Source organism: Varibaculum timonense (genome assembly GCF_027694345.1).
Classification (GTDB): Bacteria; Actinomycetota; Actinomycetes; order Actinomycetales; family Actinomycetaceae; genus Varibaculum; species Varibaculum timonense_A.
Map to the genome: position 1 here is coordinate 1 of NZ_JAQEVU010000001.1, position 57671 is coordinate 57671.

At 50.3% G+C, this 57671-nt stretch carries 47 protein-coding genes, 2 tRNA genes and 1 riboswitch (1 of these 50 running past the window's edge); of the genes, 22 read left to right on the top strand and 27 right to left on the bottom strand.

Translation table 11 applies throughout. The features are described 5' to 3' along the window. Nucleotides 1–52: 52 nt before the first annotated feature. From PG728_RS00005 to PG728_RS00040, 8 genes are all read right to left on the bottom strand, one after another. The gene (locus tag PG728_RS00005) at nt 53–649 is read right to left on the bottom strand and encodes a hypothetical protein (protein WP_072510157.1); all 597 of its coding nucleotides are present in this window, start codon (nt 647–649) and stop codon (nt 53–55) included. A 160-nt stretch (nt 650–809) separates the two neighbouring features. Next, a complete protein-coding gene (locus PG728_RS00010; protein WP_072510156.1) occupies nt 810–2252 on the bottom strand; it encodes a sensor histidine kinase in 1443 nt (480 codons plus the stop codon). Beyond that, on the bottom strand, nt 2249–4813 hold the full coding sequence (locus tag PG728_RS00015; protein WP_270624936.1) for a hypothetical protein: 2565 nt from the start codon (nt 4811–4813) through the stop codon (nt 2249–2251). Before PG728_RS00015 ends, PG728_RS00010 begins: the two co-directional genes overlap by 4 nt. A 129-nt stretch (nt 4814–4942) precedes the next feature. Beyond that, nucleotides 4943–5581 carry a response regulator transcription factor gene (locus PG728_RS00020; protein ID WP_072510154.1) on the bottom strand — a complete coding sequence of 213 codons (639 nt, stop codon included), beginning with the start codon at nt 5579–5581 and terminating at the stop codon, nt 4943–4945. Between the two features lie 210 nt (nt 5582–5791). Further along, a complete protein-coding gene (locus PG728_RS00025; protein WP_270624938.1) occupies nt 5792–6772 on the bottom strand; it encodes a TPM domain-containing protein in 981 nt (326 codons plus the stop codon). Between the two features lie 6 nt (nt 6773–6778). Further along, nucleotides 6779–7993 (bottom strand): ATP-binding protein, encoded by a 1215-nt coding sequence (locus tag PG728_RS00030; RefSeq protein ID WP_270624939.1) that lies wholly within the window; start codon nt 7991–7993, stop codon nt 6779–6781. Between the two features lie 99 nt (nt 7994–8092). Then, on the bottom strand, nt 8093–9310 hold the full coding sequence (locus tag PG728_RS00035; protein WP_072510151.1) for an SPFH domain-containing protein: 1218 nt from the start codon (nt 9308–9310) through the stop codon (nt 8093–8095). An 84-nt stretch (nt 9311–9394) separates the two neighbouring features. Further along, entirely contained in the window at nt 9395–9838 is a 444-nt protein-coding gene (locus PG728_RS00040; RefSeq protein ID WP_270624940.1) for a hypothetical protein, read from the bottom strand. 437 nt (nt 9839–10275) lie between these two features. On the opposite strand from PG728_RS00040, the gene PG728_RS00045 reads away from it, so the two are divergent. Together PG728_RS00045 and PG728_RS00050 are read left to right on the top strand one after the other, a co-directional pair. Beyond that, entirely contained in the window at nt 10276–11910 is a 1635-nt protein-coding gene (locus tag PG728_RS00045; protein WP_270624942.1) for an ATP-binding cassette domain-containing protein, read from the top strand. A 42-nt stretch (nt 11911–11952) separates the two neighbouring features. Continuing rightward, a complete protein-coding gene (locus PG728_RS00050; RefSeq protein ID WP_270624944.1) occupies nt 11953–12249 on the top strand; it encodes a type II toxin-antitoxin system RelB/DinJ family antitoxin in 297 nt (98 codons plus the stop codon). 238 nt (nt 12250–12487) lie between these two features. Here the strand turns inward: PG728_RS00050 and PG728_RS00055 are convergent, their stop codons facing one another. From PG728_RS00055 to PG728_RS00065, 3 genes are all read right to left on the bottom strand, one after another. Then, complete coding sequence (locus PG728_RS00055) at nt 12488–12772, bottom strand: type II toxin-antitoxin system RelE/ParE family toxin (RefSeq protein ID WP_072510146.1); 285 nt, start codon at nt 12770–12772, stop codon at nt 12488–12490. Then, the gene (locus tag PG728_RS00060) at nt 12759–13013 is read right to left on the bottom strand and encodes a type II toxin-antitoxin system RelB/DinJ family antitoxin (RefSeq protein WP_072510145.1); all 255 of its coding nucleotides are present in this window, start codon (nt 13011–13013) and stop codon (nt 12759–12761) included. Before PG728_RS00060 ends, PG728_RS00055 begins: the two co-directional genes overlap by 14 nt. Nucleotides 13014–13195: 182 nt before the next feature. Further along, nucleotides 13196–13537, bottom strand: coding sequence for a nucleotidyltransferase family protein (locus PG728_RS00065; RefSeq protein WP_270624948.1), 342 nt, complete (start codon nt 13535–13537; stop codon nt 13196–13198). Nucleotides 13538–13991: 454 nt separating this feature from the next. Between PG728_RS00065 and PG728_RS00070 the strand changes: the two genes are divergently transcribed. Next, the gene (locus PG728_RS00070; protein ID WP_270624949.1) at nt 13992–14720 is read left to right on the top strand and encodes a virulence RhuM family protein; all 729 of its coding nucleotides are present in this window, start codon (nt 13992–13994) and stop codon (nt 14718–14720) included. A gap of 129 nt (nt 14721–14849) precedes the next feature. Here PG728_RS00070 and PG728_RS00075 read toward each other — a convergent pair. Continuing rightward, a tRNA-Gly gene (locus tag PG728_RS00075) sits at nt 14850–14920 on the bottom strand. 136 nt (nt 14921–15056) lie between these two features. On the opposite strand from PG728_RS00075, the gene PG728_RS00080 reads away from it, so the two are divergent. Then, entirely contained in the window at nt 15057–15467 is a 411-nt protein-coding gene (locus PG728_RS00080) for an NUDIX domain-containing protein (protein WP_270624950.1), read from the top strand. A 67-nt stretch (nt 15468–15534) separates the two neighbouring features. On the opposite strand, the gene PG728_RS00085 is transcribed toward PG728_RS00080, so the two are convergent. Genes PG728_RS00085 through glpA form a run of 3 tightly spaced genes read right to left on the bottom strand, consistent with a single transcriptional unit; the run spans nt 15535 to nt 19665 of the window. After that, nucleotides 15535–16782, bottom strand: coding sequence for an anaerobic glycerol-3-phosphate dehydrogenase subunit C (locus PG728_RS00085; protein ID WP_270624952.1), 1248 nt, complete (start codon nt 16780–16782; stop codon nt 15535–15537). Next, nucleotides 16775–18022 carry a glycerol-3-phosphate dehydrogenase subunit GlpB gene (glpB, locus tag PG728_RS00090; protein WP_270624953.1) on the bottom strand — a complete coding sequence of 416 codons (1248 nt, stop codon included), beginning with the start codon at nt 18020–18022 and terminating at the stop codon, nt 16775–16777. The genes PG728_RS00085 and glpB overlap by 8 nt, the downstream gene beginning before the upstream one ends. Next, the gene (glpA, locus tag PG728_RS00095) at nt 18019–19665 is read right to left on the bottom strand and encodes an anaerobic glycerol-3-phosphate dehydrogenase subunit GlpA (protein ID WP_270624954.1); all 1647 of its coding nucleotides are present in this window, start codon (nt 19663–19665) and stop codon (nt 18019–18021) included. Before glpA ends, glpB begins: the two co-directional genes overlap by 4 nt. A gap of 263 nt (nt 19666–19928) precedes the next feature. Here glpA and dcd point away from each other — a divergent pair, with 263 nt between their 5' ends. From dcd to PG728_RS00130, 7 genes are all read left to right on the top strand, one after another. Further along, nucleotides 19929–20528, top strand: coding sequence for a dCTP deaminase (dcd, locus tag PG728_RS00100; RefSeq protein WP_270624955.1), 600 nt, complete (start codon nt 19929–19931; stop codon nt 20526–20528). After that, nucleotides 20521–21672, top strand: a complete 1152-nt coding sequence (locus PG728_RS00105; RefSeq protein WP_270624956.1) for a hypothetical protein — start codon at nt 20521–20523, stop codon at nt 21670–21672. The genes dcd and PG728_RS00105 overlap by 8 nt, the downstream gene beginning before the upstream one ends. Nucleotides 21673–21813: 141 nt before the next feature. Beyond that, entirely contained in the window at nt 21814–23532 is a 1719-nt protein-coding gene (locus PG728_RS00110; RefSeq protein WP_270624957.1) for an MDR family MFS transporter, read from the top strand. Between the two features lie 51 nt (nt 23533–23583). Beyond that, nucleotides 23584–23853 (top strand): DUF4235 domain-containing protein, encoded by a 270-nt coding sequence (locus PG728_RS00115; protein WP_270624958.1) that lies wholly within the window; start codon nt 23584–23586, stop codon nt 23851–23853. Nucleotides 23854–23932: 79 nt separating this feature from the next. After that, nucleotides 23933–24033, top strand: a riboswitch (TPP riboswitch). Between the two features lie 39 nt (nt 24034–24072). Next, nucleotides 24073–25128, top strand: coding sequence for a thiamine ABC transporter substrate-binding protein (locus tag PG728_RS00120; RefSeq protein WP_270624960.1), 1056 nt, complete (start codon nt 24073–24075; stop codon nt 25126–25128). Between the two features lie 4 nt (nt 25129–25132). Beyond that, the gene (locus tag PG728_RS00125; RefSeq protein ID WP_270624961.1) at nt 25133–26806 is read left to right on the top strand and encodes an ABC transporter permease; all 1674 of its coding nucleotides are present in this window, start codon (nt 25133–25135) and stop codon (nt 26804–26806) included. Beyond that, nucleotides 26806–27816, top strand: a complete 1011-nt coding sequence (locus PG728_RS00130; RefSeq protein ID WP_270624964.1) for an ABC transporter ATP-binding protein — start codon at nt 26806–26808, stop codon at nt 27814–27816. The genes PG728_RS00125 and PG728_RS00130 overlap by 1 nt, the downstream gene beginning before the upstream one ends. Here the strand turns inward: PG728_RS00130 and PG728_RS00135 are convergent. Then, nucleotides 27777–29417 (bottom strand): outer membrane protein assembly factor BamB family protein, encoded by a 1641-nt coding sequence (locus PG728_RS00135; protein ID WP_270624965.1) that lies wholly within the window; start codon nt 29415–29417, stop codon nt 27777–27779. The genes PG728_RS00130 and PG728_RS00135 overlap by 40 nt on opposite strands. Nucleotides 29418–29781: 364 nt before the next feature. Here PG728_RS00135 and PG728_RS00140 point away from each other — a divergent pair, with 364 nt between their 5' ends. Both PG728_RS00140 and pheA read left to right on the top strand, forming a co-directional pair. Continuing rightward, nucleotides 29782–30618 carry a glycosyltransferase family 2 protein gene (locus PG728_RS00140; RefSeq protein WP_072510093.1) on the top strand — a complete coding sequence of 279 codons (837 nt, stop codon included), beginning with the start codon at nt 29782–29784 and terminating at the stop codon, nt 30616–30618. 116 nt (nt 30619–30734) lie between these two features. Further along, entirely contained in the window at nt 30735–31670 is a 936-nt protein-coding gene (pheA, locus tag PG728_RS00145) for a prephenate dehydratase (protein ID WP_270624966.1), read from the top strand. Between the two features lie 29 nt (nt 31671–31699). On the opposite strand, the gene PG728_RS00150 is transcribed toward pheA, so the two are convergent. Continuing rightward, a complete protein-coding gene (locus PG728_RS00150) occupies nt 31700–32785 on the bottom strand; it encodes a diacylglycerol/lipid kinase family protein (RefSeq protein WP_270624967.1) in 1086 nt (361 codons plus the stop codon). 129 nt (nt 32786–32914) lie between these two features. Between PG728_RS00150 and serS the strand changes: the two genes are divergently transcribed. The 4 genes from serS to PG728_RS00170 all read left to right on the top strand — a co-directional run bounded on the left by serS (nt 32915) and on the right by PG728_RS00170 (nt 36667). After that, nucleotides 32915–34198 carry a serine--tRNA ligase gene (serS, locus tag PG728_RS00155; protein ID WP_270624968.1) on the top strand — a complete coding sequence of 428 codons (1284 nt, stop codon included), beginning with the start codon at nt 32915–32917 and terminating at the stop codon, nt 34196–34198. Between the two features lie 81 nt (nt 34199–34279). Further along, nucleotides 34280–35140, top strand: a complete 861-nt coding sequence (locus PG728_RS00160) for a nicotinate-nucleotide diphosphorylase (RefSeq protein WP_270624970.1) — start codon at nt 34280–34282, stop codon at nt 35138–35140. 59 nt (nt 35141–35199) lie between these two features. Next, on the top strand, nt 35200–36525 hold the full coding sequence (locus tag PG728_RS00165; protein WP_072510088.1) for an AGE family epimerase/isomerase: 1326 nt from the start codon (nt 35200–35202) through the stop codon (nt 36523–36525). A 55-nt stretch (nt 36526–36580) separates the two neighbouring features. Continuing rightward, nucleotides 36581–36667, top strand: a tRNA-Ser gene (locus PG728_RS00170). A 29-nt stretch (nt 36668–36696) separates the two neighbouring features. On the opposite strand, the gene PG728_RS00175 is transcribed toward PG728_RS00170, so the two are convergent. From PG728_RS00175 to PG728_RS00195, 5 genes are all read right to left on the bottom strand, one after another. Further along, the gene (locus tag PG728_RS00175) at nt 36697–37740 is read right to left on the bottom strand and encodes an acyltransferase family protein (RefSeq protein WP_270624971.1); all 1044 of its coding nucleotides are present in this window, start codon (nt 37738–37740) and stop codon (nt 36697–36699) included. Nucleotides 37741–37941: 201 nt separating this feature from the next. Next, nucleotides 37942–39249, bottom strand: coding sequence for a galactokinase (gene galK, locus PG728_RS00180; protein ID WP_270624973.1), 1308 nt, complete (start codon nt 39247–39249; stop codon nt 37942–37944). 130 nt (nt 39250–39379) lie between these two features. Continuing rightward, complete coding sequence (locus PG728_RS00185) at nt 39380–40309, bottom strand: tetratricopeptide repeat protein (protein ID WP_270624975.1); 930 nt, start codon at nt 40307–40309, stop codon at nt 39380–39382. Nucleotides 40310–40321: 12 nt separating this feature from the next. Then, the gene (locus PG728_RS00190) at nt 40322–41329 is read right to left on the bottom strand and encodes a hypothetical protein (protein ID WP_270624977.1); all 1008 of its coding nucleotides are present in this window, start codon (nt 41327–41329) and stop codon (nt 40322–40324) included. Further along, a complete protein-coding gene (locus PG728_RS00195; protein WP_270624978.1) occupies nt 41329–42984 on the bottom strand; it encodes a hypothetical protein in 1656 nt (551 codons plus the stop codon). The genes PG728_RS00190 and PG728_RS00195 overlap by 1 nt, the downstream gene beginning before the upstream one ends. Before the next feature lie 263 nt (nt 42985–43247). Here PG728_RS00195 and PG728_RS00200 point away from each other — a divergent pair, with 263 nt between their 5' ends. Both PG728_RS00200 and PG728_RS00205 read left to right on the top strand, forming a co-directional pair. Beyond that, entirely contained in the window at nt 43248–44600 is a 1353-nt protein-coding gene (locus PG728_RS00200) for a coiled-coil domain-containing protein (RefSeq protein WP_333558159.1), read from the top strand. A 115-nt stretch (nt 44601–44715) separates the two neighbouring features. Beyond that, complete coding sequence (locus PG728_RS00205; RefSeq protein WP_270624981.1) at nt 44716–45339, top strand: hypothetical protein; 624 nt, start codon at nt 44716–44718, stop codon at nt 45337–45339. A 185-nt stretch (nt 45340–45524) separates the two neighbouring features. On the opposite strand, the gene PG728_RS00210 is transcribed toward PG728_RS00205, so the two are convergent. Together PG728_RS00210 and PG728_RS00215 are read right to left on the bottom strand one after the other, a co-directional pair. Next, nucleotides 45525–46889: a PFL family protein gene (locus PG728_RS00210; RefSeq protein WP_270624983.1), complete on the bottom strand. Its 1365-nt coding sequence runs from the start codon at nt 46887–46889 to the stop codon at nt 45525–45527. Nucleotides 46890–46938: 49 nt separating this feature from the next. Continuing rightward, nucleotides 46939–47268, bottom strand: a complete 330-nt coding sequence (locus PG728_RS00215; protein ID WP_270624985.1) for an ACT domain-containing protein — start codon at nt 47266–47268, stop codon at nt 46939–46941. A gap of 28 nt (nt 47269–47296) precedes the next feature. Between PG728_RS00215 and PG728_RS00220 the strand changes: the two genes are divergently transcribed. From PG728_RS00220 to PG728_RS00230, 3 genes are all read left to right on the top strand, one after another. Continuing rightward, complete coding sequence (locus PG728_RS00220; protein WP_270624986.1) at nt 47297–47911, top strand: cadmium resistance transporter; 615 nt, start codon at nt 47297–47299, stop codon at nt 47909–47911. Between the two features lie 294 nt (nt 47912–48205). Beyond that, nucleotides 48206–48691 (top strand): Cys-tRNA(Pro) deacylase, encoded by a 486-nt coding sequence (ybaK, locus tag PG728_RS00225; RefSeq protein WP_072510080.1) that lies wholly within the window; start codon nt 48206–48208, stop codon nt 48689–48691. A 176-nt stretch (nt 48692–48867) separates the two neighbouring features. Further along, nucleotides 48868–50133 (top strand): Nramp family divalent metal transporter, encoded by a 1266-nt coding sequence (locus PG728_RS00230; RefSeq protein WP_270624987.1) that lies wholly within the window; start codon nt 48868–48870, stop codon nt 50131–50133. Between the two features lie 124 nt (nt 50134–50257). Here PG728_RS00230 and glgB read toward each other — a convergent pair whose 3' ends face one another. From glgB to PG728_RS00245, 3 genes are all read right to left on the bottom strand, one after another. Beyond that, nucleotides 50258–52441 (bottom strand): 1,4-alpha-glucan branching protein GlgB, encoded by a 2184-nt coding sequence (gene glgB / locus PG728_RS00235; protein ID WP_270624988.1) that lies wholly within the window; start codon nt 52439–52441, stop codon nt 50258–50260. 1505 nt (nt 52442–53946) lie between these two features. Then, nucleotides 53947–55203, bottom strand: a complete 1257-nt coding sequence (locus PG728_RS00240; RefSeq protein ID WP_270624989.1) for a Glu/Leu/Phe/Val family dehydrogenase — start codon at nt 55201–55203, stop codon at nt 53947–53949. Nucleotides 55204–55610: 407 nt separating this feature from the next. Next, nucleotides 55611–57671: the end of an MSCRAMM family protein gene (locus tag PG728_RS00245; RefSeq protein WP_270624991.1), read on the bottom strand. 3045 nt of this gene lie beyond the right edge of the window; 2061 of the gene's 5106 nt are visible here — the last part of the coding sequence; the start codon falls outside the window, past its right edge; its stop codon occupies nt 55611–55613.

The following is a 57671-nucleotide window of genomic DNA, read 5'->3' on the forward strand; positions in this document are numbered from 1 at the left end:
AAAAGGACTGTTATATGGCCTTTTTACTTTTACACAATTATACGGACTTTATCTAGATTTTGGTTTGATTCAGAATTAAGAATCCCTCTACTGGTCGTTTTTCTATATAAAATACCAGGTTAGGTGCGTCCTGAGGGAGAGTATATTCCCACTCGCCCTTTGCGGGTTTATCAACTCCGCAACCAAATTTGGTTAGCTGTCCTTTACTGTCTGCCCCCTGAGGGAAAATCAAAATCTGGGTAGTTACAGGTTCTTTTGTTTGACAATAGAACGTTACTTTTACTTTGTCGCCAGTCTTCCATTTATCGTTGTAATTAACAGAATGCCAGTAGGATTCCATTTTTTCTTTAGAAAAACTCGCAAACGAGGATAAATAGAAAGTATGTTTGGTGGGCACACCCTCGGTTTTTGCAAACTCTTCCGCGGTATTTTTCCACTTTTCCTCAAGTGCTTTTGAATCTTCGACTGCTTTTTCTTCTTTCTTTAGCTCTGGCTTCTCGGTGTCCTCACTCGTCGAGATAATTCCAGTTTGGATAGCAGGTTTTTTACTAGGGGTTTGGGACTTGTCACTGCCAGCATTACTGGCTCCGCAAGCTGCCAGGCTTAAAGCTAGTAGGCAGCTACCGGTCAAGGTTAGTATTTTCCTCATTTTGGGGACTCCTTTATTTCATTGAGGTCCAATAGATTGCCACAGCTACCAGGAAACAGCTTTCTGTGCCGGATTGGTACGCCCAAAAGGGTGAAAATACCTCTCGAATAACAAAATTCAGAGCAAACGCGCTACCGAAAAAAGTAACGGAGGAAACTGCCTACCTGGGTTTAGGGAGATAAGCCTTTAAGGTGAAAATGGGAATGGTTAGAACCTGCAAACAGCCACCGGCTGCTTCCAAACGAGCTTCCAAACCACTCAAACCAGTTCCGTAACTAACCGGGGAAGAAACTGTTCCGGGATTAGAAATCTCCAGACAATACTTTTGTGTATCTTGACCTAGCTTTACCTGCATTTCGGTTGCGGTCGTATGAATAAGAACGTTCGTAATAGCTTCTCGCAAAACCCGTAAAAACAAATGAGCTTTATGCTCGTCAGTCGGCAGCTGCCCCTCAATCTGTAAATCGAGTTTTACGGCACTGGCTAAGGTTTGCAAGGAATTTAACCAAACCGAAGCCGGTATCTGCTGGCGATTGTGAGTCAAATCAGTGGGTAAATTTGCAAGCAGTCTTTGCAGCTGTAAGAGACGTTCACCGTCTGCTACACCATCTTCTAAGAAACGATGAACGAAGGAGATACGCTGAGAAAGCACATCGTGAATTGAACAGCGAGTCTGTAAAACCAGATTACTGGTAAGCGCCTTCTCTAGACGAACAGTTTCCTTAGCAAGACGTTTTTGACGAGCCTGCAAATCATTAATTTCATCGGAAAGCTTCTGACTTAGAGTCATATAGTTCGTAACATCTAAAGCTATAAGTTGAGTAAAATACCGATGCTTATCACTGATTTGTGTGCGTCTAAGTATCCACGTTTTCCCCTGAGAATCGTCTATGCGGAAACTGGTGTTCTCAGAAACTTCAGCTTCCGATTTAGCCGGCGTGGAATAACTATCTCCAATAACTATTTTGTCAGTTGCCAGTTGGCGCAGCTGTTTCCCTAAAGTCCCATACCGAGTTAGGGGGCTAAGGTTTAAGCTGCTTAACAGTCTTTCCATTCGCAAATTGACCAGTTTGTTATGTCCACGCGAATCAGAAAACAACACTCCATGTTCCAGCCGGTCAAGAGCTTCTTTAACACTGAACGGGCTTAAATCGTGCATCAGTAGCTGCCACTCCCGCCACACTTGGACGCACAGCCACGAGGTTGAAAAAGCTCCTGCCGTTAAAACTACCCAGACCCCGCCCAGATTTATTACTGGAGGTAATAGGAAAAGTAAAGCTATCATCAAAGGAAGTAGGGTGTAGCGGTAAGTTCGTCCTACTCCTATAGCTCCTAAACCCAGGCATACCAGCACAAACCAGCCAAAATGATGGTCGTTAAGAATAAAAATCCCCGCCTGAGAATGGATAATGGTAATAGCAAAAGCCCAGGTGTAAAAGGACAAGAGAATAGTGACGCTAACTAAAAATCCGGTGGCTATCGCGCGGCGATGGATAAACCATTGACTCATAGTTAATAGACAAGCAGCCAGAGAGCCAATAATCATCAGCGCTGTTCCGGTGGCTAACTGCCCTAAAGAAAGACTAAATAGTAGAGTGCTCACTGACGGTGACCTCCGCTTGCGTCTTCTCCTGCGTCCTCAGATAGGGAATTAACAGGATTAAAGCCGCTTTCTTGGGCACTATCTAGCGAGGGTAGCGGGTTAGAGGCAGTTACAGCCCCATCAGTTTCCCCGGAGGAATCGGTAGCTAGAAAACTCATCTGCAGATTAACTTGACCGTCCTCAATAATAAGTTTTGATTTCGCCCCTGACCCGGAAAGTAAAGGTTGTAGAACTTGCAGTTGGGCTGTAGGAATATCAAAGATACAGTTCATTTGAGCCTGACAGCCTTGGTCGCTGACTGCAAGATTAATGAATATCGCAACTTCTGAAAGGCTCAACAGGCAGCCTAGTATCCGGTGTAGCCCCTCTAAACAGTGCAGTGCCACTTCGGAGCGAATAGTTCCAGTGGTGGATCCGCTCAATCCCGCGAGAGCATTCGCATACGAAAAATCGGTGCACGACTGGCTTAACAAAGTGGTTAAAACATTAACCGCTAATTCTTCGCTTTGAAATTGGGACAGGGTGAGCATTCCCGCTCGTTTAGCGTAACCGAGATCTAGTTTAATGCTCCGCAAAAGCTGTGCTAGTTCCCCCTTATCTAAATGGCAGCTTAAGTGAGCGGTATTCTTTTGAACTCTGTCCAAAGCGCTATCCATCAGTAAGTCTAGTCGGTCATATAGTTGCGGGGCGTAAGAGGATTCCTCCATTTGTAAAAGCGCCTCGTATTCGCTGGATAACAGCTTTGTTTGGTGAGCTTCCTGTTCGCGAAGGGCAGCGAGCATTTTCTCTAACTCGTTTACCGCGGTGACATCGGTTTCCCAAATCACGTGACCGGCGTTGATAGGACGAGTTTGACAGTAGAGAGTGCGGGGAAAAGTGCCGGAAGTGTCGGTTAATAGTAAAGGTTTATTGGTAGTTTTCAAACGGTTTTTAATCGAAGTATTAAGAGACAGGGGGATAGCGGTAGAAAAACGCGGATTCCAATCACGATCAACTATTTCAATGGGAAGTTTAGCTTTATTAAAGAAGCGAGTATAGCCCCGATTTTGGGGAATCACCCCAATAAAAAATAGTATTTCCCAAGCTAATAGGAAATAGATGCAATAAATCTGTACCGTTTCGGTAGCTCTAACCAGCGGGATACGAACGGTGTAGGCAATAGAGTAAAGCAAAATGAAAGAAAAAAGTGCCCCCAAAGCTAATAGGGGGCGTATCCGATTGCCCTTAAAACTCCATATAGTTACGTAGACTATTATCGCAAAGACCAGTAATACTGCCAGGTAGTGGAGGTAATATACCGGTCCATATTGGTAATCAACCCCGGATTCTCCTTTTCCGAAGCGCAGTAGAAGATGGTGGAAATCGTTAGTGAACACCAGCAGCATCAAACCGGTTCCCATCGTTATCACCAAGGTGCGCAAGGTGCGGTAAGCGGGAGGGAGAGGCTTAGTAGAATGAGAAATCACGAAAAATAGAATCATCATAGTTCCATAGATGGGAACATAATAGTAATACCAGGCATAACGCTCATAGACTCCCGGTAAGGAATGTTTTATTATGCGCGCTAAAATCCAAAAGCTAAGCAGGGCAGCCTGAATCAGCACTGCCCAGCGTACATAGGGGGACACGGTTGTCCAAAAGCGCCATCCCGCCCAAAAACTCAGCAAACACAGTAGGCAAATAAACGCTCCTACCTCGTAGGATTCGTTAGTGTTTTTCCATTCCCAAGAGCCTTGATAACTGTCGTTTGAAAGACTTTGATTCCAGGTGAAGCGTTCAAACTCGGCTAGGTTACTGACTGGTCTGGCGTTAATCTGCTGTAAAAAAGATGGAGAGAGTGAAGGATAATTGACATAACTGAATAAATCGGCAGGTGGAGGTGCTAACTTCTGGTTTTGGTTACGGTCAAAGGAATGGCGCTGCCACACCCCCTCCTGAAAAGTTACGGTGGGGAAACTGCCATAGTATAGCCCCGATGAATCAGAAGTTGCCTGAATGCTGCGAGCATCAGTGGTTAAGCAAAAATATCCGTTATCTAGCGCCTTTTTAAGCTCTGGTAGGGACGACCCGGTGGCAAGTCGTCCTTGTTGGCGAATTTCCTGCAAGAGCTGTTTGGCTTGGGTAACAGAAAAAGTTTGGGAACCGGGAACCTGGGGATTAAAAGTAAGGGCCAGGGCGCTCATAATGTCTAGCCGTCCCACTGATTGATCCAAATAGATTTTATCCGGATTACGGGTAAGGTCATGTAGGTTTTGTATGGCACTAACTTTTGCAGTTTTAGCTGTTAGAACTATCGAGTAAGGGTAGAGGGGAATAAATGAGGCATCTGGTTCTGATTTTTTGGCAGCATTAGCCACCGTCTCATTGGTAATCACATAGTTAGCTCCGCTTCGTATCTGTTTCAATAGTGACCATTCACTATGAGCTTCGACGCGCAAGCCTTGACTGACAAAATAATCATTGAGGCGGGAATCAAAATCATTGGGTACGGCGATAACGTTATTTGCGTGAACAGATGTGCGGAAAGGAATCAAGAACAGCGCTAAAGCGGCTAAGGTCAAAACCAGGGAGAAAAGCAGATGGGCTAGCCAGTCTTGTTTCCAGGTTCTACCAACAGATTCTACCGCCGGAGAACTGGGGAATCTGTTGGGAGCGGAATTAGAAACGGGGGGGGAGTCATGGGAAAAAACTTACTGATTACAATGGGGATTAGACCGATTTTCTTGGAACGCCACATAGCCGTTGGAAACTGCCCACAAAGCCAGTCGAGCTACCGAAGTATAACCGCTTTTTGTTAATAGCTGGGAAATATACGACTTTATGGTATTTTCACTTAAAAACATTTTCTTAGCGATTTCTTTACGGGGATACCCGGCGCAAACCAAACGTAATACCTGCATTTCGCGTTCATTAAACTGGTTAGCTCCAAAACCAGGACTAGATAAAGAATCCGGGAAATGGCTCTCACCTTCAGCGCTCGCCCGTAAAAGAGAGAGCAAATCCGAGGTCGAGATATTTTTATAGGTAAAAGCATCAACTTTGGCTGCCTTAGCTTCTTTAAGGAAAGAAGCATCAGGCATGGCCGTAAATACCACCACTTTTAGGTTAGGGTGTTCTGCTTTCAGCTTTGCGGATTCCTTCAAACCGGAAGAGTTCTCGGTAACCACATCCATTAAAACCAAATCCGCAGGATGTAAACGTAAAGAGCGGTGAATATCGGCGGCATTAGTGAGTTTATCCACCACCATAAAATCTGCTTCGGAATCAATGGCTGATGCCAAAGAATCCAGCAAAATAGTTTGATCCTCAACAATAGTTATCCGCTTCACGGTATTTCCTCCAGAGCCCCTCATCAATGGAGAGAGAGTTACTGTTCCTATTTACGCAAAGTTTACCAAAACTAGCCCTCTAGTTTTCATAGGTCAGGAATTTTATCGGTGCAAACAGCTCAAGTTAGATAAAAGCAAAATGCCTGGCAGTAGCTCCTCTAAATAAAACTGGCTGCGCCCTTCGTGGAAGTGAAATAGCGCAGCCAGCCTTTAGAACTTTCCTCCTCCGGAACTATAGGAAGTGCCCCCCGAACTATAAGAACCGCTAGAAGAAGAACTGTCGTCACTCTTCGGAATTGCTACCTGGGTGGTATAAGACCTGACGAATACTTCATTACTCCCGGTGATTTGATTAGAGCCAGGGACAATATAGTTGGCAGCCCCAGCCTGAAGCTGGGCGCTATGGTGTTTACGTTTAAGAGAACCCATAATCGACAATCCGCTAATGACACCAATCCCGGCCGCACCCCCGGCTCCCGCCAAAGTAGATTTTAAAGTCATCCGGTGGGGAATCGGGTGATCCTTACTGTAAGGAGTGCCAGCTTTCCACTGCTGTAAATAATCGCTGATTTCACGCAGATACACCTGAAAACCCTCGTCCCAATCATCGTCGCCAAGAGGCTTCTTAACGTGATCGTAGAGTTTATCTATCCCGTAGGGGGTAAATGCTTCCTCGCCCTTACCATGCCCCAAAAACCATAAATCCCGGGTAGTTGGGTTAATTACCATAATTACCCCATCTGCGGTTTTCTGGTTTAACCCAAGCTGATTGGCAGCGTAATAGTTGGCTCCCCACTGTTCGGGGGATGAGTGCTGGAAACTGTTTACCGTCACCACATAGGGAGCAATACCGTATTTAGTGGCGAGGGCGCGAAGCTGCTTTTCCCATTCAGGATAGTTATCTTGGCTAAAAATTTTAGCGTGATCACGAATAAAGGGGGCGGCGGAATCAACATCTTTTTGACCGCCCACATAGGGAACCTCTTGTCCGGAGGGGAACTCGGTGATGTCAGTGAAACCCTCGGCGCTAGCCGGGGTACTTGAATGCCACGTAGAGTGAGCTGCTAGCACACTGTGGGCTCCAGTAGCTTCACTGGCTAAAGCGGGTGTGCTCACGCTGAGGGTGATGGGAAAAGCTAATAAAGATGCCGCCAATAGAGTGTAAAAAACTTTTTTTATATTTTTCATCATTCGCCCCTAATTGAGTAACCAAGGTGCTAGGAAAGGAATAAAAACCGCACCCAATGCCACGGTTAGAGCAGTTGCAATCCCTAATAGACCGCCCCAGTATTTTGCTTTAGAAACCGGGAAAGTACCCACGAATTTGCCGGTTTGTCCATTCATGGCGTAGTTGTAGTTCTGACCGGCAAAACTGACATTTAGCAACCACAGCGGTAAAAATACATATTCGAGTTCTCCGAAGCTGGGTTCGATATTTGAGCTGGTCATCTGGATACTGTCATAACCGCTAACCGAGTTCCGAAGAACATCTTCGGCAGATTTTCGCATCCGTTCCAATGCTCTCGGATTAGCTGTCTCTGCCGCAACGTCATATTTATTGGTCACAAATCCTGTCAAATAGGCGGGGGAAAATGCTACCGAAGTCGAGTAATCAAAAGGCTCTATAGCTTCTGTAAGTTCCGCTGTCACCTTACTGGTTCCGGAAACCGGGACATCCTGGTAGGCGACATTGGCATTGCGAGAAACGCTATAAACATCATGCTCGGTATAGGTGTAGTCCGAATCTGACCAGCTGCTGGTGCGTTCGCATTCAAAAGTTGCCACTCCCGCAACGGACGCATCATAGAGCCAATAGGGGACATAAACCCCCTGAATGTCATTCACGCTAACCTGCTTGAATGCGTTAGGAATCAGCTTTAAGCCGGCAGCTTGCTGCTTAAAAGCTGCCAAAGCCTGCTCCTTGGTCATTCCAAAAGGAATCATCCTATCGGGAACTCGAGTGCGGGTAAGCTGCCCGGTAGCCACGAAGTTATTGTTACACCAGGGACATTTGGTGCTGACCATATCGGCTGGTCCAATGATTTCACCTCCACAGGAACCGCACTCGAACTGCGCCATTTTTTCCCCGGTAGCTTCATCAAGATAGGTCGGGTCAGGTTCAACCCATCCTGGTGTCTCAGGCGGTAAAGAGGAAGTGGTTTGCGGGCTGGAGGTGTCGATATTTTCTGCGCCGCCGCCCGCAGCATTAAGTTCGGTTTCGCTTTGATTATTGGTTTTTTGGGCTTGACGCGCACTTTCAAGCTCCTGATTAGCGGCGTTGATGCCGTTAAACTGGTTTACTTCCTGAACAGAAAAGGTGGCGCTGCAATAGTTGCATTTCATTCTGCCACTGGGCACATCAAAATTGATGGGAGCCCCACAAGCCGGACATTTTAATTGCACATCGCTCACGACTTATCTCCTTCCATTGTTTTAACGCCTATAAATCCTGGTTGCCAGCAGTTAAAGCTGGGTCTGGGTGCTTTTTCCAAGCCCCCAGACCCAGCTGAGTTAAGCAACCGGATTACCGCATTGAGGACAGAATTTCGGTTTCGGGTCGCCTAACCGGTTACCACAGTTAGAACAGAATCCCCCGGGAGTAGGGGCGGCTGGCTGGGGTTGGCCGCAGTTAGAACAAAACTTGCCACTGTTTTTGGCTCCGCACTGGCAATCCCAAGCATTGCCAGTGTTATTTCCCCCGGTAAAACTATTAGCTGCGCTGGATTGCTGATTGAACTTTTCCTGGGAAGCCATTTGGGATTGATTAGAGGCGGAGGCGGCCTGCATAAAACCTCCGGCCGCGTTCATGCCCATGCCTACCCCCATCATTGCCATACCAGCACCGGCAGGATTAGAACCAGCATTTTGAATACCGGTACCGACCGCGCCTTGTACAAACCCTTCGCGGATAGAGGGGTCTTGCAGCATAGCGCCCTGGTTGCGCATATCAATCATCTTGCGCGACTGCTCATCGTAGGAGATAGAGGCGATACCTACGGCTTGCACCTCAATACCACGCTGGTCTGCCCATTCTTCGTCAAGAACGCTACGCATATAGCGTGATAATTCGGTCATATGAGATTGCACCTGAGAGATGCGAATCCCGTCCAAACTCATTTTATTTAGGGCTACGGAAAAAGCTTCCAGGAATTCTGCTTGATACTGTTCCTTAATATCGTCAATATGTACCCGTTCAGCATCCCGAGGGATAGCTTCCATATAAAACTTAATGGGATCAACTATCCGGATAGAATAGGTTCCATGCGCCCTCAAAAATAGTTCTGCATTATAAAAATTATCGAAATATTGAACCGCATTCGGGGTGCCAAATTTAATGCCCTTGATTTCCTGAAGGTTTACAAAAAATGCTTTTTGTTGCCCCGAGGGCGCGCCCCCGAACTTAAACCGTTCCCAGGTGTCTTTTAATGCGCCCTTAAAATCACCCGTAAATATAGAGGGCGCAGTGCTGGAACTGTAGGTGTAAGCCCCCGGTTCAGTTGAAACATCAACAATTTTGCCGGAGTCGGTAATCAGCATAGCTTGCTTGTCGTAAACCAAGATTTTAGAGCCATCAGAAATGATTGCCCCAGTGCCGGTGTTATTACCTCGTATTTGCTGCCCGCGCACAAATACGATGCCTTCGCCCATATCTTGAGCGCTAATAGCATCTAGCCATTGATCTTGTAGCGCGCCACCAATAGCCCCGGAAACTGCTTGAAATAATCCCATGGTATTTTTCCTTATCGAAATGAATAAAACTGCTATTCCATTTTCCCTGTTTTATGAGTTTAACAGGGAAAATACTCGCAAGTTTCAGGAGATAATGCTGTTTTGAATCGCGTTGCCAATCGCCATAGCGATAGAGGGTAGAAATATCACTACCAAGAAAACGATTAGCGGCATGGTCTTGGGGCGGGATTTAATCAGGGCGATTAATCCCAGAATGAATGCCACCAGGTTGAGGATAGAAGCCACCGCCAAGAACAGTATTCGTTTGGTGTCGGCAGCCTGAGCTGCGGAGAAATCGAGGTTGGAGATGGCGCTAGCTCCCATTTTAGCTGCTAGAACATAGCCCAGGATTATCAAGATAGAGGCCGCAATAGTCAATCCTAAAGCTATAAACGCCATCTTCTTCTTTACAACGACCGCCGGGGCTGGGGGTACGTAACCGTTTACGGGGGGCATATTTGCTGGGTTAGAGGCGCTAAGGTTCGCGCCAGATGCGTTCATATTCGGAGGAATTGGTTGGCCAGTCATGATAACTCCTTGGAAAATAGGTCGCTTTTTATATCTCCGGTCTAGCTACTTAAGAAAGCCCGTATTATCAAGATAGCGAGAAGCTATGAGCTTGTTTACACCCAAAAGGGTGAAAATCCGGTTTTAAGGCAGGGTGGGAGCTAAGAACGGTGAGCTGCCCCTACCGCCCATTCATAGATATTTTGAAACCGAGTAGGGAGTGCTAGAGCAGGCGGGGGCGTCCTATGGGATTCAGGTTTGGGTAAGCTACGTGGCGCCTCATGTCAATTTGAGCGCGAAGTTATAGCTAATCGGCAAGGAGTTGGGTAAAATCGAAGCAGGTAACACGCCGGTTCTTTACCCAATATTGCAGCAAGGAGCTATCTTCCGATGACTTTGTAATCTCTGCTCAGCTCAGCTGAGACGCTGCCCCTAATCGTTGCGTCCTGGAGATTATTATGTCTGTCATCAGTCTCGAAAATATTTCTTTTTCCTACTCCTCTAAACCGCTGCTCGAAAACATCAGTTTGCAGGTAGGGGAGGGGGAGCGTGCCTTTCTAATTGGTCGAAATGGTTGCGGGAAAACCACCCTACTTCGGATTGCCTCCCAGATTCTCTTGCCAGAACAAGGCAAGGTCAAAATCGAGGGAGCAAATAGTGAGTTCTTCCAGGTGCCGGCGATTGAACATTTTCGGGGCAGCGCCAGAGATTACCTGGACTGCGCGTTGCGTCCTCTGCGAAATATCGCTACCCAGTTTGAAGATGCAACGGCTGAACTTGGTAAAGGTGTGGGCAATGTCCAGGCGGAGCGCCGCTATGACCAGCTGCTTTCCTTAATGAGCGGTTTTGATATTTGGTCGCTTCAGACGCGGGTCACTGAAGTTTTAGCGAGGCTGGGATTGAGGGAGCTCACCGGGGCAGGAGGTGAGCGCAGTCTAAGCAGTATCTCCCCGGGGGAGCGGGGGCGCCTGCAACTGGCGGTCACGCTAATAATGAAGCCCCAGGTGTTGATTTTGGATGAACCCACCAATCATTTAGACGAGGATGCCATCAGTTTTCTAGTAGAAACCGTGAAGAACTGGACAGGCGCAGTTTTGATGTCGAGTCACGACCGAGCATTTATCGAGGATACTGCCACGGTTATTTACGATATGGACGCAGAAGTATGGAATGAACTCGCTAAAGCTACTGGTAGCACTCAGGTAACCGGTCTTTATCGCTGCGCCGGTACTTACTCGAAATACTTAACCGAGAAAACAAATGCTCGCCGTAAGCACCGTGACTTACATATAGCTCAGCAGGCCGAAAAACGGTTATTGAGAAAACACCGTCAGGAAGCTAGCAAGATAGCTCGCGGGGGAGTGCGCCTGGCTAGCGCTGAGGGTAAAGCCAAAAAGTTTTTTGCAGATCGCGCCGCTGCTACCGCGCAGCGGCGAATGCGAAATGACGATAAAAGAGGTGAACGCCTTAGCGGCCAGGAAGTACGCAAACCCCGTAGCTACGAGCTGACTTTCAAGTTTAAGCAACCTGCTACGTGCACCGGAGTAGCGGTAGCTGCACGTAATGCCGCAGTTGCCGGTCGCTTGGCGGCGCTCAGTTTCGATTTGTTTTATGGTGAGCATCTGCTGATTACTGGTACTAACGGTTCTGGAAAAACTACCCTTTTGACTTGGATTTATCGCGGGCAGCCACCCGAGGGCACGCAAAATAGCGGTAGTATCACCGGTGAGCGGAAGGTCGGAATGGTTCCTCAGCAGCTTCCCCAGGAGGGCGACCCCGGATTCACTAGCCCCATTTGGGAAAATGGTATTGGCGAGGTCGGCAAAGGCGTCCTCCATCCGTCCCTGTGGACTAATCCTATCCCGAAACTTTCAGCCGGAAACCAGCGGCGAGCCCAGATTGCGTTAGCGCTGGCTGCCTCGCCCTCTTTGCTAATAATTGATGAGCCCACCAACTACCTGGATTTGCAGGCGATGCAAGCATTGGAAGAAGCCATGAAGGCGTGGACAGGAACTCTAGTTGTAGCCAGCCATGACCGGTGGCTAATCAACCATTGGCAAGGTAGAAAGGGAAAACTCTTGAATAGGCACTAACAATTATTTTAATATGTATGTGCAAACGTCAAGGAGGGGTTGATGGGCGCTAGCACTTTAACTGTAAGAATTGATAGCGGGTTAAAAGAAGAAACAGCAAAAGTGGTGGAGAACTACGGTCTTGATTTATCTTCGGTTATCCGCGCATTTTTCACTGAAATAGTGAACACTGAGTCCATCCCGCTGTCCTTTGATTATCGGCGACCGAATGCCGAGAGTTTGGAATCGATTCGTGAAACCGAGCAAATGATTTCGCAGGGTGACGGACGAAGCTATGCAACTGGCCGAGATGTTATCGAAGCAGCGTGCAATGTGAAACATAAGCGGTCTGGCGAATAGAGTGGGGGAAACAGTTATGCGGTGGTCCGAGAATCCCGATTTGTACTGGGTTATTGGTTGCTGCTTGGCGGGTTGTAGTGGAATTTTCGCGGTACTACTGTTTTTCGGAGCAGTCAGCGTAATTACTGGTGTAGCTAATATTTTTTCGACCTTAGCGCTTGCCATTACTTGTTATGCTATTAGCTATCGCTTCAAACGAACTGCAACTGACTCAGATGAACACTAAGCAAAGCGGGTTCTAAAACAGGTCATCGTGAGACCCGGTTCGGGTGAGTACCAACAATAGCTCGCTTTTCTCAACTCGGTATATCAGTAGCCAATCTCCCTCGAGGTGAATTTCGCGGTATCCTTTCCACTGACCTTGCAACGCGTGGTCGCGATACCGGGTTCGTAACTCGTCGCGATTCTGAGCCAATAGGGCTGCAACTGCGCGTGCCAACTTCGACGGATTGTAATGCTTTTTGAACAGTGCCTTCGCGTCGCGTTTGAACTGAGAGGTGCGAAAGACTCTAGTCAGCTTCATTAAGATCTGCCATTAGCTCAGCTACACTATCAAAGGAAGCTCCGGTGCGGGATTCGGCTTCAGCACGAGCCAGTAGGTTGGCTGAATTTTCCCGGCGCGGCGTGAACGGAATACCGTTGCTGGCAATCGACTGCCTCAGAAATATGTTAATTGCAGTGCTCATATCTAACCCCAGGTCGCGGAACAGCTCCGCGGCCTGACTTTTCGTCTGGTCATCAGTTCGGAAGGATATGTTAGCCACCAGAAGCACCCTCTTTCCATGCAATTGCTACTACTATGTACCTACAATAGCATTAATTTTGCGTGAAATTAATAGCTAAGATATCATCATTGCTGAGCGTTCCCGGTCGAGGGTTACTAACGTGCATGACTTGCTTTACCATCGCAGCGAGCTCGCCAAGCGCTTTAACCACAACTTTTGGATCAGGAGTTGGAGCCATGATTTACCGCGATTGCCTGGGAACGTGCGTGCTCTGCCACGTACCCTTGAGAAGAGCTCGGCATAATCTCAACCGGGTTGTGCAGCATCTTGCTTAACTCAATTTCTAAAGCTGCCAAGTTGAAGTAGCTTGCACCCGGAAGGAACTCCACCAACAAGTCGTAATCTGAATCTCTGGTTGCTTCGCCCCTGGCAACCGAACCAAAAACCCAGTATTTTCCAGTGCCTTTATGGCGCTTAATGACATCACGTACGTCCCCCTTGACAGCACGAAGCCGCTCTAGGGATGGAGCACTCGCTGTAACCGGATTGGTCGTGATTGTCATACTGCTATCTTAGTTCGTGACTCAAAGATTAAATAGCTTTCTTCGCTCGGATCAGAAATGCGAAAGCAAGCTTTCATATTCACGATCCTCGCTCAGAGCGAGTGTTCGGTCGCTGTGCTCCCTACGACCCTCCTCGTTCGTCGAATAAACAAAAAGAGCAAGCTCTTTTTGCTTGCTCTCCTCACTTTGAGCGGGTAGTTGCACCTGCGGCGCCTACCCTTCCTCACTCCGGTGACAAGCATTTAAGCACGTTCCGTGCTTGTGCTTGCACCTCCGTTCAGAGCGGGTGCTCGGTCGCTGCACCCCTGTGACCCTAGAGAATATCAAACAGGGGTATATCTAACGAGTTGCAGATGTGTTGGGGTAGGTATGTCGGCTTTGGAAAAAATGGCATAAACTCCCTAAAGAGGTCTGTTAATTTACAGCCATCCTTTTGCGCGATGTAGGGGGTGTGATGGATAAGGTTTCAAACGGGGAAGAGGATAATCCCCAGGCTGATACTGGGCAGGTGCTGATTTACCAAAATCCTGATAGCGCCGCTGATATTGAGGTGTATCTTGAAGGGGAAATGGTATGGCTAACTCAGGCACAGATGGCAGAGTTGTTTCAGTCCTCAAAATCCAATCTCAGTGAGCATATAAAGCATATCTTCGAAGAGGGTGAACTGGAGGAAGATTCAGTTGTTCGGAAATTCCGAACAACTGCCGCCGACGGCAAACGCTACTTGGTGACCCACTACAACCTAGACATGATTATTTCATTGGGATACCGGGTGAAATCGAAAACGGCAACGCAGTTTCGTAAGTGGGCAACCGAGCGGCTAAAAGAGTATTTAATCAAGGGCTTTGCTCTTGATGATCAGCGGTTGAAAAACTTCGGTGGCGGCTCCTACTGGCGTGAGCTGTTGGAGCGCATTCGTGACATTCGTTCTTCAGAAAAGGTCATGTACCGGCAAGTTCTTGACCTATATGCCACGAGTATTGACTATGACCCGCGTAGTGCTGAGTTAGTTGCGTTTTTTAGATGGTTCAAAATAAACTCCATTACGCCACGCATGGGCACACGGCTGGGCATTAGCCCCACAATTCGGAATTCGGGCATTAGCCCAGACTTTGAGCGGGTGCTCGGTCGCTGCGCTCCCTGCGACCCTCCTCGCCTGCAACCCTCCTCGTTCGTCGAATAAGCAAAAAGAGCAAGCTCTTTTTGCTTGCTCTCCTCACTTCGAGCGGGTAGTTGCACCTGTGGTGCCTACCCTTCTTCGCTCGGATCAGAAATATGAAAGCAAGCTTTCACATTCACGATCCTCACTCAGAGCGGGTGACGAGAATCGAACTCGCCTCTACAGCTTGGGAAGCTGTCGTTCTACCGATGAACTACACCCGCGTTGGCATCTAGCCACCGTTAGAGTATAACCAGTAGCGGCGCTCCGCTCAAAACGAGCGAATAAAGTAAGAATAAAAAAACCGTTAATGATGAGCTAAGCGAATAACTGGAGCTTATCGACACCAGGGAGGGACAAATGACTTTCGTAGTAGCACTCGCGGCCATTTGCGATAGCAAACTACTCTGCGCGCAGCGTTCCTACCCGGAAAAACTACGCGGCAAATGGGAACTACCAGGCGGAAAAGTGCGTGAGGGTGAGGAAGCGGTAGCAGCGTTAGTTAGGGAAATAAAAGAGGAACTCGATTGGGAGATTCCGCCTTCGCAGCTGAACCAAATCCTGCCCGGTCCGCTCCCGGCAGGAAACTGGCCGCTACTAAAAGGTGCCCAGATGCGAGTGCTGCTTTATCATCCCCGCGACCTACCTGCCCTGCAAGCAGGGGATTCGCACTTAAGTTTACAGTGGAGCCCGGCAGAAAAAGTAACGCAGCTAGACTGGCTAGAACCCGACCTACCTATCGCCGAAGCGTTAAGTCGTGTCCTGAAATAACCAGCCTAGCTGCCTCCTCAAAATAGATATCAAGTCAGCGGAGCTAAAAGCCCCAGCTAACCCAGCATTAGCTATCTTTTAGCCCCATGGCTTCAAACAACAGATAGATTGGGTGGACAGCGGGCTTGCCGCCGCCCTTCTCCAACTGCCAGCGACAAGTCTCGGTGTCTGAAACCACCAGGTCAGAGTTAGTGCTCTTAATCTTGTCAAAAGCGGTCTTACCTACTGCCTGTGCAATATCGTATTTTTCCCGCTTCAAACCGTAAGTGCCGGCAATCCCGCAGCAGGTAGCTCCCGATTCATGGACGGTAAGCCCCGGAATTTTATCCAGTAACTGCTTGCCGGGAGTGCCAATCCCCGTGGATTTGAGCTGGCAGGGCGCGTGATAGGTAACCGTAAGATCCATCGGCTCCAAGTTATCCAAATCCAGCTCGCCGCGGTCATATAGATCCAGCAGGAACTCTGAAATATCCCAGATGCGCCGGGAAACTTGCGTGAGCTCCTCATCTTGGACTCCCAGAATCTCGCGCGCCTCATGCTTGACCATGCCCACGCAGGAACCGGAAGACCCGATAATTGTCAGGTCATCTCCCGGAACACTCAAATCATGCGCCAGCTTGCGAATCAGCTTCTTCGCCCCGTCATAAAGACCGTTAGACTGTTGCGCCAATCCGCAACAACCGTGAGGCGGTACCAGTACCTCGTATCCCAGGTGCTCGAGAATCTGCACTGAACGAATAGAGGTAGTAGTTTCAAAGAATTCACCTGCACAACCGTGGAAAAACACGATCTTGCCCTTGGTGGGAGCAGGAGCGGTGCGGGTATGCTTCTTGAACCATTTTTCAAAACTGAACCCGTCGGCTACCGGCATTGGCGCTTCATGGTGAATCCCGAAAGTTTTCTCTACAATCTGACGAATCGGTTTTTGCTTCAGTGCCCAGTTCGCCAGCGGCGCCACCGGGGTCATCGCCTTGCCCATGAACATGGTGTTGGAGATGAGAATGTCGCGCAGCGGGCGACCATTTTGCTGCTTCATCGCGGCGCGTGCCACGTTGTTGAGCTCTGCAACCTTCACGCCCTGCGGACAGACCAAGGTGCAAGTACCGCAGCTGGAGCAGTAATCGATGGTGTGGTCAACCGACATTCCCTTGCGGAAACGTTCCGCCTGCGGCCCTACGTATTTTGGTCCCGGGAAAAGGGGAGTGACCGCTGCTACCGGGCATTGAGTTTCACAAATCGTGCATTTGACGCAAGCATCTAAACTGGCGCGCATTAACGGATTAAACTCGGGTTTATTACGTAAATCCTTAGTCATTGGTATCCTCCAAAATCGTCTCACAAGCCCTAAAAGCGGAAGCTAAAGCAATGCCGTCACCGGACTTTTCCCGCCAACGAGTGGCTCCCGCGAGCAATCCGCCAGCGGCATAAAGGTTCTGATATAGCGGATTCCCAGAGGCGTCCAGTACCCGCATCTGCGAATCGACCTCAACCCCTACTTCGAACAGGGGCTGGTCTGGTCCCCAATAGTCCTCGTGTACCAGCGGTCCGCTCGGGATTGCGAGCGGTAAATTAAAGGCTCGCTCGGTTACGTTCCAGTAAGAATCCACGTGCAACGTACCGGATTCAAAGCCGCCACCAGCGTAGATGAAGTGCTTAGCTTTAAGGGTGGTCTCTGAACCGGCGGAATCGAAGGTCACGGATTCAACCCGGCCATCACTAACGTTTAACCCCGTCACTTCACTGCCGATAATGTAGCGTACTCCCAGGTCTCGTACCATTTGGGTGAGAGTCTCATTGATACGCATTCCCGGAATCGAGGGCGGAAGAATCGGGATTTCAAATACCTCATGTCCCAGGCGGCGAGAGATGTCCTTCCAGGCGCTATGATTCTTCAAACCCAACACCGCGGGGAAACCAACTACCTCCCCGTCTTTCAAATAGCGTTTAACCTGGTCACAGAATTTGGCGCGGAAATCTTCGGTGTCGAGGGCGCGCGCGAAGTTCAAACCGGAAGTGTCGGCTTCGCCCGGGCGTACCGGGATATCTATCCAGATATGGCGAGCCGAAACCTTACCCCCGCCGGGAATCTCTTCCTTTTCCAGATTTTCAGCTACCAATTGGGGATAAAAATCCTTGAGGCGGCGCAGTCCCACGATTACGTACCTCTTTCCGTCCTCGGGAGCGCCCGCCAGCATTGACGGTTGGGATAGGCAGGTGGGACGCCAAGCACCCAGACAGGTAGGCAAGAATACGTTCTTATCAGGGCTGCCGGTCAGCAAATCTGCCCCTAGCTGCTCTTTCAGCCAGTTAGCAGAATCGGTTACTGCCTGCGAGCCCAGTTTCCCGTAAGGGTGGGACTGGGGTAACTTTTCGATCGCCGCGAGAGGATTATCTACCCGCTCTGAACCGTATCCATACAGGTCAATAGTGCCTTGACCGAGCTGGATGCCCCCAATCCCCTTGGTTATTAAATCAACTTCCCGCCCCGCCTTAAGCAGCCGAAGCGCAGCGCTAAGACCGGAAAGACCAGCCCCGATTACTACTACGTCTCTCACGCTAGTGCCTCCTTTACGGCTTCACGTTCATGTTTATCGCGTTCTTGCTCGACCGGATTGAGAGCAACCTCGCTCAGTTGGCCTTTGCCAGGTGCATGCTCCAAGTCGAAAATGCCCTGCATAATCCAGTTATCTAGGGCGGCTTCGCGAGCAGATTCTCCGAAAAGAATCGGTTTAATTCCAATCCAACGATTCTTCATAAATAGGGAAATCATGTTGGTTGCCCGCTCAACCGAGGCTGCGCCCTGCTCATTAACGATGCCGGCGCAACGCATGGAGCAGAATCCGCCTTGGCACGGTCCCATCCCAATGCGCAGTTGCCGGCGCAGGTCATCGAGAGAGGCATTCGGGAATTCCTGAATGGTTTCTTCCACCATTCGCCGGGATACCAGTTCGCATTCGCAAATAATCTGATCCTTGTTCCAATGCTGTTCTCGCGCCTCTAATCGGTCAGTCAGCCGATGTTGCCGGGAGTTCTCTTGCCCGGGAACCGCTTCCTGGGCGGTGCGACAAGCACGCTCATCCTTCATAAGGTCGCACATAATGTTTACGGTGCGTTCGGCCATCAAGCGACAGGTAGTTAGTTTGCCACCCGCCACGGTAAGCATTCCCTTGACTCCATCGCGTTCTTCATGATCCATAACTGACATTCCGCGGGACATATGGCGCGAATCCGTAGCTGCCACCCGGTTGTCTTTAACCAGTGGGCGAGCCCCTACCCATACGTGCAGAGGACGAGAATGGCGGAATCCCGGCAAGAGGGCGTCCCCGGCATCTAGCATTTGCTGGACTTCCTGGTCTTTTATTTGTAGGAAGTCTGCGCTGGGTGCTACCTGGTCGGTGGTGCCGATAATCGCCACCTGATGGGCAGGAACAATCAAGTCCCCGTCAGAAGGATAGATACAACGGTTAATTACGTGTTGGCAGATGCGGTGATTCATAGCAATCATAATCCCGGCACCCGGAACCACGTTCACATCATGGCAACCGGCCAGAGCGGCGATTTCACCTGCCCAGGGGCCGCCACAGTTAATAACAAACTTGCAGTTTATTACTACTTCTTCGCCGCCGTGCTTGTGGTCTTCGCATTTTACGGCACTGACTGCCCCATTGGTAACTTCAATACCGGTAACCCAGTGGTAGGGGAGGATTTTGGCGCCATATTCTTTAGCGGAGTGGGCAAATCCCCAAACCATTTTCCAGCCATCAATGGTTCCATCTTCTACCACGAATGCTCTTTTTAACTTGGGGTCAAGGCGAGGTTCTCGTTTCAAGGCTTCGGCAGGCGAAATCTCGTAGGCGGGAACTTTGGTTTTATTAGCGCATTCTAGGAAAATATCCGCGTGCTCTTCGCTATCTTTCGAGGTAGTAACGAACAGTCCGCCAGTATCTTCAATTGAATGGGGGACTATGGTGCGTAAAACGGTATTCTCTTGTGCGCATTCAGTAGCAGATTCGGGATCTGACTTTACGTAGCGTCCTCCGGAATGGAGTAAACCGTGGAACCTGGCGGTAGTGCCCTGGGCTAAATCCACCCTGTCTACCAGTGCAGCTTTGAATCCTCGCATAGCCACGTCGCGTACAACGGCGCTCCCGGTGGCTCCGCCACCAATCACCACCACATCGACTTCTAGTTTTCTCACCCTATGCCTCCAGAAATGATCGTGGCTTCGCTGCCACGCTTCAAATGATTGCCTCAGATTTCTTCCTGCGACTTTTTCAGCGTATATCGCGAGCATTTTTCTTTCCCGGATAGTGCTCAGTTTGCACATATTCACGCGCGCGCTTCGGGCAGGTACACGTCCTCTCAAAAACCTGTACCTTAGTTTTCAAGTTTTCCAGGGGGTTAGGAAGTGAGAATGCGACAGAATCCAAACAGCTAACCGCCCTGCGTTAAACTAAAACCATGCTTTTATCTGACCGCGATATCTCCCGGCTATGCGCATCCGGGAAAGTCGAAATTGATCCTTATGATTCGGCAATGATTCAGCCAGCCTCTATTGATGTGCGCCTGGATCGCTATTTCCGTCTATTTGATAACCACAAATACTCGGTAATCGACCCGGCTCTGCCCCAAGACGACCTCACCCACCTGGTGGATGTGGGTGGTGATGACCCATTCGTGCTCCACCCGGGAGAATTTGTACTCGGCTCTACTCTTGAACGGGTTCATTTACCAGATGATGTGGCCGCCCGCCTAGAGGGCAAATCATCCCTAGGACGCCTGGGGTTGCTGACCCATTCCACTGCCGGATTTATCGACCCTGGCTTTAACGGTCACGTCACCTTGGAGCTATCGAACACTGCCACGATGCCGATTTTGCTTTACCCAGGGATGAAAATCGGTCAGCTCTGTTTCTTCCAACTATCCTCACCTGCAGAAATACCCTACGGGTCAGCTGAACGTGGTTCTCGCTACCAGGGGCAGCGCGGACCGACTGCCTCTCGCTCCTACCTGCGATTTGACCGTACCCAAGTGCCGGAGATGGAAAACGGCAGTGAGTGATAATCCCCTTACCGATACCTCTACCTTTGCGCGGGTTGAGACCGGTAAAATCCCTGCGCTACGGGTAACCAAGCAAGGGGTTAAGTCACAAAACCAAGTGGCAGCGATTAACCCAGGTGCATCGTTGATGCTCAGCCAGGGAGCGCTTCCGACAACTGAATTTACCGAGGTGGGGTGCAGCCAGCTGGTAGTTTTTCCCGCTGGGGTTGGCGGTGAAGAAGTCGAAGCACTCGCGGTTTCTCTTTGGGAGGACGCAGCTTGGATTGCTCCCGGCAGGTTGCGTCTTAGCGGGCAGGCACAGCTGTGTGGTCCTTTCAGTTTGAATCAGGAAAATCGCAAAATTTTGCAGCTACCCTCCGGCTGTGGAATCGCGTTTCGTCTTGACTGTCCGCGCCAACGGGCAGGCGCTCTTGCCCCCGAGTTACAGGGAGCTGATTCCCTGACCGATGCTTTCGCTGCCAGTGAGCCGATTGGTTTGGAATATGAAGTACTCAGTGGTCTATTGGCAATTTGCCGCCGCCTCGGGGGAAGTTTGCGGATTGGGCCGGGTAATCGGGCGAAAGATTCTTCAGCCGAGCTACTTTCACCAGACCCGGATTCGGCGGTAAATCTAACGGTCTATTCGCCCTATTGGATAGAGATTGAACAGTTAAAGTCGCTGTTAAATCCAGTGTTGGGGGAGCTTAGCTTGGACGGGGAGCAGCTCAAAGAACCTACTCGCCGTGTCGAGCGAGCGAATCGGGAAGCTGAAGAACTGGTTAAAGCCCAACTGGGTGAGAAAGAACTCCAGCGGATAGCGGCAGAAGCAGCAGCTTTCGATAAGGAAGTTGGTTTTGATTTAAGAAACAGCGAAGCCTATGCCCTCTATGGTTCTGTGGGGAAGGGCGCAGATTTTTGCGTTGGTGTTCAAACCAGCCTGCAGCTACCCTCATCTTTGCGTTTCCATCCGCACCAGGGGCAGCCTTTTGCTAGCTACCAGCTACAATGGCTTAGTGAACCTATGGGGCGTAGACGTCTGAGCCGCATAGAACGGGTAGCGCGTCTAAAGGTAATTAATGCTTTTGAGGACGCGGCTCGCCTACTAGCACGCATTAGTGACGGTAGCGTAGTCGATGACGACTCATTCTTAATCACCTGGACTTAGAAACTTCTGCCTCATGGGGACTAGCGCCGACGTTTAAAGATAGCTTCCGGCATCATCCGGTGTCCAAGTAGCTGACAAACTAGCGAAATAATGCCTGATAGGACTAGACTTTAGCGGTAATTGTGCTAGCTGAGGTGTTAAATGTTTTCGAAAAATAAGGCAGCTTCCCCCGGTAACTCTTCAGAGGTTCTACAAGTACTGTCAGGCCTTTTAATGGTGCTGTTTGTGGCAGTAATGTCAGTAACTATCATCGGGACTGCATTGCCGACTATGATGGCGGCGCTGCATGGCACCGAATCTCAATACACCTGGATAGTAACGGCCATGATGCTGGCCTCTACGGTGGCAACCCCGGTTTCGGGAAAACTGGCAGATATGTATGACTCGAAGAAACTCTTGATGGGGGCAATCGGGCTGTTTACTTTAGGGTCTTTGCTTTCAGGGGCGGTTACCGAGGCTTGGCAACTGATTTTCACCCGCATTGTGCAGGGGATAGGCATGGGGGCGATTATGTCGCTCACCCAAGTGGTTATGGCGCTGATTATTCCCCCGCGCGAACGCGGACGCTATAACGGTTATTTTGGGGCAGTCATGGCCATCTCCAATATCTCTGGTCCGTTGGTTGGAGGTTTTATTGTGGCTACCCCTTGGTTAGGGTGGCGTTGGTGTTTATGGGTTTCGGTTCCGTTTTCCCTGGCTGCCATGGCGGTGCTTTGGCGTTTCTTGAAAGTTCCGGCTGCGCAAATCTCGAAACCACGTATCGATTTTGTGGGGACTGGTCTGATAACTGCTGCCGTATCGACCTGTCTGATTTGGCTCTCGTTAGCTGGTAAATTCTTTGAATTCAATTCTTGGCAAACCGGGGTGATGCTCGCCCTATCGGGGCTGTTTGTGGTGTTGTTTGTGTTTTGGGAGCTGCATTTTCCAGAACCGGTGATACCGATGTGGATGTTTACCAAGCGCACTACTTTGCTGGCAATTCTGGGGTCAATCTCGGTGGGAACTGCGCTTAATGCCCCGCCGCTGTTCTTCACCCAGTTCTTCCAAATTGCTAAAGGTATGAATCCCGCGCTCGCGGGGATGGCACTGCTTCCGGGTATGGTCGGTACCTTTATCGCCTCCACTTTAATCGGGTTATTGGTTTCGCGAATAGGGCGCTGGAAACGGTTTGTGGTCGGTGGTTTCGCAGTGATGTGTGTGGGGATTTTCTTTATCACCCTGATTGATAAAAACACCCCCTACTGGTTTATCGCCCTAGGTATGTTCCTGCTGGGAGCTGGGCAAGGTGCCAGTATGCAAAACCTGGTGTTAGCGGTACAAAATGGAGTGAAACTGCGCGATATGGGGGCGGCTACCTCTACGGTTACTTTCTGTCGTTCTATGGGGGGTGCAATCGGGATACAAATTTGCGGTTTTGTGTTCACTTGGGAGATTGCGCGTGCGGTCAGCTCTGCGATGGCGAAACTAGGGGATAAAGGTGCCGCAATGGCAGACCTATCTACCCTGGAACTGGATAAACTGCCAGCTGCGCAACAACAGGTTGTCCGCGATGCCTATGCGGGCGCTCTCGGGGATATTTTTGTTCCTTTACTGCTGCTGTCCCTGATAGGTTTGGTTTGCGTATCCTTGATGAAAGGGAGCGAGCTGATTTCTGAATACGCCGAGAATCCCCAAAGTCACCAGGCAAGCGAGAAAGAACGCGAGTTAGTGCGCCGCGCCCTCGAAAAAGATAAAGTTAGTCACGAGCTGTCTAGATGGGTACGCAATAAGGTTCGTAAGGCTGCTAAAAACGCTAGTCCTGATTCAGATTCGGCCGCTAGGAAAACTCAAGGCGAGGGCGAGGCGGATTTTCAAGCGTAAGAGCCTCATGGGGTAAGTTTATAGATAGTGAACTTCCAGGAAAGGTAAATAATGGATATTGGGTGGAAAGCAGCAAGCGCCGTGAGCCTGGCAGGAGCCGGACTGGTCGCTAACCTGGTTATTAATTCTGCATGGAAACTGGTTACCGGACATAAGCCACCCCAGGACGGTGAAGAGGCTGCTCAAGCCTCTGTGCTGGAAGTCGTTATTTTTGCTGCTATCTCGGGGGTAGCGGTTACCTTGATTCAACGTGCGGCTATGCGGCGGGCAAACAGCTGGTACGGAGGACGCGATAAAGATCCTTTAGAACTCGGCAATTAGGGTTTAACCAACTGGGACGAAAGCCAGTAATACTCACCTTTTAAGGGGAAAACCCTACTGGTGATAGGCTTCTACCTGACAGTAACGACAGGGGAGCCGAAAGGCTGAGAGTGTCCAGGTGGACAGACCCTCGCACCTGAACCAGGTAATGCTGGCGCAGGGAGTCGAGTCTCTTACTTGCATAGGCAAGTCCCCTCCTATTTGAATGGAGGGAGAACCATGCGCAAACTAGCGCAATTTGCATCAGTACTGGCAGCCGGGGCACTAGCTCTGGGATTAAGTGGCTGCGGGAGTGAAAAAAACTCTAGCGAAGCTAAAAGTGATAGCGGCACTGTAACTATTGTTACCAATGGTAGCTGGACGCTGGGTAAAGAGGCATTAGCCAAAGCAAAAGCGGCAACCGGGCAAGACATTAAACTATTAAATGGCGAGGAGTCCGGAACGCTTGATTCCAAACTGATTCTGCGGAAAGATTCACCGCTCGGGGATATGGCGGTTGGTTTAACTGCCAATAACATTGTGAAAGTTGCGAAAGCAGGGGTAGTAGCACCCAATAAGGTGAAAGTTCCCGCTTCAGCAGAAAAATACCTGGTTAAACAGGCTGATGGAGCGCTTCCACTAGACCGCTCCGATGTGTGCGCCAACTACGATATTGACTATTTCAAGACCCACAACTTAAAAATTCCCCAAAACTATGATGACCTGCTAAAACCTGAATATAAGGGATTGACGGTGGTAGAAAATCCCGCCAAATCTGACACCGGGTTGGGGATGCTGCTGGCAACCGTACAACAAAAAGGAGCCGATGGGTTCCTGCAATACTGGAAGAACCTGGTAGCTAATGGAGCTAAAGCCGTAAACACCTGGGACGAAGCCTATAACCAAGAATTCACCCAGGGGGAGGGCAAAGGTAAATACCCAATTGTCATGTCCTATTCTTCCTCTCCCTACTGGTCCGTATCTGAGGACGGTAAATCTGCTCCGACTGCCAATATCGAGGGAACCTGTTACCCGGCAGTCGAATACGGGGCAGTGCTAAAAGGAGCGAAGAACGCTTCGGGAGCTGAAAAAGTATTGACCTGGCTATATAGTCAGGAAGGTCAGAATGCTATTATGACCGAAAATATCACCTATCCCATTGATGAACAGGTAAAACTAGATCCGAAGCTAGAAAAGTTCGCGCCTCGTCCCCACAATGAACAGCAATTGGATGTGCTGGAAGTGGAACGTAACCGTGCTGAATGGATTCGCCAGGTACAGGCGGTTCTAGGATAGCGGATTGTCGATAAAACCCAGCACCTTATCGGTCACGCCAGGACGAGCAATGCTCGTCCTGGCGACCGTTATTCCCGCCCTATTTTTGGCGTTTTGCTTCTTCTATCCGGTACTGGCACTCCTATGGTTGGGGGTTGGTCAGGCGGAAGAAAGTGGCTACCTCACAACCTGGTGGCGGGTAATCTCGGATTCGCTCACTTGGCGAGCCATCGCTGACACCCTGTTTATGGCGATAGGGGGAACTGTAATCTCGGTGCTGGTTGGATTACCTCTTTCCTGGGTGCTTTACTGTCTTGATTTTCCTTTTAGAACCATTTTGCGGGCACTGGTAACTATCCCATTTGTCCTGCCCACTATCGGGGTTGCAGCAGCTTTTAAAGCTTTACTCTCTGAGGGAGGCTGGATAGCGTTCTTAGAGCTGGACGGCACTAAAGGAGCCGTTATCTTAGCGATGGTCTTTTACAACGTTTCTCTGATAGTGCGCACTGTGGGTCCAGTGTGGGCACGTCTTACGGGACGCGCCCAGCAAGCAGCCCGCACTCTGGGAGCGAGCCCAACTAGAGCTTTTTTTACCGTAACTTTTCCGCAACTACTAGGGGCAATCGCCTCCGGAGCCTCCCTGGTGTTTCTTTACTGCTGCTCGTCCTATTCGCTGGTAATGATACTGGGAGGTATCGGAGTATCGACTTTGGAGAGCCAAATCTATCAAACAACCTCAATTGATTTAGATTTAGCTTCCGCAGCGGTATTAGCCCTTTTGCAAGTAATCATGGTGGTGCTGGCGCTGAGTGTTTCCCAGTATTACCAAAACAAGGCTCGCACTAGCGCAAGACTTAAAACTGTTGAAATTGTTCGCACCGCAAAAGGGTGGCATTATTTAGCAATTGCCGCAGCTGGCGCGGTGATAATGCTACTAATAGTGATGCCCATGGCTCAGGTAATTACCCGGTCATTTCGTCGTCGCGGACAGTGGACATTGCAAAACTATCTCGACCTCACGCGCGCAGATGCCTCCGTTTTGATAGAACAACCGGTAATCAATTCTCTGGGGGTTTCACTGCGGGCAGCGTTCATCGGGGCAATAGTATCCACCCTGCTAGGAGCTTTAGTGGCGGCAGTAACCAGTCGCCACTACCGCAACCAACGTCTGCAAAAAGCAGCCGAAATATTCGACTCGCTAAATATGCTGCCCCTGGGGGTTTCCAGTGTAGTTATTGGTTTAGGTTTCCTTATTACCTTGGCAGCTCCCCCTTGGAATCTGGCAGAAAGCCCCTTCTTGTTACCGATAGCACAAGCCCTGGGAGCCTCCCCATTGGTAATTCGGCTCATGCGTCCTATTTTGCAAACCGTAAATCCCCGCCTGCGGGAAGCCGCTGCCACCTTGGGGGCGCGACCTTTCCGGGTTTTCTTAACTATTGACGGTCCCTATATTTGGAGTGCCCTGGTAGTAGCTTTCGGATTTGCTTTCGCGGTATGTTTTGGCGAGTTCGGGGCGGCCTCTTTCTTGGTACTTCCCGAGTCTTTAACCTTGCCGGTGATGATTTATAAACTTTCCGGCAGTGCGGGGCCAGCCGAAAACGGAATGGCAATGGCAGCAGCGGTAATTCTGTGTCTGACCTGTTCGGTAATAATGAGCGCGGTGGAAGCGCTGCGAAAGCGAAAAGTTGGTGAACACTGATGGACGGTTTAACTATTTCCCAAGCAAGAATCGAATATGGGCTGGTAGAAGCGGTAAAAGGGGTTAGTCTAAGCGTTCGGTTAGGCACGGTCACGGCGCTACTAGGTCCGTCAGGATGCGGTAAATCCTCACTGCTGCGCGCGATTGCGGGATTAGAACCTTTGGCTGGGGGCAGTATTTTATGGCAAGGACGCAACCTGGCGCAAGTGGCGGTACACAAACGTCACTTCGGGATGATGTTTCAAGATGGGCAGCTTTTCCCCAATCGCAATGTTTTTGGAAATGTAGCCTATGGACTGTCGCAGCTTCCTAAAACCCAAAGGCGCAGGAAAGTTCGAGAACTGCTGGAAACTGTAGGGCTTGCGGGGTATGAGGATCGGGCGATTGATACTCTTTCGGGGGGACAGGCGCAAAGAGTGGCTCTGGCGCGTTGCCTAGCTCCCCAGCCAGAACTGTTGCTGCTCGATGAACCATTGTCCGCCCTCGATAGAGCCCTGCGTGAGGAACTTTTGATAGTTTTGCGTCAAATAATTGGTGACCTGAAACTAACGGTTATCTATGTAACCCATGATCAAGATGAAGCATTCTCGCTGGCTGACCAAATCGTAATCATGGACAAAGGACAGATTCTAGTTTCCAATGCCTCCGAACAGATTTGGACACACCCGGGCTCTAAAACAGCCGCATCTTTCCTGGGATACCGCCCGTTTTTAAGCCCGGCAGCAGCAAAAGATTTCGGGATTGTAATCGAGGACGGTACAGAGCTTGGTTTAGCCCCAGGGGCTTTAAGGATGGGTACTGATGGGCAGGGGATACCGGCTAGAGCCAATAATTTACGGGTAAGACGCGGGAAGTATTTAGCGGAAGTGGCTTGGCATCACGGAAACGAAGAATACAGGGGACAGGCAGAGGCGGGACTCGAGATGCAGCTGTCCAAAAAACAAGCCCATCAAGAGGTCACTCTGCAGATTTACCGTGATGGAACCTGTGTAGTGCCCGTGGCGACTTGACCGGTACACAAGGCAGATATTTTCGGGTCAGCAATTGCGCTGGTTACCGTGATAGCGCTGGTAGCCTTAGAATCTTCCAGGCATTTGCTGATGTAATCTTTCGCCGTTTTGCCTCGTTCAATCTGCCCGGTATCAATAACCCGGACAATCTTTTCTGCTCCCTCTAATTTGCAGGAAACACGAGAAAAGTTCACCTGGTAGGAGCTGCCGGAACCATCTACGTTACTGACCCGGATACAGGAATCAACTGGGAAGGTTAGACCTGGTTCTGCTGGGGTAATCGGATTTGCAGCGCCTTTAGCAATTGAATAGTTTTCCTGGGAGTGCACTCCCCAAGCCCGTAATCCCTGGGGGCTGAGGGTGCGTATTTGTTTAGTGTCTTTTATGGGTTCTAGACGAGAATTCTCGGAGATTTCCTGACTCCATAACTCAATGCCATCGGCGGTAGAAACTGCCTTTAACTGCCCGTTTTCGGTGGTATAAAGCAAAATGTCTTGATGTATTCGTAAATCTTTAACATTTTCGCTAAAAGACCACAGTTGCGCGCCATTTTTGCGGGAATAGCATTCCAATTCTTTGTTGCTCGCAATATATAGGGCGTTTGGGGTCTGTAAAACTTGGCTGCCGGTCTGAAGCTTCATCTCGCTATCGTTAAAAACCGCCCGCAGGGATCGAAGCGTCGTCCAATCCATTTTGAAGAGCTTTCCGCCCTTTTGAACCATCTCTGTCAAGTGACCCGAGTTGTCAGCTGGCACGGTTGTTCCCTCGGGTAGGACGCTCACATGACCGCGTTGAGGCTGAATAAAGAAGGAGCGGACACAACCGTCCTTAGGGCTGAGTGCCCAGGCAGTATCGTCAGCATTTCGGATCATTCTTCCGGGGCTTGCCACTTGAATCTGATTAGTTTCCGGGTCTACCAGGTAATTGATTCCTTTATGGCCGATAACCCAAAGTGTTTGCGAGAAAGTTTCAAAACTTTCGGGAGCCTCTCGCGTAGGGTTGCCATCGAGATTGCATCCGCCAACATCAGGTTGGAACTGCGGGTCAGAGGGCTTTTGGGAAAGTAGTCCCTCGGTTAATTGTTCACCTTGCTCAGATAGACGCAGCAGAGAAAGATCGTCACCAACCAACACTATTTGAGTGCCTTCGGTGGCGATATTTACGTAATAGTCGTTAGATTCCCAAATCCACTTGGCAGTACCCATTTTTAAATCAACCATGGCGATACCGGAACCATTTCCAGAGCGGTAAAGACAGGGTAGGAAACGATTATCTCCTGATTTTCCTCCGATGGGTTGGCGGGCACAGGCAGTTAAGGGGGCGTTCAAATCAACTGACCAGCTAGAAGTGCCGTTTTCTGCCAGTTGTACAATGGCTCCACTGCCAGTTTTGGTAACCCCAGCCATAACGCGGTATTCACCGTAAGTTACGGGTTCTAGTGGGGTTTGCTGACCAAGGAGGGGAACAAAGGCGCTGATTCCATAGGCATTGGCTTGAAAGTCTTCCTCTAATGCCGGTTTCGTTTTGAAATAACCGGTAGCAGCCGCCTGGCGAGCAGAATAACGGAACCACAAAAAAGCTGCTCCACTGATGATTGCCACTAGCGTCAGAGTAAGAATCGTTACGACTAGCCGAAACAGTCTACGTTTTATGCGCCCAGAGCTAGCCACCCAATCCTCCCTCCTCTAAGTGAAATCTAACTTAGTTAAGTTTAACCCGCTGCTGTTCTTTATCGACACTAGCAGCAGAGGATAGGGTTTGAGGAACTAAACGAGTGAAAAACAAGAAAGAAAATAAGATATGGCATAGTTATCTAACGGGTTTCAAAGTTACGACGTGCACCGCGAAAATATAAACCTGTTTTTTAATTCAAGCAGGGGTAAAGCGATTCAGAAGTAGCCTATTTATGGTTAGAATGTAACCATAAAGTTTGAGCCTAAAGACTAGGTGCAACTGAGGCAACATATGCATGAAAATCCAGGTAAACAGGTAACCCCGCGGGTAGCGGTAATTATTCCCGCCAAGGACGAAGCCGAGCGGATTGGGATGACTGTTCGGGCGGTAAAAGCCCTGCCTTTCGTTAATCTGGAACTAATCGTAGTAGTAGATGACGGTTCAGCTGATGACACTCGTGAGATTGCTCGCCAAGCGGGTGCAGTTACTGTCCGTCATACCGTCACCAGAGGTAAAGCCTCTTCAATGGAAACTGGGGCGAAAGTGGTTGCCATGCGGGCTATTAGGGGGAAAACTCCTCCGTTACTACTCTTCCTTGACGCTGATTTAGGGGAAAGTGCTGCCGAGGCAGCCCCACTGATAGAGCCAGTAGTTAAAGGCGAGGCAGATTGTACGATTGCGGTTTTACCCAAGCCGGCAGGTGCGGGCGGTCACGGATTTGTGCTGGGGCTATCTAAGTGGGCTATTAGGCGCACTACTGGCTGGAATCCGCAAGCTCCTCTCTCTGGACAACGTTGCCTAACCAGCGCTGCTTTCCAAGCTGCTGTACCCCTGGCAGCAGGGTGGGGAGTAGAAACCGACATGACCATCAGCTTAATCACAGCCGGGTTTGCGGTTAAAGAAGTTCCCGTAAACTTTACCCACCGCGTTAGTCGGCGAGATTTTAAATCCCAAATGCACCGCCTGCACCAGTTTATTGACGTGTTGAAAGCAGTGCTAAAGCTCCGGGCCCGCCGGGTTCATATTAAACGCCGCAAGTTTTTGGAAGCGGCGCTAAACCAAAAACCAGGAATGGTTTATCGGGTCGCTCACCGTGAGCAGATACCCGAGTCCGAAAAGACACTATGACAATATGCCAGGGCGGCTCGCTGCGCGCCGCGTTTTGCGCAGGCATATTCTTTTGGCTCGCTAAGGGTGAGTAACATTTTCCTAGTATCGTGATAGCAGTGAAAAAGGAAGTGGAGATGAGTGCTTCAGTAACAAGCTATGCGTTCTTAGGGCCAGTAGGAACTTTCTGCCACCAGGCGTTACTGCAAGTAGCGCCAGACAATGCCCAGCTGTTTCCCTGCGCTGGGGAGCGCCTAGCCATGGATATGGTGCGCGAGGGTAAAGCGCAGCGGGCAGTGGTTCCGATTGAAAACTCCATCGAAGGGGGAGTAAGCGCCACTCTTGATTCCCTGGGTTGGGACAAACGTTTGCAGATTGTGGCAGAAATGATAGTCCCGGTCGGGTTCACATTAGGGGTGCGTCCCGGTACCCAGCTGAGCGAAATTAGACGGATTGGCACCCACTCCCATGCTTGGGCGCAGTGTCGAAACTGGGTTGCCGATAACTTGCCGAACGTGGTTCACGTAGCCACCACCTCTACCGCAGAATCAGCCCGGATACTTGCCGAGGAGGAAACCGCCTCCTTCGAAGCGGTTTTAGCTTCCTCCGCGGCCGTCCTCTCCTATGGGCTAACTGCTCTATTCGAGGACGTGGCCGACAATCATGGGGCGGTAACCAGATTTGTGGAACTAGCCAATCCCGGTCACGTCCCCGATCCTTGTGGAGCGGATAAAACTACGATTCAAGTGCGTTTACCTAATGACTATCGTTCTGGCGCCCTCCTCGAAATGTTGCAACAATTCTCGGCGCGAGGAATTAACCTTAGCCGGATTGAATCCCGTCCCTTAGCGGGGCAAGCTGGGCGTTATGTTTTCAGTATCGACCTTGACGGACATATTAGGGAAGAACGCGTACAGTCGGCGTTACGCGGTTTATATCGCATTAGTGAGGATTTACGTTTCTTGGGTTCATACGCTCGCGCCGATCAGATGCGAAATGATCATGCCCCGCGCACGGGGGACACTGATTTTAGGCGGGCAAGAGGCTGGGTAGACTCGATTTTACGTAAATAGGCGAGCAAATTGGGTGGAAGCTAAGGGGGCTAGGGGACGCGCACGACTATTGCCCCGTGGTCAAGCCAAGCAGAGATTTCACGATAGCTGCCCACCGGGTCCCCATCAACCTGAATCATTCGCGCCTCGCCATGTACCTTGGCGCTAGCTCGGCGAGTACGGGTCACATCGGTTTTTGAAACCAATCCTGCGGTTAGTCTTTTCAACCCCAAAGTGTCACGAAATACCCTAGTGGTGACTTCTAGTAAACCGATTAGGCCTCCCCGCACGCTCAGCATTAGTACCTCAAGCCAACCATCATGAGGATTAGCTTCTGGGAGTAAAGGAATCCCGCCAACCAGTTCCCCACAAGACGCAAAGAGCAGGGTATTTACTTTACGAGTACGGGTATGGGACTGGTCTCCAAAGGAAACATCCATAGTGATAGGAGGATTGTTAGAGGCGGCGATACCCGACACGACATAGGCTCCCCATCCGATTGAGGCTTTTAATTTAGTCGATACCTTATCCATAACTTCCGCGTCATATCCGATACCCGCCATCACCAGGAAAGGAAAATCTTCTCCAGTTTCAGTTTTTAGATGCCCTAAATCGACTTCGGTATTTTTACCTGTAAAAGCAATTTCGCAGGCTCGTCGCAAAGAATCAACCGGGATATTAAGGTTTCTGGCCAAAAGATTTCCGGTTCCTAGTGGCAAAATTCCGAGCGGAATTCGGCTTTCGGCCAGGGTTGCCGCAATAATCCGTAACGTGCCATCTCCACCAGCTGAAATAACCAGTCCCACCTGTTGCTCAATTGCTTGTTTTGCCTGATTTTTTCCTAAGGATTCCTCGTCTGTTTCGAGAAAAATAGGTTCGTCATATCCGGTGGCTTGGGCGCGTTGGGTTACAGTGCGCCGGAAATCATCCAGGTTAGAAATCTTTGTAGGGTTATATATAATCGCTACCCGTTTGGAAGAGTCATTAGCACAGGTAGCTGCGGGAGCTGAAAACCCTTGCTTAATCGCTAGTTTCATGGCGCGATTAGCGAGATGACGGGCGTTAATAGTTGAAACTAAAGAAATGATTCCTAAAAGTACAGCTACAATCACCAAAATCCAGAGCGCAGTAGTCATAGACTCAAGTCTAAACAATTCGCTCAACGATTGACGCTAAAGCAATCGATTACTGGTGCTCGGTCTATTAGCGACACCGAGAGGTGAAGCAAGATGAGAATCGCCAATAGATGACGATATGATAAAAACATGATTGATATTCGACAGTTGCGCGAGAACCCACAGATAGCTAAAGAATCCCTGATTGCCCGCGGGGATGATCCCTCCCGGATTGATGCGGTTCTTGCTGCCGATGCGGAGCGGCTGAACAAGCAGCAACAGTTCGAAGCGATACGAGCCGAACAAAAAGCACTTTCTAAAACCATCGGGAAAGCCTCTCCCGATGAGCGCGCAGAAATACTGGCGAAAGCAAAAGTGCTATCCACCGAGGTTAAAGCAGCTGAGCAACAGGCGGGGGAAGCAGAAGAAAAATCTCGCCAGCTCCTCGAAAAGCTTCCCAATATTATTATGCCGGGAACTCCTACCGGTGGTGAGGACGACTATGTAGTACTCGCTCACCGCGGTCAGCCGATTCGAGACTTCGCAGCGGAGGGAATCAAAGTTCGCGACCACCTGGAAATCGGGGAGATGCTGCAAGCAATCGACGTTAAGCGAGGCGCTAAAGTATCTGGCTCCCGTTTCTACTATCTACGAGGCATCGGGGCACGTCTGGAACTGGCACTGCTCACCTGCGCCTGGGATTTGGCAGAGCAGCATGGATTTATCCCCATGACTACTCCCACCTTGGTCACTCCCGACACCATGCGTGGAACCGGATTCTTAACTGAACATTCCGAAGAAATCTACTACCTACCTGCCGATGACCTCTACCTGGTAGGTACCTCCGAGGTCGCCCTCGGCGGTTATCACGGCGGGGAAATCCTGGAACTAGGGGAAGAGCCTCTACGGTATTCCGGATGGTCAGCCTGTTACCGGCGGGAGTCAGGTTCCCATGGAAAAGATGTGCGCGGAATTATTCGGGTACACCAGTTCAACAAGGTAGAAATGTTCTCTTATTGCCGTCCAGAAGTATCCGAAGCGGAACACCAGCGCCTATTGGCATTGGAAGAGGAAATGTTGCAAAAAGTTGAACTGCCATATCGGGTAATCGATACTGCCGCTGGGGACTTGGGAACTTCAGCAGCCCGCAAGTTTGACTGTGAAGCCTGGCTGCCCAGCCAAGAACGCTACCTAGAGCTAACCTCTACCTCGAACTGCACTACCTATCAGGCGCGCCGCCTGGGGATTCGCTACCGGGACGAGAACGGAAAAACTCAACCGGTCGCTACTTTGAACGGCACCTTAGCCTGTACTCGTTGGCTGGTAGCTATCCTGGAAAACCATCAGCAAGCCGATGGCTCCGTATATGTACCGCAGGCGCTGCGTCCTTACCTAGGGGGCAAAGAGCTACTAGAGCCAGTAGTAAAACCATAAAATTCACTGCAAAGCATGAAAGGATTGGGGGAGGGCGTCCACGGGCATCCACAGTAGCCGCCGATAGGATGGAGAGAATCAATGGCTGATTTCCTGCAATATCCCCAGGGGGATTACGTACCTAAGCTAGTTACGTGCGCTCTTGAAGAAGCACGCAGATACGGTTCCGATATTGTAACCCGGGCTACTATCCCAGAAAGTGCCCGCAATCGAGTGCGGTTTAATGCTTGTGAAGATGGCGTTATCTGCGGGATTCCGCTTGCTCGCGAGATTCTTTCTCAGGTACTGGGGGAATACCAGTTGCACCTGCGCGTAGCCGATGGAACCGAGGTAACTGCGGGAACCACCGTGCTTGAACTTAGTGGGAATACTCGCGGATTGTTGGAAGCAGGAGATTTATGTCTATGGTTTCTTTCTCACCTGTCGGGGATTGCTACCAAGACGGCGCAGTGGGCGCAGGCACTCTCGCAGACCAAATTAGTGGTGCGGGATACTCTCTCGGTTACTCCGGGCTTAGGTGAACTTGAAAAATATGCGGTGCGAGCAGGAGGGGGAATGACTTCCCGTCTAGGAATAGGCTCATTCCCACTGGTAAGAGCAGCACACTTGCAGCTGGGGACGGGGCTGGGGGATGTGATGAATCATGTGCGAACCAGCGCTTCAGGTAAACCTATCGAAGTAGAAATCGAGGCAACCAAATACCTAGATCCCTTATTAAAGATGCAGGTAGATTTGTTGCGTCTACGGGGATTTAGCCCTGAGCAAGCAACTTTGGCAGCCGAGCATCGGGCAACTATTAATCCCGGAACTTTGCTGGAAGTCAGTGGGAATCTAGATATCGAGGACGCGCCCTCCTATGCCGAGAGCGGAGTCGATTATCTAGCTGTGGATTCTTTAACCGACAAGGTATCTCCACTTGGTATCAACATGGAATTTCGTTAATACTTGTGCAGCTTAACCTGCTACCTCTGAATATAACTTACCTATAAAGGAGCTGAAAGATGTTTTGGTTCGACTCAATCGAGCATAATCGCTGGCTGTCTGCGCGTTTGCAAGATCTTTTGGATTACGGACGTAAATCGGAGGTAAAAACCGGATTCGCCTGCCTCGATCGTAACGGTGAAGTCGATTTGGATCAGCCTATTCAACTCTATTTAACCGCCAGAATGGTGCATGTGTTTTCTCTGGGGGTGCTGCTCGGGATTCCTGGTTGTCGCCGCCTGGTAGAACACGGTATTCGCTGCCTTAACCAGTATTTCCGGGATGAAGAAAATGGTGGCTGGTTTGATGCGATTGACCATGAACTGGATGAACAAGGACGTGCGGTCGCCTATCCGGGTCGTGATGATAAACATTCTTACTCGAATGCTTTTTTGCTTTTGGGGGCGGCTTCGGCGACTGCCGCGGATCGGATTGGCGCAAATGAGCTAATGCAAGAAGCTATTCGCGAGAATAATCTTCACTGGTGGGATGAAGATGCTGGCATGGTTCGTGAAAGCTATAACCGTGACTACTCGGTTTGTGAGGACTATCGGGGTATTAACTCAAATATGCATATGGCAGAGGCCTATATGCTTTTAGCGCAGGTAACTAACGACAGCCAATGGTTAGAGCGAACTATGCGGATTCTACAGCGGGTAGCTCGGGTATCTCGGGAGTATAACTGGCGACTTCCGGAACATTTTGATTCCGAATGGAACCCGCTGCTGGACTACAATCTTGACAATCCTCAGGAAACCCACCGTGCCTATGGATCCGATATCGGGCATTCTTTCATGTTTTCGCGCCTAATTTTAGAGGCCAGGGCGATGCTTAAGACTTCCGGTAAAGAAGTTCCTGACTGGATGATTGAGGCTGCAACTGGATTGTTTGAGCGTGCCCGCGAGGACGCTTGGCGCAGGGATGGTGCCCCCGGTTTCGTGTTTACTGTGGATTGGTCGGGGAAGCCTCTTATTCGTGACCGCCAAGCTTGGGTGCAGTTTGAGGCTATAGGGGCGGCAGTTACTTTGCTTAGGGTAGCCCAGCAAGAGGGGGCAGATGTAGAGGACGGCGAGCATTATGAGCATTGCTACCGCTCCTGGATTGATTTCGCCTATGAGTATTTCCTGGTGCGCGGGGGACGGATTGTCCACCGGCTTTCCCCGGAGAATCAGCCTTTGGATTTAGAGAATCAAAAGCTGCGTGACAGTGTTTATCACGCGGTGCAGGCGTTATTGTTACCGCGTTTGCCGTTAGCTCCGGCATTTGCGGTAGCGCTAGCTCACGGACAGTTAGATAAACCGTTGCCACCAGAATCTGCCAAGAGGAAAATCTTTGGCGGATTTTAGGGCGCGCGGGTATCCCCTGTAACATAGGGGATACCTAGTGTTCTAGGCACGGATAGGAGAGTTGTCCGAGTGGCCGAAGGAGACGGTCTTGAAAACCGTTATACCCGCAAGGGTATCAAGGGTTCGAATCCCTTACTCTCCGCAGATTGGCAGATATCTATATTGTTCCGGTTATCTGCCACCAGTAAACATCTTTGAGAATTTAGCTGGAAATATCCGGTCAAACAGTAGCTTTAAGGTCCAGCTTGCCAATACTATAGAAACAATCTCCAATAGTTTTAGGGCAAGAATTTCTAAATCGTTAAAGGGAACGAAGTTGCTAAATAGTGGAAGTATCAACAGCTCAAATTCTGGAATTAATATCGGATTGTGCAGGGCAAATACGTAAAAAGCGCAATCAAAAAATTTGGGCATATCTTTCGTAAGCCAAGTGGATTTTAATAGTAACCACATCCCAATTAATTGTAGCAATCCAAAATTTACATCTGAGAGCATTCCGGGGGAATAGTGCCACAGCACTGTTACGGTTACAGTAAGGAAAATACCAAATAGTACCCAGAAGTTATTGTTAGTTTTTGGTTTAACAATTAGATTTGGTCGAACTATTCCGATATATGCCCCTAAAATATAGCTCGGAAGATAGCTAATCATATTGCCATACCACCACCAGCGTTTAAATGCTAAAGGTTCTGGGAAGTAGCCTAAATGGCGAGCAATTAAATAGGTGAAGATAGCGATTGTCAGTACGGTTAGTGCTGATTTGTGCTTAATCCGCACTATTAGGGGAGCGGGCAACATCAGGATTAAAAGGGCAAGGCAATACCAAAGTGGTCCCGCAACTGGTGAACAGAAAAATGAATCTATCGGGTTGAGATGGAGTCTAGCTTCTGAGGGACGGGTCAGCGTCATTAAAATAAGAACTGTAACTTGCCATAATAAAAATGGCAGCAGCAGTGATTTAACTCGGGATTTCATTTTCCGCCCTATTGAGGGGGGGCTGGCATTGAAATAGAGTAAAAAACCGGAAGTAAAAAAGAAAAAATTCATTGAGGTAAAACCTAGCTGATTTGCTAAGATTACATAGGTTTTTGCTAGGATACCGATTTTAGTTTCCGGACTGGTGAATGCCGCCAAAGATTTTGAATGATAAATTACTATTCCCAAGGTAAATAGCCATCTATATAGGTTAATCTTCCGGGAAACGGTTATATCCATCTTACTCCCTTAGGGACAGTTATTTCAGACCTGGTATTTCGTAAGTAACGAATAAGCAGCAGAAATAATACTACATTATTCCCGAAAGAAATGGGTGAGCGTACCTATAAAACTTGGTGAGGTAAAGAAAAGAGTTCGATTATCTTAAAAACTCTCTGCCGGCGTCCGCATCAGAGGAAACTTCTGGTGCGGACAAAAGTTCTATTCCACTTTTGCAGCGGCTTCACCAGGTGAAACGGACAGGAATCGCGGCTGGTTAAAGCCAGAATCCTTAAATGCCTGTACTACCGCTTTGGCAGTGGCGTCCACCTGGTCAGCGCCAACCAAGGTAATCGCGCACCCTCCGAAGCCTCCTCCAGTCATTCTCGCCCCGTAAGCGCCCATATTGCGAGCAGTCTGTACTGCTAAATCTAATTCTTCACAAGAAACCTCGTAGTCACGACGTAAGGACTCGTGAGAAGCATCAAGTAGGTCGCGCCACTTCGCTATATCTGCTCCAGTTTCTAACAGCTCGCACAGACGCTGGCAGCGGGCAATCTCGGTGAGGACGTGACAAACTCGAGGGCGCAAGCTAGCATCAGAGAGCTTATCTAGCTGTTCCCTAACCCAGAGGGGAGGATAATCTGGTGCATCCAGATTGGTTAGATTGTCACGCTCCGAAATAGTGGTTGGCACCAGTTCTCCTAGTTCCTTTACCCCCAGAAATTCAGCGGCTTTCTCACACGCTGCCCTGCGCAGACCATACTGACCATCTGCAAGATTATGTGAGGTACGGGTATCAATTACCAGTAGCGATAATCCTCGAGCCGGTAAATCAAAGGGGTGTAGACGGGTGTTCCAGCTGGCACAGTCCAGCTCTAGTACCTGATCTTTTTCGCAGAGCATTGATGCCGATTGATCCAAACCTCCAGTGGGTGCGCCCACATAGCGATTTTCTGCTAGTTTGCCTGCCTCTACCAGCAGTTTTCGTCCTTCTGGACTTTCAGAAAGCCCTAGTGAAGCCAGCTCATCAATACCCACTGCAATTGCACACTCTAAAGCTGCCGAAGATGACAGTCCGGCACTTAAAGGAACGCTAGAAGCTACCGCTACTTCCAGTCCTGGGATTTTTTGTGCCAGTTGCTCAGCTTTTTGGGGTAGGCTGCGTGTTTTAAGCACCTCAGCTAACCCGAGAATCACCCCTCCGATAAAGGCTCCCGGACCGCTGCTGGGATAGTTTTCTGCTAAATCAGATAGCTTTAGACACTTTAGCTCGGGGAAATCTTCGGAAATGATTTTTACCTGATCGTCCTCGCGCGGTCTAAGCGCTACATATACGGCGTGGGGGAGAGCTAGGGGCAGCGCTTTCCCGCCGTTATAGTCAGTATGTTCCCCAATCACATTCACCCGACCAGGAGCTCGCCACACCCCTACCGGGGAGGTCGCGAAAGTCTCTTCAAAAAGAGCCTTAGCTTTGTGTGCGCCCTCTTGCGGGTCGTAAGCCTCTACGAAATCGGGTTTTATTTCCATGATTCCCCCTCTTAATAGCAATAGTCTATTTCAGTCTAACTAGACTATTTGGACTAAGGGCGCACTTGAGCTTTTTAGCTAGAGGAACTTTAGAATTTACAAACCGATTAGCGTAAAAACTGCGGGTTCCCTAAAAAAGTAACCTAGATAGGCGTTGCCGTGCCATTTTTACCGCGTCGGGGTTACGGGAAAGCCGGAATAGTTCCAGTAAGCGTTGGCGATAGGAGTCCTGTTGTTCATCAGCTGAATCTGCGATTAAAGATAGCAGTAAATCGAAAGCCTGAGGCTCATTTCCAGCTTCAAAGAAACGATCGGCCAACACTAAGGGATTGGAATCGTCCTGCCCTTTTTGGGAATTTAACCGCTGCGCCATAGAAACTTTATCCACTAATGCCTGATAGCGCGAGGCCTGTTCGGGGGAATTGCGAAGCAGTTTTTGCGCCTGTGCTAGGGCGTCATCGTATTTTCCGTCCTCTAATAGTGCATCTACGGCTTTTTCTTCTTCTGTGCGCGGATCTTGCTGTTCGAGGTCGTTATCTCCTGCCATTTTTGCGTGCAGTCCCGTTTGGGCAGCAATTTGGAGAACCTGGTCAATAAGCGGTTTTATTTGAGATTTTGGTTGTGCGCCAGTGAATAGGGGTGCAGGGCGGGCACCAATCAAAGCCATCACCATTGGGATAGACTGTGCTTGGAAAGCCTGTGCTATTTGTGGGGCTTCATCCACATTTATTTTCACTAATTGGAAACGCCCTTGATACTCGCGGGCGAGTTCTTCAAGGATTGGACCTAGCTGTTTACAGGGGCTACACCATGGTGCCCATAAATCCAGAATTACCGGTACTTTGAGGGAAGTTTCGGCGACTTCTTCAAAAGTGTCGTCACCGGCATCCCGGATAAACGGTCCGGGAATAAGCTCTCCTGCGTCTTGGGGATTGCCGCTCGAACTGTTCATATAGGTGGAATCTGGGGTAAGACCAGTAGTAGGAGCGGAGTGCGCAGGCTTTGACGAGTTATTAGCAGCGAACTGAGATAAATCTACCGCTCCATGGGTTTGCGCCATTTTGAACCTTCCTTACTTAGATGCTGACGTCAAAACCTCAGACGCCGCAATCACCCGTACTTTTGCATCCTTAGTGTTCTTGGGGGGGATCTGTATCATTAGGCAGATAACCCGACTCCAAGTTGCCTTTTCTGTGACTTTGCCATTATCTAGCAGATTAACCACATCTCCGCTAAGGGTGATGGGCTTATCTTGTTTTACATCGGTCAGCTTAACTTCCTGAGTGTAGGTAGTTGCCACTAGCGCGCCATTTTTCGCGGGGAGATTAATCGCTAAAGTGTTGTTTTTAAAGTCGCTGGGAGTGATGGTGGAAGCAACTTTACCGGCATTACCTACCCCATCGGTTAGCGCCTTTAGCTCTTGGCGTTTTCCCTCCATGAGGGGGTCTACAAAAATCTTATCGGCATTTTTCGCTTTCTGGTCGAACACGGTCTGTGCCCAAGCGGTTACGGCTGCTTCTGGGGAGAGTAACAAGTTGGAGTCATTTTTGAAATCTAAGGTTTTTGAACCTCGGGCAACCACATCAGTTTCAGGTAGCGCCGCTTTCGGTAGTAGTTGCATCCATTGCCACAGTTGGTAGGGGTTCGTTGCCTTACTTTGTCTGATTACTTGCACATATTTTGCACCGTTTTTATCTGCGCCAGTTACATTTATCAGGGAACGTGGCCAGCTGTTTGAAGAGGTAACGGTGGCTAGCTCTGAGGTGGTGGGCAGAGTGGTGGGGGTTACTTGGCTGTTCTTTTGATGCATTTTATATTGGGCACTGCGCATTGCTAGTGCCGGTCCGCCTACTCGCGGAGCGAGTTTTCCGGCATCAAATTTTGAGTCACCTGCCGCTAGAGCAGCATTTACCGCTTTGAGGATGGGGGTTACCTGTTCGATTTGTAGCGCCGGATAGCTCTCGGTTTGGGTGGCTTTGGGTACTTCTTTACGTTGGGCAGTAGAGGTGCAGCCTGCGAGGCTCGCAATCGTCAGGCAGCTGGCTGTGGTTAGGGATAACAGTGTTCGCGTGCTTCTCATTAGTTGCTACCTCCTTGGCTTTGCTCGAATGTTGATTCGCCCTCGAAATCGTCAATATCAGGGCCTTCGCCTAGCCCGTCTAAATCAAAGTTATCGTCTTCAAACCATTCACCCGTGTTTATCGGGGAGGAAGTAGCTTCGTAAGGCTGGGCTGGCTCGATTGATTGCGCGGGTTCGTAAGGTTGCGCCGGTTCATAGGATTGAGCGGGGTTATAGGAAGCGTCTGGTTGGAAGGATTGTTCCGGTTGGTAGGACTGTGCTGGGTTATAGGACGCTTCGGGCTGGTATGACTGCTCGGGCTGGTGTGACTGTTCTGGTTGATAGGAGTGTGCTGGGTTAAAGGAGGCTTCCGGCTGGTAGGACTGCGCTGCTTGTTCAACCGGGTAGGGCTGGGCTGGCTCGATTGATTGCGCGGGTTCGTAAGGTTGCGCGGGTTCGTAAGGTTGCGCCGGTTCATAGGATTGAGCGGGGTTATAGGAAACGTCTGGTTGGAACGATTGTTCTGGCTGGTATGACTGTGCTGGGTTAAAGGACGCTTCGGGCTGGTAGGACTGCTCTGGTTGATATGACTGTGCCGAGTTATCAGAAATCACTGGTTGCGCTCCCTGCATAGGCGCAAAAGATTCCGCTGGCAGTTGGCTAGCTGACGCGGAACTCAGTTCATCTGCGCCAACTTGGTTTACAGGCTGCGTTTCGGTAGCCATCGGCTCTGACGAGGACGAATCGTCAGCAACCGTAACCGGGGTAGCTATTTCGGGTACGGAAATTTCGGGTTCTGCGGAAGTGTCCGCCAGGGGGTTAATCGGGTTTCCGTCCTCATCGGTACGCACCACCGGAACCAAGCCCGTCGGGAACTTGACTCCCTCAACCTCGATTGTTTCCTCCCCGCGTTCACGTGCTTTCCGTAACTCACTACGGGAGGGAGGATGAGCGACTGTTTGCAAAGACGGCATTTGTACAGTTTGTTCCGTTTGACTGTCCGGAGCCTGTTCAGCCCGCAATTTACGTTGCTCGCGCACCTGCTCTTCCTCTTTAGCAGCCGCTTTCGCGAAACGGAAAATAACCACGGCAACTATCGCGCCGACAAGTATCAACAGCACTCCCGCAACTAGCAGTGGCCAGAACCAAGGGGTGGAGACTGCCTGAGTCCATTGCATCGTCAGTTGCACATTACCTTCCTCTGACCACGCAATTACTGACCACGCGCCCTCGGAACGATTCCAAGTTTCGCTAATCTGACCGCCGTCTGCCTCTTTGTATTTCAGCCACATATCCCTACCAGCGGCTTCTCCGGGCTGGCGCGAATCTGCTTTTCCGCGGTGAGGCTCGGTTAAAAGAGTGGTTTTATCTTTTTGCCCGGTCACTTCCACATAATTCAAATCAGCTGCCCAGGCGCTAACATCGGCAGAACGCCCAATTGCGAGCGCCACTTTTCCCTGACCGGATACCGTAATTTTAGTGGCAGAATTGTACAGTTCAAACATTCCCGGCCTGGTAATAGCTAGGTTTTGCTTTTGGGAACTGGAGGGTAAAGAAGCCGATACCTGTGGGGAGGGTTTCCAAACAGTGGCAGTGCCCACCCCGCAAAGCGCAACTATTGAACCTACGATTACCAGTAGCAGTGGAAGCCAATATCTACGTAAGAAAGTGTTCACCAGTTTCCCCCAACCGTCAATTACCAACTATTTATAACTGTACTTTCTTTATGCCCATGATGCTTACAGCTCGTCCAGGGTGTGACTAGGGTCAATTTTAGATTACTGTTTGGTTTGAAGCCTTAATAAGTGAAAGACTAGGCAATGATACGGGGTTTCGCGCTATTGAAACAATGGACTAAAATGTTCCAGGTAGTGCCCAATCTCAGCAGCTAATCTTCAGGGAGGACCAGGTGGAAGAACAAACCGATTTCCCGATCGTAATGCGCGGTTATGATCGCGTTCAGGTCGATTTACAGATTCAGACTTTGAACAACCAGATTAGCGAGTTGCAACAGCGACTCGATACGGTTGATCAGCGCAATGTAGATTTAGGTGAACAGCTCGCAGAAGCACAAAAGCAGCTGCGTTCTTCTGATCGCAGCTCCTATACGGGGATTGGTGCTCGGATAGAACAGCTCCTGCGCAGCGCGGAAGAACAGTCTACTGCCGTCATTAACAAGGCTAACGCCGAGGCGGAGCAGCTGATGGAAAAGACTCGCAAGAACGCTCAGGATATGTCAGAGCGAGCAGAGGCGGAAGCGGCTTCCTTAATTTCAGAGGCGCGGCGTGAGGCTGAAGAGCGCACCACCACTGCTGCCACTGAATCCGAGACGGTTCTAACTAATGCCCAGCATCGTGCGGACGAACTGGTTGCCGCAGCAGAGCGGGAAGCATCCTCGCTGCGGGCAGAGACTAACACCCAGGTTTCTGACCTGAAAGCAACTGTTGATCGGGAAACCGAATTGCAGCGTGCTCAGGCCGAAAAAGACTATGTAGAGATGCGGGTAAAGGCAGAGCAAGAGGCTTCCCAACTGCGTAATGATGCTACTGCGGAGGCACAGGCGTTGCGCGAGTCCTCTTTGACCGAAGCCACTAAGACTCGGGAAGAAGCTAAAGAACAGGCAGAAAAGACTTTGGCTGATGCTCGCAAACAGTCTGAAAGCATTCTGAAAGAGGCGCGGGAAAGCGCCGATAGTATCCGTGCCGAGATTCAGCAGATGCGTCAAGAGGCAGAAACTGAGATTGCAGCAGCACGGGCAGCTGCTCGCGAGGCTGATGCTCAGGCTCATGAACAGTCTCGTTCCGAAACCTCCGCGATGGTGGCTGCCGCTAAAGCTCAGGTGGCAGACGCCGAGAAGCACTTGGGTGAAACCTTGCAGCGGGCAGAGCGCTTGCTGACCGATACTGATGCGGTCGTACGTCGCCGCCAGGAAGATGCGCGTCGCGCGGCAGAGGCCACGATTGCGGCTGCCGAGGGCGAAGCCGAGCAGGTGCGTGAAGCTGCTCGTATCGAAGCTCAGGCAGAGCGCGCTGCCGCGCAACGCACGGTGGAGCGCTTGGAGCGTCAGCGCGAATCCATCGCCGCTTACCTGGAAGAAATGCGGGGCTTGCTCGGCTCTGAGACCGCTACCGGTTTAGAGGGGCTGACTCCCATGCAGCAGCTTCCGGCGGTGCTAGCACAACCGGAATCGCAGAGCGAGGGCGAACAGCCGGCTCCGGTGGAACCTGCGGTATCTCCGGTCACTCCTGATGAAGAATCGGCAGCTACCGATTTGTTCACCAGCGAGAATTAATCAACATTTTACTTAGCTGAACTTTTAGGGTGTGCCTTTGAAAAATCAAAGGCACACCCTAACTGCGTGTATACCTTTCCCGCCAGCGTGCTTAGATTGAATAGTAGGATGGACAGTGTATTTTCATTCTTTACAGTTCAAAATCCAAGGAAGCGTCGAAGGACTTTTTTCTGCTAATGAACAAGAGTTAGACATTGCTGACCAGTTTTCCCATCTATCTCAATCGTTGGGGTTTGAGGGGGAGTCAGGTATTTATGCAGGTTTATGGGCTACCCAGTTCGTCTACGATGATTATTCTCTTCTTGAGGGTGATTTTTTAGCTAGAGGCTTACATCTCGACCTGCTTTGTGACAGCGATTATCCCATCCCATTTAGCGCCATTTTCTTGTGTCTGGGAGAAACTCTAAAACGAATAGCTAACTGCGTCGTAACGGAGCTCACTGTTTCGTGTAAGCCTTATTCAGTTAAGGCGAATATACCTAAGGGAAAAAGCAGCAGTACTCTTGAAAAACTCAGCGAGCCAAAAATAATAAACCACGCCCTCCCGGTTACCCAAGTCTCAACGATTATGTATTCTTGCAAGGGTAAGCGGAATACTCTTCTAGCATCTGGAGCGATACCTTTTACCATGACCCGATGTTACTTACCAGAACTTGCGTTACCATTTTCTGCAATCTATTCGCAATGGGGAAAGAGAATGCTGAAACATGCAGAAACGATTCAAATTGTAGCCAATTAGCATATTGCTTTTTGTTTCCGCCTTAACGCTTTCGGGTTGCAGCCACGAATTGGGCTGTAGTCTCCCTGTTAAACACTCGACTACCGTATTAAAAATCTCTCAGGGTGACCCTATAGAAGTTGTTCCCGAAGATAGCGCTTTTCGCAGGCGGATTCTAGGGGAGTTCTTTCGGGGGGGGAGAGAGGCTAATTCTTAAAGGAATGTATGGGGGCGGGGATACGTCCTCCGCGAGCCGCAAACCTTTCTGAAGACAGCGAGGTTACTTCCATAATTGGTGCCCAGCCCAGTAGACCTCCAAAATTCGCTTGGTCGCCTACGCCTTTGCCCGGTACTGGAATCACCCGCACCGCAGTAGTTTTCCCGTTGGCAACCCCGATAGCGGCTTCATCAGCAATCAAACCGGTAATAGTAGCGGCAGGAGTGTCACCGGGAATCGCGATCATATCCAGACCTACTGAACAGATAGCGGTCATGGCTTCCAGTTTCGCCAGACTCAAAGAACCGCGCTGGACTGCTTGAATCATATTCGCGTCCTCGGAAACCGGAATAAAGGAGCCGGAAAGTCCCCCTACCAGTGAACACGCCATCAGGCCGCCCTTTTTAACCGCATCGTTGAGCAAAGCCAAAGCCGCAGTAGTGCCGGGCGCTCCGACCGCTTCTACGCCCAGCTCTTCTAAAATTGCTGCCACCGAATCTCCTACTGCCGGGGTAGGGGCGAGCGATAAATCTACAATCCCAAAATTTACCCCTAGACGTTTAGCTACGGTTTGCCCCACCAGCTGCCCCATGCGGGTAATTTTGAACGCTGATTTCTTAATGACCTCTGCGCATTCTTCAAAAGGACGCCCCTTTACTCCCGCGAGCGCCCTCTCTATTACTCCCGGGCCCGAAATCCCTACCGATACCACCGCATCGGGTTGGCTCACGCCATGAAAAGCGCCCGCCATAAAGGGGTTATCTTCTACCGCGTTGGCAAACACCACCAGTTTTGCGGCTCCGATTCCGTCTTTATCGGCAGTTTTATGGGCGGCGGCGAGAACTTGCTCACCCATTTTTGCGGTCGCGCTCATATTTATGCCGCTGCGAGTAGAACCGATATTTACCGAGGAACATACGATATCGGTAGTAGCTAAGGCCTCGGGAATGGACTCCATCAACGCTAAATCGCTGCGGGTGGCACCGGCCTGTACCAACGCGGAGTAGCCACCCACAAAATCTACTCCTACGGCTTTGCCGGCACGATTGAGTGTCTGAGCGAAGGGGAGGGGATTATCGGTGCGGCAAGCCGCTGCCACCAGGGAGATTGGGGTTACCGAAAGGCGCTTGTTAATAATCGGCACCCCGAACTCGCCCGCGACTTCCTCGGCAGTAGCAACCAGGCGGGAGGCGGCGCTTAAAATCCGTTCTTCAATCCGCGCGCAGGCCCGCTCAATATCAGTATCCGCACAGTCCAGCAGGGATAGTCCCAAAGTAACCGTGCGCACATCGAGGTTATCCTCGGCAATCATCTGTATGGTTTCCAGGATTTCCCCGGTGGTATCCAGTCCCATTATTCTCCCTTGCGATTAAGGCTCCCCGCGTAGGTTCACGGTAAGTAGCTTAGAGTTTGTGCATGGCGTTGAACAGGGATTCCGCCTGCACTTTAATAACCAGCCCTTCGGTTTCCTCTACTGGATTCATAGCTGCCTGCACCTGCGCTAACCCTATTTGTTCCTCATCGAATTCCAGCTGCATAATCATGGTGAAATATTCATCCATCAAGGTCTGCGACACATTGATGATATTCACCTGGTTTTGGGCGAGCGCTTGGGACACCGCCGCGATAATCCCGGTGTGGTCAATCCCGGTAACTGTCATAATTGCTTTCACGTGCTTCAGCTTACGTTCTTCTACGGCTTTTTTGCGATTCCTCGCCCCTGTTTTCTTCACTTCTGAACTCTTTCGCAATAATGGAGGGGTGACCTCTAGTTTGATTTTTTCGACCCTCGTGCAAGCGGTAGTGCTATTTGTAGCCACCAATATTGACCACTTGGCGTTACTGGCTTTGTGGTTTGTTCACGGACAGAATCGTCCGGGAACTACTGCGCGTATCTGCGCCGGTCAATATGTAGGTTTCGGGGTTATCCTGGCGACCGCCATAGTCTTAAGCACAATTTCTGGTTTGGTGATCCCGCAGGAGTACCTGCGTTTCCTGGGGCTGATACCCCTGGCATTAGGGGTAAAAGCTGCAATCGGAGAAATCCGGGAGCGTGTTGGGTCTAGGGACTTCGAGGACGAGGACGAGGCACAACTAAAGGGGAAAAAGGTTAGCGTAGGCGCAGTTGCTCTGGTTACTATGGCTAATGGGGGCGATGAAATCGCAGCCTATCTACCAGTTTTTGCCCTCTCCACCTGGTGGCAAATCGCGCTGTTTAGCGCAGTGTTCTTAGTGCTTGCTGGCGTTCTGCTTGCTCTTGCCCGTTTCATCACTGGACGTATGGGGCTGGCAGAGGTCCTGGAACGTTTTGAAGCAATTATCTTCCCCACTGTACTTATCCTACTAGGAGTGCTAATCCTCGCCGATTTGCTTTAGGTTGATTGATTAGCAGTGCAAGATAAGCGATTACCAGTCGCAGTCAGGAAAAGAAGCGATTGCCAATAGCGCGGGAGTAGATTTTTCCTCCCGCCCAAGAATTTGGAAAACGTAGCGACGTTTTCCAAATTCTTATGCCCACCGCTCCCACTCGGATAAAATCTCCTCCCGCGCTCCTGTAACGCCGATTTGTTTTAGACGCGCATACGCAGGCGGGGATGCTGACTTATAAAGCGGTAAAATCACCAGGCGGTTAAACTGGCTGAGAAAGTTCCTAGGAAAGCTGGTGCGGTTATGGGGAAGAAACACGTGAAAACTAACGCCTTGCGCATCCTCGAAAATGCGGGGATTACTGTGCAAATGACGCAGGTTTCTTCAAAGGGCGAGTTTTTGGATGCCCTCACGATTGCACAAGAGCTAGGGGTAGGTGCGAATTTAGTGTTTAAAACTCTAGTTCTCGAGGGTGAGCCGGGGCAGCACTTTGTAGCGGTAGTGCCCGCTACTCACGAGTTAGATTTGAAAGCTGCGGCCAAGTGTTTTGGGGTAAAACACCTGGCAATGTTGCCTTTGAAAAAGCTAACCCCGCTCACCGGTTATTTAAAAGGAGCGTGTTCGCCCTTGGGAATGAAGAAAGATTTACCGACCGTGATTGATGAGTCGGCGTTTGCTTACGAACAGATTTATGTATCGGCTGGTAAACGGGGCTATCAGATGTTGGTTTCTCCGATAAATCTGCAAGAAATATCCCATGCTTTAAGAGGTCAAATCGCTCGTCCTTAAAAAGAGCATCTCGGTTATAACTGTCGTGGCGGCAGTTTTCGTCTTTATGGAAAACAGAGTAAAGTTTCGGGTGTACGAAATCTAGATACAGAAGAGCCGAAAAATGCTTTGATGGGAAAGGGAAAGCCTTGGCAACCGAAATAGTTTTCCCAACTAAGGAGGAATGAGCTTCACCGATGAAAAGGCAACTAACCCCAGATTCTCAAAAACTGCCCCGAGCTGAGCAGACCGCTAAAAAAGGAATTTTGCCTTTACTCGGGCCCGCTTTCGTGGCAGCAGTAGCCTATGTGGATCCCGGAAACGTGGCGGCGAATATCACCGCCGGTGCTCGCTACGGTTACCTCCTAGTGTGGGTATTAGTACTGGCCAACCTGATGGCGGTTATCATCCAATATCAAAGCGCCAAACTGGGGTTAGTAACCGGAAAATCCCTACCGCAGCTCTTAGGGCAACGTCTACCGAAAACCAAACGAATCGCTTTTTGGATACAAGCCGAAATAATCGCGGCCGCAACCGACTTGGCTGAAATCGTGGGGGGCGCAATCGCCCTGCAGCTATTGTTTAACCTCCCCCTGCTAGTGGGAGGGGCAATCGTAGGTTCAATCTCCCTGGGGTTACTTATTTTTCAAAACGAGCGCCGCCAAAAACAGTTTGAAACTATCGTAATTGCTTTACTGGCAGTAATCACCGCCGGTTTCCTGTCCGGTCTGCTGATCAGCCCGCCTGATCCGGCGGGAATGCTTGGGGGGCTGCTGCCGCGCTTTGCAGGTGCCGATACGGTGCTTATCGCGGCCTCTATGCTGGGAGCAACCGTGATGCCCCACGCTATTTACCTGCATTCTTCACTGGTCAATCACCGGTTTCCCCAGCGCAAACTCAGTGAGCTGCCCCGGCTGCTACGAGTCTCTAAACATGATGTCGGGTATGCGCTGATAGTGGCAGGAGCGGTAAATGTTGCCCTGTTGCTCCTAGCGGCATCGGCGCTAGCTGGCAAAAGCGGGACAGACAGCATCGAGGGCGCACATCACGCTATCGAATCCGCATTAGGGACGACCATTGGGGTTATTTTCGCCATTGGACTGTTAGCCTCCGGGTTGGCCTCTACCTCGGTAGGAGCCTATGCGGGTTCAGAAATCATGGGCGGGCTGTTACACGTGCAAATCCCCTTGTTTGCGCGTCGGCTAATCACCCTAATCCCCGCGTTATTGATTCTCGCCCTCTATCCCAACCCCACCTGGGCTTTAGTTATTTCGCAGGTAGCGCTGTCTTTTGGGATTCCCCTGGCGTTAGTTCCATTAGCTAGTTATACCCGCAAACGCGAACTGATGGGCGTTTACCAGGATTCGCGAGGAATGCGCCTAGTAATGGGGATTATTGTTGCCCTGGTGATTGCGCTTAACCTGCTGCTGGTGGTGCTGACTTTTATCGGAGTCGAGATTTAAGTACTCATTTCCGCGAAGCCGTGGGGGTGGACGAAGAAATATAAAAAATCAGTTAGCGCCCTCGAAACGATATTTTCGTTTACGAGGGCGCTAAGTGCTAGATTCCTAAACCTTCCTGCTATCCTTAGCTTTCTTTAGGGCGCAGCCACAGGCAACCTAGTGGGGGTACTCGCAGCTCAACCGAGTAGGGGCGACCATTCCATTCCATTTCCTCGGCACTAACCTCACCGAGATTAGTAACCCCCGAGCCACCATATTTTTGGTCATCGGTATTGAGGATTTCTTCCCATTCCCCACCATCCGGCAGACCAATACGGTAGCCTTCGTGCGGGTTACCAGCAAAGTTGCATACGCACACTAGCTTATGTTCGCGCCCATGGTCATCACGAGACTTACGGACATAAGAAATTACGTTATGTTCAGAATCGTTTACCTCAATCCATTCAAAACCGGTATGGTCATCGTCCCAAAGTGCCGGCTCGCTAGTGTAAATGTGGTTCAAATCGCGCACCAAGGATTGAATTCCCTGATTGCGGTTATCATCTAGCAAGAACCAGTCCAGTGAGCGATCTGCATCCCACTCGGCTCCTTGAGCAAACTCGGAGCCCATAAAAATTAACTGTTTGCCTGGGTGAGACCACTGGTAGGCGAACAGGGAACGCACTCCCGCTAACTGGCGCCAATAATCGCCAGGCTGCTTTGCCAGAATCGAGCCCTTGCCGTAGACGACCTCATCGTGGGAGAGAGGTAAAATGTAATGCTCAGAAAACGCATATACCAGTGAGAACGTCAATTCGCCGTGATGCCAGGAACGATTTACCGGATCTTCACGTAGATACCGTAAAGTATCGTTCATCCAACCCATATTCCACTTCAAACCGAAGCCTAGACCTCCGGCATCTGTCGGGGCAGTAACCCCAGGCCAAGCCGTTGATTCCTCGGCAATCATGCAAATCCCAGGATGTAGGCGATAGCAGCAAGCATTAGTTTCTTGCAAGAAAGAAATTGCTTCCAGATTTTCACGTCCGCCGTATTGGTTAGGACGCCATTGCCCATCCTCACGTGAATAATCCAAATACAGCATCGATGCCACCGCATCAACCCGTAACCCGTCAATATGGAACTCATCAAGCCAATACAAAGCATTGGCAACCAGGAAATTACGTACCTCGGTACGTCCGTAGTTAAATATCAGGGTTCCCCAGTCAGGTTGTTCTCCGCGCATCGGATCAGGGTGTTCATACAGCTTTGTGCCATCAAATTCTGCGAGAGCGAACTGGTCTTTAGGGAAGTGACCGGGAACCCAGTCCATAATCACCCCGATTCCCGCTTGGTGAAGTTTATCAATCAGGTAGCGGAAATCGTCGGGAGTACCATAGCGGGCAGAGGGCGCGTAGTATCCGCTCTGCTGGTATCCCCAAGAACCATAGAATGGGTGTTCGGATACCGGCATCAGCTCAACGTGGGTGAAGCCTAAATCTTTCACGTAGGAAACCAAATCCTCTGCCAAATCGCGGTAGGCAGTGTCATAAGACCAAGAACCGATATGGAGTTCATACACCGACATGGGGGAGGTATGCGGATTCGTGTTTGCCCGCTTCTTCATCCATTCGTCGTCTTCCCATTGATGATGTTTGTCGGTAACTACCGAGGCGGTTAAAGGGGGAACTTCACAAGCTCTAGCCATAGGGTCGGCTTTTTGTCGCCAGTTCCCGTCCGGACCTAAAATCTCGAACTTGTAACGGGCTCCGATTTCTACCCCCGGAATAAATAACTCCCAAACCCCGGAGGAACCTAACGAACGCATGGAGGACGCTTCTCCGTCCCAATAGTTAAAGTCACCTACTACCCGCACTGCCTGGGCATTTGGTGCCCAAACCGCAAAGGATGCCCCTTTGGTTTGTCCCATTTCGGTATCGTAAGTACGCAGATGAGCGCCCAGAGCGTCCCATAGTTTCTCGTGTCTACCCTCACCGATTAGGTGCAGGTCAAGTTCGCCTACTGTAGGTAAGTACCGGTAGCCATCATCGGTCTCTTTTGTGTCCTCTCCGTAGGTGGTTCGCACCCGGTAGTCGGGAATATCAGTCCCCTCTAAAACTGCAACCCAAATGCCGTCTTGTTCATGGGTTGCGGGATAAGTGCCTGAGGAAGTGACTATCTCTACCGCGTCAGCTAAGTGGGCGACCGTTCGGATAGTGACCGAATCCTCTCCGATGTGGGTTCCCAGTACTGAATGTGGATCAAAATAGCGTCCATGGGCAACGTTAGTTAGTACTTCTGGGTCTACTGCTACAGGTTTTGCGTTCATGGTTCTAGAGTGTCACGAATCGCCGAAAAATTCTTTGGAATAGCGCCCCGATTTCCAGATTTTTTAATCCCCACCGTCACCAAGCGTGCATTGAAATCATATGAAGGTTACCCAGGGTTGAGGTCAGCGCGTCGGGTGCGGTTAGTGTCGGTTCTCTTCCGTGTCGGGGCTGGCTCGGTAAAAGCACTCCGAGATTCTGCGGTCGGCTTTGTGGGGGGGCGCGGGGAGGAGGATTTTGCCTCCTGCCCAAAGAGTTAGAAAAGACTCTAGTCTTTTCTAACTCTTACGCCCACCTAGCCTAATCGGCATAAATACTCCTCCCCGCTGTATCTAGTTAGCGTGGCTCTCTCACATCTTTTACCCGCCGTGCCCTTGCCTGTCTGAAAACTGTGGGTGCGGGGGAAAGTTTGTCCTCCTGCCCAAGAATTTGGAAAACGTGGCGTCGTTTTCCAAAATCTTATGCCCACCGCATCTACTCGGATCAAACTTTCCCCCTGCTATCGCTAATTAGGGTGTCTCTCTCATATCTTTTACCGGCGCGACCTTTTATGGTGACGTTTTCACCCTCCCGGTGCAGTTTCACCCTCCCGAGATGGGAAATGTGGTCGTAATTGGAGTGTTTTGCCGGTTTTGGGAGGGTGGTTTTGTCTCGGGAGGGTGGAAACGGCGCGTATGCCTGGAATCGGGAGGGTGAAAATGTTGCTCTGGTGGGTGTGGTTGCTTGGTTGCGTGTCTGAAAACTGTGGGTGCGGGGGAAAGTTTGTCCTCCTGCCCAAGAATTTGGAAAACGTGGCGTCGTTTTCCAAATTCTTATGCCCACCGCGCCTACTCGGATCAAGCTTTCCCCTGCTTTTCCTGTCTTGACTCCTACATCTTTTACCGCCCGCGCCTCTTTTGGTGACGTTTTGACCCTCCCGGTGCGGTTGCGCCCTCCCGAGATGGGAAATGTGGTCGTAATTGGGGCGTTTTGCCGGTATTGGGAGGGTGGTTTTGTCTGCGGAGGGTGAAAACGGCGCGTATGCCTGAAATCAGGAGGGTGATTTTGTCTCGGGAGGGTGATAATGCTCCTCAGGTGAGCGTTATTTGTTGGTTATATGCCTGGAAGTTGTGGGTGCGGGGAAAGTTTGTCCTCCTGCCCAAGAATTTGGAAAACGTGGCGGCGTTTTCCAAATTCTTATGCCCACCGCACCTACTCGGATCAAACTTTCCCCGCGCCCTTCTGCCAATACTCCCGTATCTTTTACCGGCCGCGCTCAATGATGTTCCGAAATCCTGCTCCTCGGCATATAACTGCTACCTGCGTCTGCTTGAACGAAATTTTTTCCCGCCCTTCTGTCATTACTTACGCATATTTACCGACCGCGCCCCTTTTTGGGTATTAACCCCTTTTTGGTGACGTTTTTACCCTCCCGAGAGGGGACTAAGAAAACCATATCCCGAGCGGCAAATGGCGGCTAGGAAAGCTAAGGGGGGGCAGTAACGGGTAGATATTTTGCCGGCAGTAATCACGGGTAAAGACCGCGCCGTTTGTGTGCCTGCAAGACGCGCTCCACCGCCAATACGGTAGCTGCGACCCGCAAGGTAACGCCCTTTTCTTCGGCGTAAGCCTCTACATCTTTCCAGGCGGCGGTAATGCGCTGTTCCTCTTCCTTTTGTACCCGCTCTAGCGGCCAGAAGAAGTTGTCGCGTCCTTGTACCCATTCGTAGTAGGAGACGATCACGCCACCGGAGTTTGCCAGAATGTCGGGAACAATCATTACTCCCTTTTCGTTCAGAATCTTGTCGGCGGCAGAATCGGTGGGGCCATTGGCGCCCTCAACAATGATCTTGGCTTTCACATCGGGAGCATTGTCCTTGGTGAGGACGCCTTCAATGGCGGCCGGTATCACTACGTCTACATCGAGTAGCAGCAGCTGGGCAGCATCCATGGGTTCGGCACCGGGGAAGCCTACGACTTTGCCTTTTTCGTCCACGTATTCGCCGAGAGCTTTAGTGTCGATACCCTCGGCGTTGTAGATGGCGCCGAAGATGTCGGAGATGGCGACTACTTTGCCGCCGCGACGCTGCGCGATTTCGGCAGCTCCGCGCCCTACTTTACCGAAGCCTTGGATGGCCAGGGAGGCGTCCTCGAATTTGATGCCATTTTTCTTTAGAGCGGCTTCTACCATGATTACTACGCCCAGGGAGGTTGCTTCCGCGCGTCCGAGTGATCCGCCGAGAGAAACGGGTTTACCAGTACAAATACCGGGGACGGTGTAGCCTTGGAACTGCGAATAGGTGTCCATAATCCAGGCCATGGTCTGTTCGTTAGTTCCCACGTCCGGGGCGGGCACATCCTTTTCCGGGCCGATAATCGGCAGAATCTCGGAAATGTAGCGGCGAGTTACCCGCTCTAGTTCTGCCTGCGAATACTTGCTGGGGTCAATAGTCACCCCGCCTTTAGCTCCGCCGTAAGGCAGATTCACTAGGGCACATTTCCAGGTCATCCACATGGATAGGGCGCGAACTTCGTCAATATCGACGTTTTCGTTGTAACGGATGCCGCCTTTGGCCGGTCCGCGCGTCAAGTTGTGTTGTACCCGGTAGCCGTGCAGCACTTGATGGGTGCCGTCGTCGCGACGAATCGGAATAGAAACGCTCATTTCGCGGCGCGGCGAAGCGAGCATCTCGTAGTCGCCCTCGGAAAATCCCAGGATTTTCTGAGCTTCCCGCAGCTGATTCTTCGCGTCCTCATAGGGATTCGGTTTGTAATCCTCGGACATAAATAGTTATCTCCTTTAGGTTTTATTTATGGTGTGCCTGGAGACGGTATTACCGGCTTTTTGCCGCGGGCGGTGGGGGCGGGTAATACCCAGTACCCTCGCAGCCACTTCCACTGTTAAGCGGCGGCAATCACATTTTATCTAGGACGTAAGTCCAAGGCAATAGGTGATATGAGTAATAAATAAGAATGAAAAAATGGGGAGTCAATATCCGCCTACTACAGGGGCGATTTTGAAAGTCTGTAACTCATATTCCAGGTGTTTGCGACTCTCGACCGAATCGTAGCGAGGGCAACCAGGGATAATGCAATACCAACCGAATAGCAAAGCTGCCTGGGAAACAAGGAGTCAAGTGTGATGACCTTGCTACCCAGGCAGCTAATAGGAGGTGTTGAAAATGGGAATCCCTAACGTTCTTCCCGCAGTTTGCGAGCCGCAAGCAGCCCTGCACCTATAATCGCGAAGATTAGCGAAACTAAAGCCAAAGTTGCGCCGTTAGGTCCGGTTATCGGCAGGGAGGAGGGGGCGGAACTAGATGTGGAGGAACTGCCCATTCTGTCTTTCCCATTTGGAGCCTCGGTAGCTCCGCCATTTTGATTACCAGATGGTGCCGCAGTTGCCCCGCCAGTTTCAGCCGGATTCGGCTTCGTGCTGGGGTCGGCGGTCGGTCCGGAGGGCTTTCCGCTGGGTTCGCTGGGCTTAGAGGTCGGCTCAGTTGGCTTGGTGGGGTCAGTAGTGGGCTTTTCAGCTGGCTTAGCCTGGTTCATGAAAGGAACAGTCGAGTTTTGTACCCACTCGCCGTTTTCTCCCTGGCTAAAGGATAGAACCTGTGGCTTCGCTATTTGCAGACCCTTGGCAGTAGTAAGCTGTTTCAGCTGGTACTGCAAGGTTACGTCGTCAACCTTAACTTTATAGGCGCCGGTAGCAGCATCTAGGTCAGTAGGGTCAGTGGGAACCGCGAAGGTGGTAGTGCCACCGACAAAATCCGTGACCGTAAAGGCATCCCCGGCGGGTTTACCATCCTTGCCCAGGGGAGTGACCTGGAAAGAGGTTCCGGCTACTGCCTGACCTTTAGAATCAAGCACCTTCCAGGTGAGTAACCCGCTGACCGGTTTTGGATCAGTGGTTGGTGGGGGTGTTGGAACCTTCTGGTTCTTAATAACCAAAATGCCGTTCATTAAATCAACCCCGGTGTCGCCAACGGCAACTTGAGGATTGCCACCCTCAAAACTAATGGTGTAGACGCGGTTGTCTTTAACAAATCCGGCAGGTGTGCCAGTCTGTTTTAAGGTGTAGGTCTTAGCTAAATCCAAGGTTGCTTGGAAAGAGGAATCTGCCTTATTTTCAGCGACCGGCACTACCTCTTGCCCATTTGTGAGGGAGAAAGTTCCCCCCGATAACGGATTCGATTCTCCATCCACCAATTTCCAAGTGAAAGCCTTGGTCTTGATAACTGGAGTGTTCTCAAACTTTAGACCGCTACCTTCAACAATCTGGCTGTAGCTACCATCGGAAGAAGCGGAGAAACTCACGGTTTGTGCCGGGGTTTTAAGCCCGAAATCAGGGCTGGTAGTGAGCTGTTGCACCTGGTATTTCAAGGAGCCATCGGGAACTACTACCCGGTATTGTCCCACTGCTTTATTCAAATCAGTGCCAACTGAGGTAGTGGAATCGGTGACGATAAAAGACTTCGCCGCGTCCAAGGTTTTCCCGTCCGCTAAGAAAGGAGTAACCCTAAAGGAAGTGCCGGGAACATACTGCGCTTTATCGGCAGAAGAAACCACTTCCCAACGAATTTGGGCTTTAGTAGGTAACTTGGTGTTCTTTATTACCAGACCAGCAGTGGGTAGGTCGTTTCCACCTACTTGAGCCTTATAGCTTTCACCGCTTTTAACAAAAGTGACTTGGTAGCTGGAGCTATCCGCCGAGTAACCGTTAGGAGCGGTAATCTGTGACAAAGTGTAGGTCTTGGTCGGATCAAGATTCGAGGCCATATATACCCCCGGATCTGCCGCCTCTTGAGAAGTTACCGTGAGCGGAGCTTTTCCGCCAGTCAATCTGAAAGTACCTCCATTAAGCTCCTTACCGGCAGTGTCGGTAAGTTTCCAAGTGAAAGAGGTAGTAACCGGGGGTTTGGGTAGCTCACTATTGGTGAAAGTTAGGGTGCTTACTTCTTTACCGTTCACTTTTGTAGCCCAAATTCCGTTAGCCTGGTCTTTTTCTACAAAAGTGATGCTATAGGAAGTAGTCTCACCTAGCTTGTAACCTTTAGGAGCATTGCTCTGAGTTAAGGTACAGCTGCCCTTAGTCGGGTCTAAGGTAACGCTGTAAGTTCCCGAGGTAGTACCGGTGGCAGGAATATCAACCGATTTACCTGCGCAAACCAACTTGAAAGTGCCTCCTGGTAGCAAGTTCTGCTTTGTGTCTTGTAGCTTCCAATTGAAAGCTACCGGCTGGGGAGGAAGTGG

Bases quoted from the DNA above. Each gene is read 5' to 3' on its own strand.
- serS (WP_270624968.1), top strand. From the start codon at position 32,915: ATGATTGATATTCGACAGTTGCGCGAGAACCCACAGATAGCTAAAGAA.
- PG728_RS00230 (WP_270624987.1), top strand. From the start codon at position 48,868: ATGAAAAGGCAACTAACCCCAGATTCTCAAAAACTGCCCCGAGCTGAG.
- PG728_RS00070 (WP_270624949.1), top strand. From the start codon at position 13,992: ATGGATAAGGTTTCAAACGGGGAAGAGGATAATCCCCAGGCTGATACT.
- PG728_RS00055 (WP_072510146.1), bottom strand. From the start codon at position 12,772: ATGAAGCTGACTAGAGTCTTTCGCACCTCTCAGTTCAAACGCGACGCG.
- PG728_RS00050 (WP_270624944.1), top strand. From the start codon at position 11,953: ATGGGCGCTAGCACTTTAACTGTAAGAATTGATAGCGGGTTAAAAGAA.
- PG728_RS00080 (WP_270624950.1), top strand. From the start codon at position 15,057: ATGACTTTCGTAGTAGCACTCGCGGCCATTTGCGATAGCAAACTACTC.
- PG728_RS00025 (WP_270624938.1), bottom strand. From the start codon at position 6,772: ATGATGAAAAATATAAAAAAAGTTTTTTACACTCTATTGGCGGCATCT.
- glgB (WP_270624988.1), bottom strand. From the start codon at position 52,441: ATGAACGCAAAACCTGTAGCAGTAGACCCAGAAGTACTAACTAACGTT.
- galK (WP_270624973.1), bottom strand. From the start codon at position 39,249: ATGGAAATAAAACCCGATTTCGTAGAGGCTTACGACCCGCAAGAGGGC.
- PG728_RS00065 (WP_270624948.1), bottom strand. From the start codon at position 13,537: ATGACAATCACGACCAATCCGGTTACAGCGAGTGCTCCATCCCTAGAG.
- PG728_RS00045 (WP_270624942.1), top strand. From the start codon at position 10,276: ATGTCTGTCATCAGTCTCGAAAATATTTCTTTTTCCTACTCCTCTAAA.
- PG728_RS00185 (WP_270624975.1), bottom strand. From the start codon at position 40,309: ATGGCGCAAACCCATGGAGCGGTAGATTTATCTCAGTTCGCTGCTAAT.
- PG728_RS00140 (WP_072510093.1), top strand. From the start codon at position 29,782: ATGCATGAAAATCCAGGTAAACAGGTAACCCCGCGGGTAGCGGTAATT.
- PG728_RS00085 (WP_270624952.1), bottom strand. From the start codon at position 16,782: ATGACTAAGGATTTACGTAATAAACCCGAGTTTAATCCGTTAATGCGC.
- ybaK (WP_072510080.1), top strand. From the start codon at position 48,206: ATGGGGAAGAAACACGTGAAAACTAACGCCTTGCGCATCCTCGAAAAT.
- PG728_RS00160 (WP_270624970.1), top strand. From the start codon at position 34,280: ATGGCTGATTTCCTGCAATATCCCCAGGGGGATTACGTACCTAAGCTA.
- PG728_RS00115 (WP_270624958.1), top strand. From the start codon at position 23,584: ATGGATATTGGGTGGAAAGCAGCAAGCGCCGTGAGCCTGGCAGGAGCC.
- PG728_RS00165 (WP_072510088.1), top strand. From the start codon at position 35,200: ATGTTTTGGTTCGACTCAATCGAGCATAATCGCTGGCTGTCTGCGCGT.
- dcd (WP_270624955.1), top strand. From the start codon at position 19,929: ATGCTTTTATCTGACCGCGATATCTCCCGGCTATGCGCATCCGGGAAA.
- PG728_RS00175 (WP_270624971.1), bottom strand. From the start codon at position 37,740: ATGGATATAACCGTTTCCCGGAAGATTAACCTATATAGATGGCTATTT.
- PG728_RS00035 (WP_072510151.1), bottom strand. From the start codon at position 9,310: ATGGGATTATTTCAAGCAGTTTCCGGGGCTATTGGTGGCGCGCTACAA.
- PG728_RS00200 (WP_333558159.1), top strand. From the start codon at position 43,248: ATGCGCGGTTATGATCGCGTTCAGGTCGATTTACAGATTCAGACTTTG.
- PG728_RS00150 (WP_270624967.1), bottom strand. From the start codon at position 32,785: ATGACTACTGCGCTCTGGATTTTGGTGATTGTAGCTGTACTTTTAGGA.
- PG728_RS00110 (WP_270624957.1), top strand. From the start codon at position 21,814: ATGTTTTCGAAAAATAAGGCAGCTTCCCCCGGTAACTCTTCAGAGGTT.
- PG728_RS00190 (WP_270624977.1), bottom strand. From the start codon at position 41,329: ATGAGAAGCACGCGAACACTGTTATCCCTAACCACAGCCAGCTGCCTG.
- PG728_RS00240 (WP_270624989.1), bottom strand. From the start codon at position 55,203: ATGTCCGAGGATTACAAACCGAATCCCTATGAGGACGCGAAGAATCAG.
- pheA (WP_270624966.1), top strand. From the start codon at position 30,735: ATGAGTGCTTCAGTAACAAGCTATGCGTTCTTAGGGCCAGTAGGAACT.
- PG728_RS00120 (WP_270624960.1), top strand. From the start codon at position 24,073: ATGCGCAAACTAGCGCAATTTGCATCAGTACTGGCAGCCGGGGCACTA.
- PG728_RS00210 (WP_270624983.1), bottom strand. From the start codon at position 46,889: ATGGGACTGGATACCACCGGGGAAATCCTGGAAACCATACAGATGATT.
- PG728_RS00130 (WP_270624964.1), top strand. From the start codon at position 26,806: ATGGACGGTTTAACTATTTCCCAAGCAAGAATCGAATATGGGCTGGTA.
- PG728_RS00040 (WP_270624940.1), bottom strand. From the start codon at position 9,838: ATGACTGGCCAACCAATTCCTCCGAATATGAACGCATCTGGCGCGAAC.
- PG728_RS00005 (WP_072510157.1), bottom strand. From the start codon at position 649: ATGAGGAAAATACTAACCTTGACCGGTAGCTGCCTACTAGCTTTAAGC.